The following is a 54710-nucleotide window of genomic DNA, read 5'->3' as shown; positions in this document are numbered from 1 at the left end:
CGGTGTGGGGCTCGCGTCCACTTTGTGGTTCCCGACAGACGATCGGGAATCAAACTGAATACTTCAGCTACAGCTGAGAACATGTTTGAGACCAGATCATGGTCGACAGTGTTCCGGTGGTCATAGCGAGAGGGAAACGCCCGGTCACATTCCGAACCCGGAAGCTAAGCCTCTCAGCGCCGATGGTACTGCAAGGGGGACCTTGTGGGAGAGTAGGACGCCGCCGGACTTAACGTAGTAACACCAGGGAACCCCTGACCAGCACTGGTCAGGGGTTTTCTGCGTTCACGACGGACTGGCAATAGGATCAGCCGATGACCAACCAGCTCGCCCGTGCAGCCGCCTGGCCGGTGTTGACCGACGCCACCCGGTCGGCGCTGCGCGAGATCCTCGTGCACGGCGTGCTCTCGCGTGCGGAGATCGCGCGTGCGCTGGGGTTGTCCCGGGCAAGCCTCACCCGCGCGGTCCGGACGCTCCAGGAGCACGGCTTCGTCATCGAGGTCGGCACGGACGTCCGGGGTGCGACGGGCCGTCCGTCGGAGCTGCTCCGGACGAGTGAGGGCGTGTGGGAGTTCCTCGGGGTGAAGCTCACCCAGGACCGGATGTACGCCGCGGTGACGGACCTCGCGGGACGCGTCCTGGCCCTGCACGAGGAGACGCTGCGCGACACCGCTCCCGAGGCGCTCGTGCAACAGGTGGCGGAGGTCATGGAGCGCCTGCGGGCAGCCTCGCCGGCGATCTGCTCGCTCGGTGTCTCGGTCCCCGGCGACGTGGTCACCCGTGACGGTGTGACCGTGGTCGAGGTCTCGCAGTTCCTCGGCTGGCGGGACGTCCCGCTGTCGTCCATGCTCGAGGCACGGACCGGGCTGACGACCTTCACGGTCAACGACGTCGACGCCCTGACGGCCAAGGAGCACTGGATCGGTGCCGGCGCAGGCGTGGGATCGATGGCACTCGTCACGGTGGGTGCCGGTGTGGGCTTCGGCCTCGTCACGAACGGCGAGGTCTCCGAGGGCGCCCACGGCCGCTTCGGTCGGGTCGGGCACCTGCCGGTGTACGGCGGGGGACCGGACTGCGGTGTCGGGCACGAGGGCTGCGTGTCCGGGTACCTGCCGAGCTCGATCATCGCGCGGAACGCCGGCCACGAGGACACCGACTACACCGCGGTCGTGGACCTCGCGCGCGCGGGGGACGAGGCAGCACTCCAGGCCTTCCGGGATGCCGGCACGGCCCTCGGGGTCCTCCTGTCCACCGTGGTCACGCTGGTGGACCCGGAGTCGATCGTCCTGACCGGTGACGGCCTGCCCGTGTACGACATCGCCCGGGCCGAGGTCGACGCGGCGTTCCGGAACGGTCTCCGTCCCTACGAACCGGCGGTCACCGTGGTCGTGCAGCCGTTCGAGTTCTCGGAGTGGGCTCGGGCTGCGGCCGTGCTCGCCGTGCGGAGACTCCTGCGGTTCTGACGGGAGAGCGACGAGCAACGAGCAACGAACGACGCGCGACTTAGTTACGCAAGTTGACAAACACCTTCGACGGGCGGGATGCTGTTCGGGTCCACCGTCGAAGGAGATGTCGTGACCCCTGCCCGTTCCGTGCCCTGGCCCACCGAGGACCTGTCGTTCGGCGGTGACTACAGCCCCGAGCAGTGGCCCCGCGAGGTCTGGCACGAGGACGTCCGGCTCATGCGCGAGGCCGGCGTGAACCTCGTCACGGTCGGGGTCTTCTCGTGGGCTCTGCTCGAGCGCGCCCCGGGGGAGTACACGTGGGAGTGGCTCGACGAGGTGCTCGACCTCCTGCACGCGAACGGCATCGCGGTCGACCTCGCAACGCCGACCGCAGCCCCGCCGAACTGGCTGCTGACCGCCCACCCGGAGGTCCTGCCGGTCGACGCGACCGAGCGCCGCGAACGCCCGGGCGGTCGGCTCGGGTGGTGCCCTGCGTCCCCGGTGTTCCGCGAACACGCGCTCCGGATCGTCGACGCGATCGCCGCACGGTACGGGCAGCACCCGGCCGTGCGGCTCTGGCACGTGAGCAACGAGCTCGGCGGCGGCAACGGCCGCTGCCACTGCGAGGTGTCGGCGGCGGACTTCCGGCGGTGGCTCGGCGCGAAGTACCAGACCGTCGACGCCGCGAACGCCGCGTGGGGCACGGCCTTCTGGGGGCACACCTACACGTCCTTCGACGAGGTCTCCCCGCCCCGCGGGGTCGGCGGCGCCCCGAACCCCGGCCTCGCGCTGGACTTCGAGCGGTACTCGTCCGACGCGCTGCTCGCCCACTACGAGGCCGAGCGCGCCGTCATCGAGCAGCACTCCGAGGTGCCGGTCACCACGAACTTCATGGTCGGCGCCGGCTCGCAGGTCGTCGACTACGCCGAGTGGGCGAAGCACGTCGCGATCCCGGCGAACGACCACTACACCCTCGTCGACGACCCCGACCGCGCCGAGGACCTCGCCGCCTCGGCCGACCGGATGCGCGGGATCACGCGGGACCGCACCCCGTGGCTGCTCATGGAGCACTCGACGGGCGGCCCGAGCTGGCAGCAGCGGAACCGTGCGAAGGAGCCCGGTGAGATCCTGCGGAACTCGCTCGCGCACGTCGCCCGCGGTTCCGACGGGGCGCTCTTCTTCCAGTGGCGCGCCTCGACGGCCGGCGCCGAGCAGTTCCACTCCGCGATGCTCCCGCACGCCGGCACCCGCAGCCGGGTCTGGCGGGAGGTCTGCGCCCTCGGCCGGGCACTCCGGGCGCTCGGTTCCGTCAAGGGTGCGCCGGTCGAACCCACACGCGTGGCGATCGTCGTGGACGAGCCGTCCGGGTGGGCGCTGCAGTCCGGGCTGAAGCCGCACCGGGGGCTCCGCTACGGCCACGAACTCCGCGCGTGGCACACCGCGTTCTGGCGGCGCCAGGTCCTCACCGACGTCGTCCCGATCGACGCCGACCTCTCCGGGTACGACGTGGTCGTCCTGCCGACGCTCTTCGTCGTCGACGACGCGGCCGCCGCACGCATCAGCGCCGTGGTCGACCGGGGCGCGACGCTCCTGGTCACCTACGCCTCGGGCATCGTCGACGAGACCGCCCGCGTCCGCACCGGCGGCTACCCGGGGGCCTTCCGGGACGTGCTCGGCGTCCGGGCCGAGGAGTTCACCCCGCTGCAGCGCGACGACCGGGTCCTGCTCGACGACGGCACCGTCGTCACCGACTGGGCCGAGGACCTCGTCGTCGAGGACGCCGAGGTCGTCCTCCGCCACGTCGACGGCCCGCTCGCGGGCCGGCCGGCGGTCACGCGCCGCGCCGCCGGCGGCGGCGCCTGGTACGTCTCGGCGATGCTCGACGCGGACGGCGTGCAGCGGATCGTGGACCGGATCGTCGAGGAGCGAGCGATCGCGCGGACCGTCACCGCGCCTCCCGGCCTGGAGGCAGTGCGTCGCGTCCGGCAGGACGGCACCGGGATCCTGTTCCTCCTGAACCACCGCCTCGACGACGTCACCCTGACGGCCGCCGGGACCGACCTGCTCGACGGCTCCGGGCACGGCCCGGAGACCGTCGTGCCCGCTGGCGGCGTCCGCGTCCTGCTCGAGGCGGCGACGGCGTGACCGTGCTGGACGGCGAGGAGGCGACCACCGCGGTGCCCGCATCCGCCGTGCGGGTGCACGTGCTGCGCGCCGCGGGGACGAGCCTCGTGGTCGCCGCCCGGGTCGACGGACTGCCCGAGGTGCTGCACTGGGGTCGCGACGTCGGTGACGTCGTGCCCGAGGACGCCGACGACCTCGTCCTGGCGCTCGCGCGGGCCGTCTCGCCGAGTGCGTTCGACGCCGCGTGGCCGCTGACCGTGCTGCCGACCGAGCACGACGGGTGGGAGGGCCGACCAGCCCTCGCCGGACAGGTCGACGGGCGCCCGCTGGTGCCGGTGTGGCGCGACGTCGTCGTGACCGCCGACGATCGCGTCCTGACGGTCGACGCCGTGTCGGACGACGTGTCGCTGCGCAGCGCGTTCGTGCTCGACGGCGCCGGCGTGCTGCGCGTCCGGCACGCGCTGACGAACACCGGCACGGGGACCGTCGAGGTGCAGGCGCTCGAGGCGGTGCTGCCCGTGGGGGAGCGCGTGGCGGAGGTCCTCGACCTGGCCGGACGGTGGACGCGCGAGCGCACCCCGCAGCGTCGGGCGATGACGGACGGCGTGCACGTGCGGGAGAGCCGCCGCGGCCGGACCGGCCACGACGCGCCGACGCTCACGGTGCTCGGCACCGCCGGCTTCGACGACACCACGGGTGAGCTGTGGGCGGTGCACCCGGCGTGGAGCGCGGACAGTGTGCACCGGTACGACCGGCTCGCCGAGGCCCGGCCGGTGCTCGGCGCCGGGGAACTCCTGCGCGCGGGCGAGATCGTGCTCGCGCCCGGGGAGACGTTCAGCGCGCCGGACACCGTGTTCGTGTGGAGCGACGCGGGGCTCGACGGCCTGGCCGCGCGGTCGCACGACTCCCTCCGCGCCCGGCCCGGGCACCCGCGGACCCCGCGGCCGGTCGTGCTCAACACGTGGGAGGCCGTGTACTTCCGGCAGGAGCTCGAACCGCTCCTCGCCCTGGCGCGTGTCGCCGCCGACGTCGGGGTCGAACGGTTCGTCCTCGACGACGGTTGGTTCACCGGTCGCCGCTCGGACACCACCGCGCTCGGCGACTGGACCGTCGACGCCGAGGTCTGGCCGGACGGCCTCGGCCCGCTCGTCGCCGGCGTCCGGTCCCACGGCATGGAGTTCGGGCTGTGGTTCGAGCCGGAGATGGTCAGCCCGGTGTCGGCCCTCGCGCTGGCGCACCCGGACTGGTTCCTGCAGGCACCCGACCGCAACCGGACCTGGCGGCACCAGTACGTGCTCGACTTCGCCCGCGCGGACGTCCGGGAGCACGTGCTCGACCGGATGTCGGCGGTGATCGGGGAGCACCACGTCGACTTCGTGAAGTGGGACCAGAACCGTGACGTCGTGCAGACCGTGCACGCTGGCCGAGTCGGCCTCGACGCCCACACCCGGGGCGTGTACGCCGTGATGGACGAGCTGCGCCGACGGCACCCGTGGCTCGAGATCGAGGCGTGCGCCTCCGGTGGCGCCCGGGTCGACCTCGGCGTGCTCGACCGCACCGACCGGGTGTGGGCATCGGACTCGAACGACGCGATGGAACGCCTGCCGATCCAGCGGTGGACGGAGCTCCTGCTGCCGCTCGAGCTCATCGGCTCCCACGTCGGCCCGGAGGTCTCGCACACCACCGGGCGGCACCTGGACCTGGACTTCCGGATGGCGGTGTCGCTGTTCGGCAGCGCGGGCATCGAGACCGACGTCACGCGGTGCAGTCCCGCGGAGCTCGACCGGCTGCGGGAGTGGACGGCGCTGTACAAGCGGGAGCGCGGGCTGCTGCACTCCGGACGGGTGCACCACCTGGACCTCGGGGACCCCGGGCTCGACGCCACCCTGGTCGTCGGGGCGGACCGGGACCGTGCGCTCGTGCGGGTCGCCCGGACCGTCACCGGGCCGCGGTCGCTCGCCGTGCCGCTCCGGCTCCGAGGGCTCGACCGGGCGCGACGCTACCGGATCGCACCGGTCACCGGGCTGCGCGTGCCGAAGGGCGTCGACGTGACCAGGACGCCGTGGCTCGAGCGGGGGAGCCTGGAGCTCTCCGGCGCCGTGCTCGAGGACGTCGGCGTGCGGATGCTCGCCCTCGCACCCGGCACGGCCCTCGTGCTCGAGGTCCAGGCGCTCTGACCGGCTGCCGGCCCGGTCGACCGGCCCGGTCGACCGGCCGCGAGACTCGGCCCCGGCGACCGATCTCGGGCTCGAAGCCACGAGATCGGTCGCTGGGCGCGAGACTCGGCGCCCGGCGGCGCCCCCGGCCGCGCGGCGGCCGGCCTCAGGGGTGCAGCTGGGCTGCGTGCCGGAGCACGAGCGGGCCCGTGAGCGCCGCGGTGTCGATGCCGGGAGCGCCCGTCACCGTGAACACCACCGACTCCCCGGCGAGCAACGACACGAGCCCCTCGTCCACGCGGGCCCGGGCGTCGACCCGGTCCGGGAAGAGCGACACGTCGCGGGCGTACGACGTCGCCCTGACGGTCACCCGTGCGCCGTCCGCGGTGGACTCCACCGACGCGACGAGCGGGGACGGCGCGAACACCTGGTCGACGACCTCGGCGAGGTCGAACACCGTGCGGGTGCCGGCACCCGTGACGACGAGCACCTCGGACGCGGCGTCGCCGGGGACCGCGAGCGCGTCCGGCAGCGTCGCACGATCGGAGGACGCGGGACCGGCGGCGAGCGGGAACGACGACGACTCGAGGACGGTGCCGTCGAACGCGACCCTGGCCACCGTGACCTCGTCGGACACCGGCGCACCCGAGGCGTTCACCAGGACGACGTCGAGCGACGACGCGCCGGTGGAACCCGGCTGCAGCGTCAGCAGCACCGGCTGGTACGCGTGCCGCACCGCGTACCAGACCGGCTTCCGGATGCCCGCGTGGTCGACGAGCGCCCAGGACACCACGGGCCAGTCGTCGTTGAGCTGCCACACGATCATCCCGGTGTTGTCCGGCGTCCGGGAGCGGAACCACTCCATCCCGAACCGGATCGCGTGCGCCTGGTTGAGCTGCGCGGCGAAGTGCCAGTCCTCGATGCGCCACGCCGAGTCCGGAGCGGGCGTCGGCAGGTGCCCGCGCATCCCGTCGGCGAGCTTCCGGTTGCCCTGGTCGGCCTTCTGGTGCACGAGCATCTCGTGGCCGTCCGGGTCGAGCGGCTCGTCGTGCACCACGGCGGCCAGCGTCGACCACGCCGGCGGTCCCTGGAACCCGAACTCGGCCACGAACCGCGGCTGCCAGTCGGCGTAGGCGCGGTAGTCGAGCCGGTTCCAGACGTCCCAGATGTGCACGCTGCCGTTGCGCTCGTCGTTCGGCGTGAGGTACTCGTCGAACGAGAACGGGCTCCCGGGCGTGTACGGCCGGGTCGGGTCGAGCTCCGCGACGATGGACGGCAGCAGCGACCGGTAGTACCCGTTGCCCCAGGTCCGGCCGACGAGCGACGGCCGCCATCCCCACTCGGCGTACGCCACGAGGTTCTCGTTGTTCCCGTTCCACACCACGAGCGACGGGTGCGGGCTGAGGCGCGTGACGGCCTCGCGCACCTCGGGTTCGACCTCGTCGGCGAGCCAGGGCTCCTCGGCGTAGGCGGCGCACGCGAACAGGAAGTCCTGCCACACCAGGATCCCGAGCTCGTCGCACCGGTCGTACAGGTCCTCGGACTCGTAGATCCCGCCGCCCCAGATCCGGAGCAGGTTCACGTTCGCCTCGACGGCGTCGTCGATCCGCGCCGCGTACCGCGCCGGCGTCATCTCGGTCAGGAACGCGTGGTCCGGGATCCAGTTCGCCCCGCGGACGATCACCGGGCGGTCGTTCACCCGGAGCAGGAACGGCGCGCCACCGGCGTCGGCCGCGGTGTCCAGGGTCACGGTGCGGAACCCGACGCGACCGGTCCAGACGTCGTCGCCGACTGCGACGCGGACGTCGTACAGCGGCTGGTCGCCTTCGCCGCGCGGCCACCAGACCGCGACGTCGGGGACCTCCAGGCGCACGGTCGCCGAGCCGTCGACCACCGGTCGTGACGCTGCGCGGCCTGGAGGCACGGTGTCGGAACCGGCCGACGCTGCGGACGCGCGGTGCGGGGCCACGGTGATCCGCGCCTCCAGTCCGACCGTGCCGTCACCATCCGCGGACGTGACGGGCGCGCTGCCGATGGCCTGCGCGAAGGCGCCGGTGGAACCGGCGTGCTCGACGTCGACGTGCGCCGTGAGGACGCCGGTCGTGCCGTCCACGTCGACGAGGGGGCGCACGGCCGCGATGCGGACGCCGCTCCACGACTCGATGCCGATCGACCTCCAGATGCCGCTCGTGGCGACGTCGATGCCCCAGTCCCACCCGAAGTTCGACGCGTTCTTGCGCAGCGCGTTGTACGGGTGGTGGTTGACGTGGGGGAGCTCGCCACCGTGCAGGGCGGACAGGCGCTCGGCGGCGGGGACCGGGGCGTCGAAGGTGACGACGACCTCGTTCGTGCCCGGCCGGAGCAGGTGCCCGACAGGGAAGCGGTACGAGCGGTGCTGGTTCGCGGTCGTCGCGACGACGATGCCGTTCACCTCGATGGTGGCCAGGGTGTCGAGTCCGTCGGCGACGAGGTCGTGGCGCGTCTCGTCCGGGGCGCGCCACTCGAAGGTGCGGCGGTAGCGCCAGACGGTGTCGCCGATCCACTGCGTCGCGGCCTCGTTGTCGCCGTCGAACGGGTCGGGGATCCGCCCCGCCCGGAGCAGGTCGGTGTGCACGCAGCCGGGGACCTGCGCCTCGACCGGGTCGCGGTGCCGCTCGGATCCGTCCGGCCCGGTCACCGCCTCGACCGTCCACGTGCCGTCCAGGGTGGTCCGCTCCATCGCGTCTCCTCATCGTCGGGGTCTGTCCGCGGGGTCGTGACGCGACCCCTTGACCGACTTAGTTTAGGCGTGTAACAATCACGCTCACAACGTGGAACCTGCGACGACGCAGACCGAGAGGACAACGATGTTCAACCCAACCCGTTCACGGCTCGCCATCGGCGCGGCCGTTCTCCTCGCCGCCGGCCTCGCGCTGACCGGCTGCAGCTCCAGCGGCACCGCCAGCACCGGCGCCTCGGACTCGACCCTCATCGCCTACACCGGACAGTCCGGCGACTACCAGATCAACTTCAACCCGTGGTCGCCGTCCAACATCGGCGGCGTCGGGACGATCTACGAGTCGCTGTTCTTCATCACGAACGTGAACAACAACGACCCGAAGCCGCTCCTCGGCAAGTCGTACGAGTGGAACGGTGACGGCACGCAGCTGACGATCACCCTCCGCGACGGCGCCACCTGGAGCGACGGACAGCCCTTCACCTCGAAGGACGTCGTCTTCACGCTCGACATGCTCAAGAAGCAGAAGGCCCTCAACTCGATCGGGTACGACGGCACCGCGAAGGCCGAGGGCGACGACAAGGTCGTCGTGACGTTCGCCAAGCCGTCGTTCGTGCTCGGCCCGAACCTGCTCGGCAAGACCTGGATCGTCCCCGAGCACCTGTGGAAGGACATCGACCCGACGACCGACGTCGTCCGGAAGCCGGTCGGCACCGGGCCGTACACGCTCGGGAACTTCAAGGCGCAGGCCTTCACCCTCGAGGCGAACAAGAAGTACTGGGACGGCGCCCCGGCCGTGAAGACCATCCGCTACCTGTCGCTGTCCGGCAACACCGCCGGCGCCGACGCCCTGTCGCAGGGCTCGATCGACTGGCAGACCGGACCGGTGCCGAACATGGACGACATCCCCGGCCACTACCAGGGCTACGACGGCATCACCGTCGGCCAGAACCAGATGGCGCTGCTGACCTGCTCGTCGACCGCGATGGGCTGCACCGGCCCGCAGACCGACCCGGCCGTCCGCCACGCGATCGCCGACGCCATCAACCGCAAGCAGCTCAACTCGCTCGCGTTCTCGAACACGGCCAGCGAGATCTCGCCGACCTTCGCGCTCACCACGACGCAGAAGGACACCATCTCGAAGGACATCGAGCCGGCCGTGCTGCCGGACGGTGCCGACACCAAGGCCGCAGCGGCCTCGCTCGAGGGCGCCGGGTACACCAAGGGCGCCGACGGCATCTACGCCAAGGACGGCAAGAAGCTGTCCCTGACGGTCGAGGTCGTCACCGGCTGGACCGACTACATCACCGCGATCGACACGATGACGCAGCAGCTCAAAGCCGCCGGCATCGAGCTCAAGGCGCAGCAGTCGTCCTGGAACGAGTGGACCGACAAGAAGACCAAGGGCACGTACCAGCTCGCGATCGACTCGCTCGGCCAGGGCCCGACCGCGAACCCGTACTACCTGTACAACAACTACTTCTCGACCGCGAACACCGCCAAGGTCGGCGAAGCAGCGCCGATGAACATCGCCCGGTACAGCAACCCGGAGGTCGACGCCGCGCTCACGAAGCTCGCGACGATCAACCCGGACGACACCGCAGCGACCCAGCCCGAGCTCGACGTCATCCAGCAGCACGTCGTCGAGGACATGCCGTACATCCCGATCATGACCGGTGGCACGACGAGCGAGTTCCACGCGGCGAAGTTCACCGGCTGGCCGACGAAGGACGACCTGTACGCCTTCCCGGCGGTCTGGGCCAGCCCGGACAACGCCGAGATCTTCAAGGCGCTCAAGCCCGCCAAGGGCTGACGGCGGACTGCGACCGAGGAGCGCTCGTATGCACTACTTCCTGCGAAAGATCGGCTTCTACATCGTGGCCCTCTGGGCGGCGTTGACGCTGAACTTCATCATCCCCAGGCTCCTGCCCGGGAACCCGGTGGACATCCTGCTCGCCAAGCTCCAGCAGCGCGGCGGACAGGTGACCCCGGCGACCCGGCAGGCGTACGAGCTGCTCCTCGGTGGCAACACCTCGGAACCGATCCTCGCCCAGTACGGCCAGTACCTGGGCAACGTGTTCCGCGGTGACCTCGGGGTGTCGGTGAGCTACTTCCCGGCACCCGTGACCGAGGTCATCGGGAGCTCCCTGCCGTGGACGATCGCCCTCGTCGGCATCGCCACCGTCCTCGCCGCCGTGATCGGGGTCGCCCTCGGCGCCTTCGTCGGCTGGCGGCCGGGCACCTGGCTCGACTCGTTCGTGCCCGCCACCACCCTGCTCGCCGCGGTGCCGTACTTCTGGCTCGCGCTCATCCTCGTGTACTTCTTCGCGACCGGGATCCACCTGTTCCCGGCGCAGGGCGGCTACGACGTCACCCTCACACCGGGGTTCAACGGCGAGTTCCTCGTGTCGGCGCTCAAGTACGGGGTGCTCCCCGCCGCGACGATCGTGCTCGCCTCGCTCGGCGGGTGGCTGCTCGGCATGCGGAACATGATGGTGTCCACCCTGTCGGAGGACTACATCACCACGGCGATGGCGAAGGGCCTGCCGCACGGCAAGGTCCTCCGCAACTACGCCGCCCGCAACGCCGTGCTGCCGTCGGTCGCCGGGTTCGCGATCTCCCTCGGGTTCATCGTGTCCGGGTCCGTCGTCACCGAGCAGGTGTTCTCGTACCCGGGCATCGGCTCGAAGCTCCTGTCCGCGGTCACGAACAACGACTACGCGCTCATGCAGGGCATCTTCCTGTTCATCACCCTGGCGGTCCTCGGCGCGAACCTCGTCGTCGACCTGCTCTACGGGCTCATCGACCCGCGCACCCGGGCCCGGAGCTAGGAGGACACGACCATGACCAACATCCAACAGGAGACCGAACCCACCATCGGTGCGCTCGCCGAGGAGGCGGACGCCGGCACGACCCGGGGCATCGCGACCGCCCGTGCGCCGAGGCCCAAGGGCGGCATCCGCCGGTTCCTCCCCACGCTCACCCCGTGGCTCGTCACGGGCATCGTGCTCATCGTCGGCGTCACGCTGTTCGGGCTGCTCGGTCCGTTCCTGGTCGGCGACCCGACGACCATCCGCGACTCGGGCATGCAACCGCCGAGCGCCGACAACCTGCTCGGCACGACGCAGACCGGGCAGGACGTCCTCGCACAGCTCGCCTACGCCACCCGCGGCAGCCTGCAGATCGGCCTGATCGTCGGCGTCCTCGCCACGGTGCTCTCCGCGTTCTTCGGCATCCTCGGCGCGTACCTCGGCGGGATCATGGACGAGGCGTTCTCGCTCTTCTCGAACGTCTTCCTGGTGATCCCGGGCCTGCCGCTCGTCATCGTCATCTCCGGCCTCGTCCCGCAGGAGGCACGCGGGCTCTGGACCATCGCCATCGTCCTCGCGATCACGTCGTGGGCAGGGTCCGCCCGCGTCCTCCGTGCGCAGACGATGTCGATCCGCAACCGCGACTACGTCTCCGCCGCACGGGTCGCCGGCGAGCGGCCCTGGCGGGTCATCGCGGTGGAGATCCTGCCGAACCTGCTGCCGGTGCTCGCGTCGCAGTTCGTGTTCGCCGTGATCGCCGCGATCCTCGGCGAGGCCGGCCTGTCCTTCCTCGGGCTCGGCGCCTCGAACTCGTCCACCCTCGGCACGATGCTCTTCTACGCGCAGAACGGCTTCGCGCTCGCCCAGGGCGCCTGGTGGTGGTTCGTCCCGCCGGGGCTCCTCATCGCGCTGCTCGGCATGGGGCTCTCCCTCGTCAACTTCTCCATCGACGAGGTCATCAACCCGCGGCTCGCGAACGTGCGGGCGCAGCGCCGGCGCGAGCGTCGCGCCCGTCGTGCGGCCCGCCGTCCCGGCGGTTCGTCCGGCCCTGGAGGCACGACTCGCCTTCCCGAGACCGCCACCGACCGGAAGGGGGTCACCCGATGACCCGGGACGCCGTCCTCACCATCGACCACCTCGACGTCGTCTACGAGACCGAGACCCCGGTGCACGCCGTCAAGGACGTCTCGCTGACGCTCGCCCCCGGCGAGATCCTCGGGCTCGCGGGGGAGTCCGGCTGCGGCAAGACCACCCTCGCCTACGCCATCACCCGGCTGCACAAGCCGCCGGCGAAGGTCGCGTCCGGCAGCATCACCTTCCACGACCGGGACGGCAGCGACGTCGACCTGCTCGGCCTCGGCGACGAGCAGCTCCGCGCCGTCCGCTGGTCGAAGCTGTCGATGGTGTTCCAAGGGGCGATGAACGCCCTCAACCCCGTCACCACCATCCGGGCACAGCTCGACGACGCCCTCGTCGAGCACCGCCGCGGCATGGGACGCAAGGAGCGTCGGGCGATCGCCGAGGACGCCCTCCGCCGGGTCGGGGTCGACCCGGCGCGCATCACGGCCTACCCGCACGAGTTGTCCGGCGGCATGCGGCAGCGCGTGATGATCGCGATGGCGATGCTGCTCGAACCGCAGGTCATGATCATGGACGAACCGACCACGGCGCTCGACGTCGTCGTGCAGCGGGAGATCCTGCGCGAGATCGTCCGGCTGCGCGACGAGCTCGGCTTCGCGGTCGTGTTCATCACGCACGACCTGCCCCTGCTGCTCGAGATCAGCGACCGGATCGCGATCATGCTCCGCGGCGAGGTCGTCGAGTGCGCCACCGCCGACGCGATCCAGCACGACCCGCAGCACCCCTACACCCGCCGGCTGCTGCAGTCGTTCCCGAGCCTGTCCGGGGCCCGCGGCGGGTTCATCCGTTCCGGCATCGATGAGGAGGTCGCGTCGTGACCAGTGTGACCGTCAGCCACCTCGGCAAGGACTTCCACACCCGGAAGGGCCTCCGCCGCACCACCCTGCGCGCCGTCGACGACGTGTCGTTCGAGCTCCTGCCCGGACGCACCGTCGCGCTCGTGGGGGAGTCCGGATCGGGCAAGTCCACGATCGCCCGGATGCTCGCGAAGCTCGAGAGCACCACGCGCGGCTCGATCGACGTCCGGTTGGAGGACGGCACCCCCGTCGTCGGCAGCATGTACCGGCGGCACGTGCAGATGGTGTTCCAGGACCCGTTCGCGTCGCTCAACCCGTTCCACTCCATCGAGCACCACATCGCCCGGCCGCTGCAGCTCCACCACCGTGCGCGCGGCGCAGAGGAGACCGCCCAGAAGGTCCGGGAACTGCTCGGCCGCGTCAACCTCGACGAGGACTTCGCCTCGCGCCGGCCCCACGAGCTCTCCGGCGGGCAGCGGCAGCGCGTCGCGATCGCCCGCGCACTCGCACCCGGCGCGCAGGTGCTCGTCGCCGACGAACCCGTCTCGATGCTCGACGTGTCGATCCGCCTCAGCGTCCTCAACCTGATGGGACGACTGCAGCGCGAGGACCACCTCGCCGTGCTGTACATCACGCACGACCTCGCCACCGCACGGCACTTCTCGGACGAGATCCTGGTGCTGTACCGCGGCCGGGTCGTCGAACGTGGGCCCTCGGACGACGTCATCCTCAACCCGCAGCACGACTACACGCGGCTGCTCGCCGAGGCCGCCCCGGACCCGGAGCGCACCGACCGCCGGGTGACTTCAGGGTCGGCGCTCGACCGGTCGACGATCGACAACACCACCTGCTACGACCACGGGATCGGTGCGTGGGTCTCGAGCGAGCCGGCTCCGGTCGGGGCACGGTGAGCGGGGAGTTCGTCGACTGGACCACGCCCGGGTTCTCGGTGCGCTTCCGGGTCGGCGACGACCGGCCCGCGGCGCTCGTGTCCTTCGTGCCGGCCGACGGGGCGGTCGCCGACGGCGCGCTCTCCGACGGACTCGCCGATCCGCAGCCGCTCGTCGAGCTGACGACCGTCGGGCACGGTCGGTTCCCCGGCGGGTTCCGGCACGTCGACTCCACGATCGGGGCGCGACTGCGCCCCGTGTCGCACCACGAGCACGAAGACGGGACCGACCTGTGGTTCCGGATCCTCCAGGAGGACGCGGCCACGGGCCTCCAGGCAGAGTCCGTCTTCCGGGTGGAAGCCGGTGTGCCGGCGTTCCAGACGTGGACCGAGGTGCGCGCGGAGCGCGGCGAGCACGTCGTGGACTTCGTGTCGTCGTTCGCGACCGGGGCGTTCCTGACCGACTCGGGCGTGACCGTCGACGAGCTGTCGCTGCTGCACGCCGACAACGACTGGGCGGCGGAGAGCCGGTGGCGCACCGATCCGCTGCGCTCGATCGGGCTCGCGCGCATCGACCGCGAGGCCCAGCACCACCCGCCCCGCAGCCGTGCCGTCGTGCAGAACCGGGGGTCGTGGTCGACCGGCGAGGCGCTGCCGATCGGCGTGCTGGACGCGTCGTCCGCTGCGTACTCGCTCGTCTGGCAGGTCGAGCACAACGGGCCGTGGCTGTACGAGCTGGGGGAGACCCGCCGGCACGCGTACCTGCTGCTGAGCGGACCGACCGACCAGGAGCACCAGTGGACCACGGTCGTCGCGCCCGACCGGCCGTTCGTGTCGGTGCCGGTGTCCGTCGGGATCGCGTCGTCGGTGGGTGGGGCGTTCGAGGTGCTCACGGCGCAGCGTCGGGCACGGCGGTCGCTGCGGCCCGCCGACGCCTCGACGCCGCTGGTGTTCAACGACTACATGAACACGCTCATGGGCGACCCGACGACCGAGAAGCTCCTGCCGCTCATCGACGCGGCCGGCGACGCCGGGGCCGACCTGTTCTGCATCGACGCCGGCTGGTACGCCGAGGGGCACTGGTGGGACACCGTCGGGGCGTGGGAGCCGGCGGCGTCGCGGTTCCCGACCGGGCTCGAGGCCGTCATCGGCCACATCCGGTCGCGGGGCATGCAGGCGGGGCTGTGGCTCGAGCCCGAGGTCATCGGCATCCACTCGCCGCTCGCGTCGTCGTTGCCGGCGTCCGCGTTCGTGCACCACCGCGGGGTGCGGGTCGCCGAACACGGACGGCACCTGCTCGACCTGCGCTCGCCGGAGGCCCGGGCACACCTCGACGCCGTCGTGGACCGGCTCGTGGGTTCCCTCGGGGTCAGCTTCTTCAAGATGGACTCCAACACGATGACCGGGCCGTGGGCCGGGTCGCTCGAGCACTCTCGTGCCCTGCTCGACTGGCTCGACGACGTGCAGGCCAGGTACCCGGCGCTGCTCATCGAGAACTGTGCCTCGGGGGCGATGCGGGCCGACGCCGCCATGCTCTCCCGGTTGCACCTGCAGTCGACCTCGGACCAGCAGGACCCGGTGCTGTACGCGTCGATCGCCGCCGCTGCTCCGGCTGCGATGCTGCCGGAGCAGGCGGGGAACTGGGCGTACCCGGCGCCGTCGATGTCGGACGACCTCTTCACGCTGTCGCTGGTGAACGGGGTGCTCGGGCGGATGTACCTGTCGGGGTACCTCAACGAGATGTCCGGTGCGCAGCGGGCGGTCGTCGGGTCCGCGATCGCCGCGCACCGTCAGGTGCTGGAGATCATCGACACCGCGCTGCCGGCGTGGCCGCTCGGGCTGCCCGGGTGGGAGGACACCTGGGTCGCGCTCGGGCTGCGCGCTGCGTCGGGCGACCTGTACCTGTCGGTGTGGGCCCTGCCGGGGGCTCCGTCGGCGCTGTCGTTGCCGCTGCCTGGGTTCCTCGGTCAGTCGGTCACGGTGTCGCCGCTGTTCCCGACGGAGCTCGGGGCGTGGGAGGTCTCGTGGGACGCGGCGGCGGGGGTGCTGCACGTCGACCACGGTGGGACCACGCCGACGGCGCGGGTGCTCCGCGTCCGGCGCGAGCCGGGCACCCCGCCGGAGGGGGCGGACGCGGGGCGCTGACCAGGGCGGGCGTCGGATGGCAGACGGGGCCCGTCCTGGGACTGGAGGCGCGGTGCGGGCAGGTGCCGCGCCTCCAGTCCGGTGGGTGGTGCGATGCGTGGGCGCGCGGGTGGGGCCGATGCGGAACGACTTCTCCGACGTCGTACGACGTCGGAGAAGTCGTTCCGCGTCCGCGGGCCGCGTTCCTCAGCGCCAGCTGCTGCGCAGTGCGCGGAACCAGCGCGGGGTGAGCGCCGGCGGCAGGTACCAGGTCGAGGCGGCGCCGAGCAGGGCGATGACCGCGGGGATCCAGAAGAGCCAGCCCGGGCGGTCCGGCAGAGCGAGGACGACGCTCACGAGCACGATGCCGAGGCCGAACCAGAACAGGCCGAGGACCCAGTACGACAGGCCGCCCTTCGCCCAGGAGCGCCAGAGGCCGGTGTAGCCGAGCAGGCCGACGAGCATCAGGACGGCGCCGATGATCCAGATCACGTCGTGCTCCAGCTTCGTTCGAGCAACTGCGGGAGCGCCTCGAACACCCAGTACGACGGCACCAGCTGCAGTCGTGAACCACCCTCCACACGGAGGCGCAGGTGTGATGCCGCGCCCATGAACACGAGGGGGAGCCCGTCGTCGGACCCCGGCACCGCGATCGAGACCGTCGACCAGGGCTGCTGCCAACGCGCGGCGAAGACCGGGCCGGCTCCCGCGGGGGGATCCACCTGGTGGCCGGAGACCATCGCGTCCACGACGTCGTCCGGGATCACCCGCGACTCGTCGTCGCCCGGGTCGGCGACGGGCCAGAACGGCTCGATGCCCGACCAGGCGATCAGTCGACCCACGGCCGAGGTGAACGGCAGGAGGTCGATCGTCTCGGTGTCGCCGTGCACCGTCCGGACGACGGCGTCGGTGCCGCTGGCCCAGCACGACCACGTCGTGGTCCCGGAGCGGTTGACGCGTTCGGCCGCGAGCGTGCGGCCTGCGCGCTCGACGATGCCGGCGATGGTCGTCGCGGTCTCGCTCGCACCGCCGAACCGACCGAGCAGGCCCGCCTCGCGCAGTGCGGTGGCCGCCGGGGTGTTGCGCTTCGCGGCGGAGACGAGGCCCCGGCCGCGCAGGTCGAAGAGCGCTTGCAGTGCGCCGGACGGCAGCGTGTACGCCGGCTCGGGGAGCGGTCTGCCCGGAGTCTGGTCGAGGCGTTCGAGCGGCTGGCCGGCGTACTCGGTCGCGAACGGGTCGAGGAGGTCGTTCACGAGAGGAGCTCCAGGGTGCTGGTCGCGGCGATCGAGTCGAACGTCGTCACCAGTGCCGGGTAGGCGTCGAGGCCGGCGCTGCACGTCAGGTCGAGGCGCTTGCCACCCGTGGTGCCGGTGAACTTCGTGACGGCGACCATCACCCCTTCGTACTCGTAGAGGAACTGCATCCGGCGGTCGAACGGCCCCTGCGGCCACGGGGTCACCGACACGACGTGCGACCACGGCACCATCGCTCGGGCCTCGGCGATCGCGTTCGACGAGTCGGCGACGATGTCCCCGGCCGACTCGACGACCGAGAGCACCGCGTTCTCGCGGAAGGTGCCGTTCGGGTTGACGGGTGTCTCTGGTCGGACGACCGCGACGGCTCCCGTGCGGTCGTCGTCGATCCACTGCGACGGGACGTGGAGGGCGCCGGCCGCGGTCACACGCGTGCGCCACCCAGCGGTCGTCGTGTGCTCGTCGTGGTCTGCGCCGGTCATCCCGTGATCTTGTCCCATAGTCCCTTGGCTGCTTCGCCGATCTCCTCGCCGACCCCGCTGCCGACGATACCGCCGACGATGCCGCCCACGATGCCGCCGATCGCCGTACCTGGGCCGGGGAACACACTGCCGATCGTGGCGCCGATCTCCGCGCCGACGATCGCCCCGCCCCACGCGCCCGCCGCCGAGCCGCCGCCGACGAACACGGCGTTCTCCGTCGCGCTCGCCTGCTTCTCACCCTCGGACCACTCCGGGTGGGTCTGCGAGTCCTCCTGGTACTGGTCGGCGTACGCCGAACCGATGGTCAGGACCGTCCCGGCGACACCGAGGGCACGCCCGCCGACCTCCGCGACCTTCGGCAGGGCCGACTTCGTCGCGCCGTCGTCCCAGACCATCGAGAAGCGGTTCTTCGTCGTCACGTCGGGTTCGGGCTGCGTGATGTACGACTGCGCCGTGTGCTCCGGGATCAGCAGGGGGCTGCCCGGACGGGTGGCGAAGGACGCACCCTTCCACTCGAGGACCGGCTGCACCTTGATCGTCTCGATCGACCGCGTCTCGACGGCGATCTCGAGTCGGCGGACGCGGTTCGTGGCTTCTTCGGCGAGACCGATCGCGGTGCCCGAGACGTTGCCGGCAGCGGCATCGACGACGTTCTGGATCTGCGTCACACCGGCGTACTTCGCGAGCGAGCGGAGTCCGCTGGCGCAGTCGGCGTCCGCGGCCTCGACGTCGGCGTTGAACGTGCGGACGCGTCCGGCGAGGTCGGTGGCGGCGGTCGCGAGCGCATCGGCCGTCGTGCCGTCCGGATCCGAACCGGCAGGGGCGTCCGCCGCGTCGCGCACCGCGGTCTCGTGCGAACCGATGTCCGACAGGAGGGTCGTCCGACGCGTCGCGAGGTCGGCCAGGACGGTCGCGTACGCGTCGAGCACCCGCTGGACCTGCTGCACGTCGCCCGCAACGATGTCCGCGACTGCCTTCGGGGCGTCCATCGCGACGTGCACCCGGTGCGCCTCGGGTGCCTGGTAGACACCGGGAGCGGACAGGCCCGCCCATCCGGTCGCGACGGCGTCGGTCGCTTCGGTCGTCTGGGTGGCGATCGCCGTGAACGCCGCCGAGGCCTCGCTCACCGCTGTGGCGTCGGGGAGTTCCGCGGGGGTGCCGATGGCCGTCATTCGTCGCCGCCCCACTCCACGTCGGCGACGTGCCGGTTGGCGTCCGTCGCCATCTCCTCGTCGCCGTGCTCGTAGGCCGTGATGGCCGAGCGCGTGGCCGCGATCGCCGTGCTGATCTGCTGCTTCGCCGCGAGCACGTCGACACCGATCGGGTCGATCGCCAGGTCCGCCAACGCGGCGGCGCTCTGCGTCCCGCCGCGGACCGCCGCGATCGCCTGGCCGATCGCGGACTCCAGCGTCCGCGTCGCCGTCTCGATGCCCGCTGCGTCGGTCTCGGCCTGCGTGATGATCGCGCGCGCCTGCCCCGGCTCGATCTGCCAGCTCGTCATGTCGTCCCCCGATTCGAATGCCGTACCGCTCGACCCTACGATGGGGGTTGTACCGAAGCAAAACTTGGGGGACTCGACGTGGGGGCAGCGATCTGGCTGATCGTGATCGGCGCGGTGTGCGTCGTTCCGGGGGGACTCGCGTACGCAGGGCTCTGGCGGTCGTGGATTCGACGAAGTACGCCGGCGATGCCCTTCGGGTTGTTCTGGCTCGGTTCGGCGCTCGTCTGTGAGGGCGTCGCCGCGTTCTTCTTCAACGGACCCGTGGTGCTCGCCCTCGTGCTCATGGTCGCGTTCGTGCTGTGCGGCGTGCTCGGGATGTGGTTGCTGTTCGGCGGTGCCCGGTGGGCGACCCCGGCCTGGTACCGGCGGCGAGGAACGGTGAGGCGATGACCCGGCACGTGCCGTGGGATCCGTGGCCGGACGTGCGGTGGGGGTCGCTCGTGGTCGTCAGTGGGCTCGTCCTCGAGGTCCCCGAGGGATGGACGGCTCGATCGGTCGCTGCAGGTGTCGTGCTCGATCGTGCCGACGGCGCGGTCTCGATCGCGTTCCGCGCGTCCGGAGAGCCCCTCGTCGTCGACCTGCGACGTGTGCCAGCCGACGCGCTCCTCCTCGAGGCGAGCACGGACAGGCTGCTCGTCGCGCTGCCGTCGGTCGACGACGTGGTGCTCCGGGACGAGCGACTCGTGGCCGACCGGGGTGTGGAGGTCCGCATCAGTCTCGTGTGCTCGGTGCACGACTGGCCGGCCACGTCGCAGATCGTCGACGGGTTCCTGGACTCCCGGTGGCACCCGGCGGTCGACCGACCCGTGGTCGCGATCCCCGGTGTCGCCGGCGTCGATCGGCCCGGCCCGTCGCTGCAGTGGACCGCCCACCCCGACGTGCTGGACCACCTCGCGCGGTTCCGTGACCGCGGCATGGTGCCGGGGTCGGCACGTCGCTCGGACGCCGGTGTCTCCGCCCGCGAGCTCGGCTTCGTCGGTCGGTTCGGTGGCGTGACCGAGAAGGGAAGCGAGGTGCTCGGTCCGGTGCTCGACCACGACGCGATGCTCGTGGTCGAGGCGTCCGATCCGGCTGTCGATGGCTCCACGTCGCGGTGGGTGTGCTGGGTGCAGGGACGCCGCTGTGTGGTCCGGGCGTCCCGGGGCGACGGGACGGACGCGCTCGGCATCGTCGACCTCGGATCGGTCGCGGGCCACCTGCTCGGCTGGCTCGACCTCGACCCGGCCGGCTCCGTCGGTGCGGGGGAGTCGGTCACCATCTCCTCGGCGCAGTACGAGGACCGCTCCGGGCCCTGCCCGAGCGACGTCGAGTGGTTCCGCACGGCGTGGGCGGCGCCGACGTGGCGGTCCGTCAAGGGGTGGAGTCACGAGTCGGGTGCCGGCTTGTTCGGACTCATCGTCCCGGGTGTCGGCGCTCTGCGGTGGGAGCGCGGCGAGCACGAGGTGACGCTGCAGCCGATCCGGAACGCCTCGCTCGTCCGGGATGCGGTAGCGGCCGTGAACGCGCTGACAGCGGGGACCGGATCGCCTTCTCGCGAGTGACCGTTCCGGTTCACGATCCCCGGGGATCGTGAACCGGAACGGTCAACCGTTCAGTACGCCGGGCGGATCCAGTCCGTCAACGGCTCGAACCGCGCCGGCGGCAGGACCTCGTCCGGATCGGCTCGCCGCGCGCTGAACACGTGGGTGAGTTCGCCGAGCTCGAACCGCCGCCGGGCGATGCCGTCGTGCTCGTCGACGACGAGCGTCGACCGGAACGCCGGGTCGGCACGGTGCTCGAACGTCACGAGGACGGATCGCTCGCCGATGTGCTGGACGAGGACGGGGGAGAAGCTCTCGGGACCGCGACCCCACCAGAGCAGCTGGTCGGGGAGCGCCATGCGGACCACGGCACCCGCGACCGTGCTGTGCGCGAAGGTGTCCTCCGAGTCGCCGTCCGCGTCGTGGAGGACGCCGTCTCGGAACCACATCGTCGGGCCATCGGTACGATCGAGCGTCCACCGCTCCTGGGACTCGTCCACGTCGAGGCGGAACTGCCAGTGCCGATGGTCCGCGTCCTGGTGGACACCCTCGAGGACGTACCGCCCGGGCGTCCGGAGTTCGGCGATGTCCGCGGCGACCGCAGGGCCGTCTGATCGGGCGAGGACCTCGTCGAAGCGCATGCACCCATCCTGCCGATCCGGCCTGAGCAGGTGGACGACGTCAGCGCATCCGTGTGGACGCGATCCCGCCGTCGACGTCGATGGTGCCGCCGGTGACGAAGGCTGCCTCGTCCGACACCACCCACCGCACGGCGCGCGCGATGTCCTCGGGCTGCACGGGGCGTCCCGCCGGTGTGCCCTCCGTCATCGCGGCGAGGACGTCGGCCGAGTCCGCGTTGCCCGGCGTCGCGGTCGCCCCGGGTGCCACGGTCACGACACGGATGCCGCGGTGCCCGTACTCGGCGGCCCAGGCACGGGTGAGCTGCTCGACCGCGGCCTTCGTCGCCGGGTACAGCGCCATGAAGGGCACCCCGACGCGGGCCATCCACGAGCCGATGTTCACGATGTGCCCGCCTCCGTTAGCGACCATCGACGGGGCGAGGGCGGCGACCAGGACGTGCGGCGCTCGGATGTTCGTGGCGAGCAGGGCGTCCACGGTGTCGTCGGACAGTGACTCCGTCGGACCACCGGGGTAGGCGCCGGCGTTGTTCACGAGGACGTCGACGTGACCCCCAAGCTGTTCGATCGCGGCGGTGGCGAGCGTACGGACCTCGTCGGGGCCGGCGGACAGGTCGGCGACCAGCGGCACGGCGCGGCCGCCCTGTTCCTCGATGGACGCGGCGACGGCGCTCGTGCGCTCGGCGTTGCGGCCGTGCACGGCGACGAACACGCCCGCGGCGGCGAGCTCACGGGCGATGGCCTCGCCGATGCCGCTGGAGGCTCCGGTCACGAGGGCGGTACGGGTGGTGGTGGAAGCGGGTGCATCGGTCATGACTCGATGCTCGGCCCGCCCGGCACCCGCGCCCTTGCCCGGATCCACGAGGACCTTGCCGGATCACGCACCCCACGGTTCCGCGGTCGACGCCTGGGTAGGTTGGAGCCGTGGACGACCTCACCGCGCAGCACCTCGACCGGGCCGCGGCGATCGCGTCCGCCCACGCTGCCGTCCTGGGCACCGACCACCACGCCGCCTCCGCGCGCGCCGGGTCCGCGCACCGAGCGGATGCCCTCGGACTCACCGTTTCCCGGGTCCACGAGCCGACCGGGCTGTTCGACCGTCGGTACGTGCCGTCGTTGTCCGTCGTCCTCCGCGGCCGGAAGCGCTCGATCGTGGGCGACGACGACCAGGTCTGGGGTCGCGAACGGTTCATCATCACCCCGGTCGACCTGCCCGTCGTCGCCGGCGTCGTGGACACCGCCGGGGACGACGGCTTCGTCTCCGCCGTCTGGCGCCTCGACCCGGCGATCGTCGGCGAGGTCGTGTCGACGATGTCCGCGCCCGCCGCTCCGGCCGGCGGCGAGCTCCCACGGCTCGGCGCCTGGACCGCGCCGCTCGCCGACGCCTTCGCCCGCCTGCTCGCCCTGCTCGACGCCCCCGAGGACGTCCCCGTGCTGTTCCCCCTCGTCGCCCGCGAAGTCGTCCTCCGCCTGCTCCAGACCGCGCAGGCACCGCGCATCACCGCCGCGCTCGACGGCTCCGGTACCTCCGTCGTCGCAGCCGCGACCGCACTCCTGAACGGACGGATGGCCGAACCGTGGTCCATGGAGCGCCTCGCCCGCGAACTCCGGGTCAGCGAGTCCACCCTGTTCGCCCGCTTCAAGGAGGCGACCGGCATGACGCCCGCCCAGTACCTCAAGCGGACGCGGCTCGGCGAGGCGCGACGGCTCATGGTCGTGCACGGTGACACCGCCGCCCGCGCGGCCTCGGCAGTCGGCTTCCGCAGTGCCTCGCACTTCTCGCGGGACTACCGGGAAGCGTACGGACGCCCGCCGGCGGCGGACGCGGTCGCGGCACGGGCGCAACTCGCGCTGGCGACGGCCGTCTAGCTCTGGAGACGGGACGGACCGGACTGGAGGCGCGGTGCGGGCTGGTGCCGTGCCTCCAGTCCGGAAGACGGATGGTCAGGCGGTCGCGCCCCGGCGCTCCGGAGCCCGGAGGGCGGCACCCGACAGGAGGGCGCCGGCCGCGCCCGCGGCCGTGGTGGCGAAGGGCAGCGTGACCGGGGGAGCCTCGACGAGAGTGGCGATGGGCAGTCCCGCGGCGAACCCGACGGCGGCCGTCAGCAGGCCCGCGATGACGACGGCGGGTACCAATCCGAGCGTGTCGTCGAGGGCCATCGCGAGTGCGTGGACCCCGGCGGCGACCGCTCCGCCGATCAGGAGTCCGGCCGGGATCGCGAAGAACGCCACGAGGACCAGCAGTGCCGAGTCCGGCGGCCACCAGTCGTGCTCCGTGACGATCGGCTGGTCGACGGTCGGGTCGGAGATCCAGGTGACGCCGATGATGCCGAAGGCCTCGAGCGCGCCGATGATGCCGCCGACCAGCATCACGACGGTCCACGGCCACCGCCGCGGTGGGTTGTCGAACTCTCGGTGCATGTGTTCCCCCTGCGCCGATCATCGCGTGCGGAGCTGGGCGGTAGCGGTCAGCGTCGTCGGGCCCGGTGCCCGAGGCGATGGCCCATCCACTCGCTGACGAGGAAGATCGTCGCGATCACGGCGGTCGAGCAGCCGGCTACGGCGATCGGCACCGTGAGCTCGGATACAGCCACCAAAGAGAGATCCGCACCGAAGGGCACCGCGAGGAGGAACGCCGACACGGCTGCCGATGCTCCGACGAGCGAGCCGACGGATCCGAGCAGCAGCGCAGTGACGAGGACGACCGTCGTGCGCGCTCGCGTCGAGAAACCGATGAGCGTGAGGGCTCTGAGATCGTTGCCGGTGCCGCGCGCCTGGGCGAGCGATGCCGCGATCGCCACCCCCGTGGCGATCGAGAGCGCAGGGCCGAGTGTGAGGATGAGCTCCCGCCAATCCGCCGCAGCGGACGCGGAGCTCGGTCGGGTCAGTGCACTCGTCATCGCCTGCGCCGTCACCAGCCCGGTGACGCCGACACCGACCGTCGCGATCGGGCCGAACCGCGCCGCACGACGTGCCGCGAGCCGTGCGCCCACGGCGGTGCTGAGGGGCCCCCGGTGAACGCAGATCGCGACCGCTCGCAACGATCCGCCGACCACCGTGCGTGAGGCGATCATGGCCGCGGCGATCGTCCCGAGCGCCGCTGCGGAGAACACGGTGATCGCGGGTGCGGTCTCGAGCGTCGAGAGCCGCTCGGCCGCGAGGGCGTCGCCGGTCGTCTGGGTGCCGAGGACGAGCGCGGGGGCGAACACGACTGCCAGGATCGTCGGGACGATGAAGAACGCAGCGACAGCGGAAGCGATGACCATCTGCCGCTCGACACGACTACCACGCGAACCACCGCCGACCCACCACCCGAGCGTGCTGGGGAGGAGCAACCCGAGTGAGACGAGCCAGAGCGCGCCGCCGGTGTCTTCCGCGCGACCGTGCCCTGGCGTGAGTGTTCCCAACTGACGACTCCACAGCAGACCGAGCTGTGGTGCGGTGGCTCCCGCGACGAGCACGCCGGACACGACGGCGACCGCGGTGCTCGCGACTCCGAACAACGGTGCGCGTGCGGGGGCACCGAGGACGTGCAGGCGCGAGAGTTCCGGCTGGAGGGCGGTAGCGAAGGCCCTCGAGGTCAGAAATGATGCCGCGACGGCAACCGCGACGGTGACGGTCAGGATTGTCTCGAGGCCGTCGAAGGCCACGCCAGCACCGGCGACTGCCGTGACCGTCCCTCCCAGTACTGCGGAGAGCACGACGGCCGCCGTGGTGTGGCCGATGAACAGTCCGATCGCTGGCCGGGGATCCGCCAGGGCCGTCCGGAGAAGGGCGGACGCGGCGTTCACCGCAGCCCCATGGCGCGGTCGATCAGCTCGCGGCCCGGGCCGTCGACACGACCCACGACCCGCCCGTATTCCACCGTGACCAAGCGATCCGACCGCCGAGCGAGCGCCGGGTCGTGGGTGACCACAATGACCGTGCGACCGCCGGCAGCGGCTCGACCGAGGAGATCCCGGACCGCCGTGGCAGCCACTTCGTCCAGCCCGGCGGTGGGCTCATCGCAGCACACCACCGGTGAGCCCGTCGCCAGAGCTCGGGCAACGGCGACCCGTCGTCGTTCGCCGCCCGACAGATCCGCGACCAGGGTGCGACGCAACGCCGGGACGAGCCCGAGCGCCGCCGACAGCTCGTCGACAGACCGATCATCCGGCCTGCGCGCGAGACGTTGGCCGAGTGCGATGTTCTCGTCGACGGTCATCGCGTCGATGAGGTCGTCCGTCTGACGGGCAGTCGCCAACGACCGTGCGCGCAGTCGAGCGCGGACCCGCTGCGGCGCCGGGTTGACGATCGCATCGCCGAACCAGACCGTGCCCGCAGCCGGGACCTCGACAGCGGTGAGGATGTCGAGCAACGTGGACTTGCCGGCGCCGGACGGGCCGACGATCGCGGTGAGGGAGCCTGGCAGGGCCTCGATGTCGGCGTCGGCGTCGACGACGACGGGCCGACCGTCGCGAGTCGCGGCCCGGGACGTGAGACCGCGTGCGGTGAGGGCGGTCATCGCGAGCGGCGGCGGAGGAGCGAGGGACGGTCGGATGTCGTTCGAAGCGTCGCTGCACGGCCCGAGAATGGCAGTCAGACCTCTGACATGTCAAACGTCGCATGCTCCATCAGCCGACCTTCGACGTGTTGAAACGGGGATCAGCGGGTCCGCGCCACTCCGCTGCGGACTCCGACCCACAGCCCGTCCCGCGCCCGGGTCATGCCGACGTAGAGCTCCCGCCGCCCGCGCTCCCGTCGCTCCCGATCCGACTCCGAGGACTCGGCAGGAGCGGCGTCGACCATCCTGCGGTCGACGTGCGCGAGCAGCACCTGCTTGAACTCCAGACCCTTCGCCCGCTTGACGGTGCCGACCCGCACCGCGTCGGACGTCTTGCCCGAGTACTCATCGAGCATGATCACCGGGACACCAGCGTCGCGCAGGACACCCTGGACGTCGTCCGCCTGCCGATTCGTCGCCGTGAGGATGCCCACGTCTCCGTGCCCGGTCCCGATCAGCCGAAGCACCTCGGCCAACCGTTCGAGCATCACTCGGTCGTGGTCGGCGCGGCTCGCGAACCGATGGAACGCCGGACGCGGACCGGAGCGGGACACCGCCGACACCGTGTCACCGACGCCGTCGACGCCCTCGATGTCGACGAACTGGTCGTCCGCCACCATTTCTTTCGCGAACTCGAGGATCTCGGCGGTGTTGCGGTGGTTCACCTCGAGCACGACGCCGCGCCCGGACAGGCTGATGCCGACCTCACCGAGCGTGTACCCGCCCGGGTAGATCGTCTGCTGGCCGTCCCCGATGAGCGTCAGTCCGTCCGCACGATCCCCGACGAGGTGGTGCATGAGCGAGACCATCGCGCACGACAGGTCCTGCGCCTCGTCGACGATCACCGCGTCGTACCGCTCAAGTGGCACCGCCGCGACCGCGTCGCGGGCGAGCAGGACGATGTCCTCCCAGTCGTGCGCGCGCCGCTCGCGCAGCCCGCGTGAGTACGCCTCGTAGAGGTCCCACACGGCCTGCCGCGTCTCCACCGGCAGCGCGTGCTTGCGCCCGACACGCGCCAGGTCCGCGTACTGGTCGAAGCGCGTCAGGCCGCGCCCCTTGATGACGTGCTTGATCTCGTCCTCCCAGTAGGAGCGCGAGAAACGCGACGACCGCAATGGACTGGAGGCGCGGATCGCGTTCCAGGCGTCGTCGAACGCGAGTCGCGCCTCCCGTCCGGGTGTGCGGAACGCGATCCCGCGTTCCTTGAGCAGGCGCGTGGCGAACGCGTGGACGCCCATGAAGTCGATGCGGCCGACCATGTCGAGCGCGAGGCGCTCGAGGAGCGACTCGAGGACCTTCGGGAGGGTGCTGATGTACGTGGTGAAGAGCACGCGGCCGCCGGTCGAGCGTGCGAGGTAGGCGGCGCGGTGCAGGCCGACGACGGTCTTGCCGGTGCCGGCGGCGCCGCGGACGCGGGCCGGGCCGTTGAAGCTGCGGCGGACGAGCTTTGCTTGGGCAGGGTCGAGGAAGGCCATCCAGTCCTCGATCGGTGCCTCGAGGACGCCGTCGAGGAGTTGGTCCGTGAGCTCGTCGTCCAGTGCGGCGATCGTCGGCGAACGCGTCGGTGTGGGCTCGCGGGGGAGGACCGCTGCAGGGACGATGATCTGCGGCGGTGCCGTTGCCTCGTCGCCGATCACGGGGAAGTGAGTCAACATCGCGGCGAGGACCTCGTCGACACGTGATGCCGAGAGCCGTGCGCCGCGCTTGGTGATGTGGCCGACGAGGTCGTGCGTGCCGATGACGTCGACGGAGGCGACGCGGGCGTGCATTCGCTTCTGGCCGGCGAGTGCTGCGACGGCGTGGACCTCGCCCGGTGCGAGACCGATGTCTGCGAGGGCGGCCTCGGTGCTGTACGCCAGGTCGGCGAGGCGGGCGATGTCGTCGGTGACGTCCTCCTGGCCGCGGGTGATCCGGTCGCCGTGGACCGCGACCTCGCGCCAGGCCTTCGTGTCGACGATGAAGACGCCCGCCGGACCGACGACGACCATGTCGACCTGGGCGGTGCGGCTGCCGGGCCAGCGGCGGTCGGCGAGGAGGTGGTAGCCGATGCCGGCGAGTGGGGCGAGGAGCTGGGCGGTCTCGCTCTCGGTGCGTTCGGCGACCTCGAAGCGGGCGGCGCGTTGCTCGGTGTCGTGTGCTTGACGGCGGAGTTCCTGTGCGTGGCTGCGTTGGCGGCGTGCTTCGACGCCTGCCGATTCCCCGGCGATCGTCATGGTGTTGTCCCCTCGGGGCGTCCCTGGTCCTCGGTGCCGCTCGTCGTCCCCGGGATGAGTGGTGTTGAACCATCCTCGTGGGTGGGGACGTGGGGCGGGAGTACCCGTTGTGGGGCCGTGGGCGGACTTCCGCATCGTTTGTGCGGTTCCACATGTCCCTCACGTGGGGCGTGGAATCAATCTGGCTTCTGTCTCTAGGATTCAGACGACTGAGGGGATACACATGGACGTGCGTGAAACGACGCTGCAGGAGCTGCTCGGGGGGCCGAAACAGTACCTGGTGCCGCTGTACCAGCGGCCGTACGCGTGGCAAGGACGCCAACGTGGTCGCCTCTGGGGCGACATCCTCGAACTCGCCGAGACACGCCGGACCAACCCGGGTGCAACGCACTTCATGGGATCTCTCGTGCTCTCGACCGGAGCCATCGTCCCGACCGGAATGGAGTTCCTGGTCGTGGACGGTCAGCAGCGGTTGACAACGCTGTCGATCCTGCTGTGCGCAATTCGCGACTACCTCCGAATCCACCAGAAGGATCAGCCGATGCTCGCGGAGAGCATCCACGAACAGTACGTGGCCGATCGGTTCAAGCCGGGCGACGCACGATTGAAGCTCTTGCCGACCCAGGCAGACCGCGACGACTTCCGTGCTGTCGTGGACGGTGCTGTCGGTGCTGATTCGGATTCCGGCGTCGGGCAGGCCTACTCGTTCTTCCGCCGAGCACTCGAGCTCGCAGACGACCCGGACGATCCGCTTGACATCGAGCGGATCCGAGAGGCCGTGCTCGGCGGCCTGACCTTCGTGTCGATCACCGCTCGTGACGAAGACAACGTCTACCGGATCTTCGAGTCGCTGAACAACACGGGCCTGCGGCTGACGCAGGGAGACCTCGTCCGGAACTACCTGTTCATGCGTCTCGGTTCCCGGGGCGAATCGGTGTACTCGTCTTGGTGGCTGCCGATGCAACGTCGCCTGACCGGGGACGACCTCGAACTCATCTTCTGGCTCGACGCTGTGGCTGACGAACCGCTGCTGAAGCAGGGCGACATCTACAGCTACCAGCAGGCGCGACTGGCGAAGATGGACGACGAACAGATTCTCGCGGAGATCGAGCGCTTCAGCCGGCTCTCCGAGCAGCTCGCCGTCGTTCGCGACCCTTCGCTCGAGCCCCAACCGGCCCTCCGGAAGCACCTGCAGCACCTCGCGGAATGGGGATCGACGACCACTGTGCCGCTCACGCTCCGCCTGCTCGCTCGCCGCGCAGTCGGCACGAGCAGCGCGGCAGAAGTCACGGGTGCGCTCGCCGCGATCGAGTCGTACATCGTGCGGCGGACGATCGGCGGACGACCCGGACAAGGCTTGAACCGCACGATCCTGCAGGCTTGTGGAGTCATTGACGACCGCCCGGTCGACCGTGTGCTCCTGGACTACTTCTCGACGGGCCGGAAGTACTTCGCAACCGACGACCAGATTCGTGACGCCGTCCGGACCCAGCCGTTCTACCTCCGTGGCCTCCGCACGCAGCAGAAGCTCATCCTCAAGTGGGTGCAGGAGGAACGCAACCCGAAGGAACCGGTCGACGTCGAGAAGTCGACGATCGAGCACATCCTTCCTCAGACCCTGACGCCAGAATGGCGAGCAGCACTTGAGGTAGACCTCGGGGACGATGAAACAGTTGAGGAGGTCCACGAGCATCTCGTCCACCAGCTCGGGAACCTCACGCTCACCGGCTACAACTCCGAGCTGAGCAACCGGTCGTTCGTCTCGAAGCAGGAGGACTACCGGAACAGCAGTTACAGCGCGCTCAACCAACGCGTGCTCGAGGCAGCGGTCTGGGGCCGCGAGCAGATCCTTGAGCGTGGCGAATGGTTCGCTGACCGGATCATCGAGCAGTGGTCTGGTCCGGACGAACGTGTCTCGCCCGAAGCGACCGGTCGCGATTGGTCGCTCGTTCACCAAGCCATCATGGCCATCCCTGCCGGCCACTGGTCCTCCTACGGCGACGTGGCCGCGCTCATCGGAACGCACCCGGTCCCGCTTGGAAACCATCTCAGCAGTACGCCCGTCGCCGGGGCGCACCGAGTCCTGCAGGGCACCGGAACGGTGTCACCCGGGTTCCGGTGGTTGGACCCCGCCGACGATCGCGAACCTCGGTCGGTGCTGGAATCGGAGGGTCTAACCTTCTCGGCAAACGGCTCCGCCGACGAACAAGCCCGGCTCTCGACGGCAGCACTCGCCGAGGCGATCGGTCTGGTGAGCGACACGGCGAACGGCGGAGACGGGGCGTTTTTCGGGCAGCTCTCAGGCGCAAATCCGCCGGAGACGGTGCGCGCTGTGCGTGCGCTATTCGAAGCCTGGAGCGAGCTCGGAGGTACTGTCGAGTTCGGATCGAACCGAGAGAGCAGTGCCTTCATGACGGCTCCCCGACGGACCGCGACCGGTCCTTCGCACTGGCCGTTCGCGATCTACCCGATTTCCGGCAGTGTCGAGGTGGTTTTTCAGCACCTCCGTGTTCGACCGCCCTTCGATGACCTCGCGCTGCGTGAGGAGTTTCGTGCTCGCCTTAACGCTGCTCAGGGCGTTGACCTCGCGGCGAGCCGCATCGACAAGCGTCCGTCGTTCCCCCTCGAAGCACTCGGCTCCGATGCCGGCCGCGAGCTAGTGATGGGCGCCCTCGAGTGGTTCGTCGATCAGCTCGCGCATCCCGCCGGCGACCGACAGCCCGGTCTTGCCGACACCCCCACCCCCTGAGGTGTGAACGTCTGACCCTTCGGGTACGGTCCCAGGGAACCCACCAGCTAAATCGTCGCTCGTGGCCGCGGAGGCCGAGGGAGCGACGGCGACGGCCGAGCACTCTGAGTACGACGGTCGGTTAACACCAGAGAGGCATTCAGTGTCACGCGTTGAAGACGCGCCCGAGCTTGGCGCACGTCCGGGGTACATCCGGGACTACATCTCGGGCATCGAAGTCAAGGACGGTCCTGAAGAACGGGAAGCGACCCAGGTCTTTTCAGAAATCCTGGTCAAAGACTATGGATACCCGCGCGAGCATATTCAAACTAGGCCGCAGTACCGGGTCAAGGCTCGGCCGAGCGACACGCGACGGGAATTCCCCGTAGACATAGCTGTTTTTGCCAACGAGAAAAAAGAAGACGCGGCCGCGTACATCATTGTCGAGTGTAAGAAAAAAAATCAACGCGACGGTCGAGGACAGCTTGAAGACTACCTGAGGTTTTCTCGAGCAGAACTGGGAGTCTGGTTCAATGGATCGGATTCCCCAGTTTTTCTCCGCAAACGGGAGCAGGCTGGAAAAGTAGTATTTGAAGACATTCCAAGCCTACCGCGGTATGGCCAACGGGTAGATGATGTCGGACGATTCAAACGATCCGACCTTCGCGTTCCTACTAATCTCAAGAGTGTTTTTCGATCGATTCGAAACTATTTGGCCGGAAATGCTGTCGGGATTACTCGAGATGAGGTTTTCGCGCAGCAGATCATCAACCTCATTTTCTGCAAGATTTACGACGAGCGATTCACCAAGCCCGACGACGAAGTGACCTTCCGAGCCGGCGTTGGCGAATCCGACGCGGTTGTGGTCGGACGTATTGTCGGCCTGTTTGAACAAGTCAAGAAGCGGTATGCGGATGTAATCGATGCTGGTGACGTGATCCAACTCGATCCGCGTTCCGTTACCTACATCGTTGGACAACTGCATCAGTACTCGCTAACGGCTGCGGAGCGCGATGCAGTTGGAGAGGCGTTCGAGACTTTCATTGGGCCATCCTTGAAGGGGCCACAAGGGCAATTCTTCACGCCCCGGAATGTCGTACAGATGGTCATCGACATGATCGACCCGCAGCCCGGCGAAAAAATCATTGATCCTGCGTGTGGTTCCGGTGGTTTCCTGATCTCGTCACTCCGACACCTCTGGGCTCGGGTCGAGGCCGAAGGCGCGGCGCTTGGCTGGCCAGAACATGAAATCGAGGCAGAAAAGCAGAAAGTTGCAATCGAAGGCGTACGTGGCATCGACAAAGACTACTTCCTTTCGAAGGTAGCGAAAGCATATATGGCCATCCTGGGCGATGGACGCGGTGGAGTTTTCTGCGAAAACTCCCTCGAACAGCCTCGCCAATGGTCCCCAAAGGCTCGTGAATCCGTGCAGCTCGGAACGTTCGATGTGGTAATCACGAATCCTCCGTATGGGAAGAAGCTCGCCATCGATAGCGAGGAGCTTCTGGGTCAATTCGATCTTGGCCACTCGTGGAAGCTGGTCGAGGATGAATACGAGCGTGGCAAAGCGCTGGAGAAGCAGACCCCGCAGCTACTCTTCATCGAGCGTGCGCTCGACCTTCTGAAAGACGGCGGCAGGATGGGGATTGTGCTGCTCGAGAGCACGTTCGGCATGCCAAAGTACAAGTACGTCGTCGACTGGATGACCCGCCGCGCGGAAATCCAGGCGATCGTTTCTCTGCCCGAAGATCTTTTCCAACCATTCACGCACGCGAAAACTTGCGTCGTCATTCTGCGCAAGACATCCGACCCAAAGCCCCACGATATCTTTATGGCGGACGTCAAGTGGTGCGGCCACGACAGTCGAGGGAACCCTACTTACCGCCTGAATGAAGACGGCGTCCAGGAGCTCTTGGATGACATCCCAGCGATCGCCCCTCTTTACCTCGCGGGGGCGCCAGTTGAGAAGTGAATTCCAGGCAGGGTGGGTGGCGTCCTCATTGATCAGAGAGGATGTCTATATCCCGAAGTTTTACCATGCCGTGACGCAGGGCGAGCTTGATGAGGGCTTTGCTCAATTTGAGCTGCTAAAAATTGCTACCCTCGTCGACCTGGGAGAGATTGAGGTGAGCACTGGTCACGAAATTGGCAAGGCCTCCTACGGTACTGGTGACATCCCATTCGTTCGGACGAGTGATATCGCGAATTTCGAACTGAAAACTATTCCGAAGCAGGGCGTGTCCCAGCGCATTTACGACGACTTCGCGGCAAAACAGGACGTGCGCTCGGGGGACATCCTCTTCGTTAGAGATGGAACATATCTGATCGGTCGATCGTGCTTTGTCACGGATGCCGATTCGAAGATGCTCTACCAATCTCACGTGATGAAAATTCGGGTATCTCCGTCTTCTCGGTTGAGTTCAGAGTTGCTGTTCCTGCTGCTGAATTCTCCGATGGTACAGAGGCAGATCAGGGCGTTTCAGTTCACAGCTGACATCATCGACACGATCGGTCGACGTTTTTTCGACATTCAGTTGCCTGTACCGCGAGAGGGCGCTTGGAGGACAAAGCTCACACGGTCGACCGCAGAGCTGCTCAATACTCGCAGCTCGCACCGAGTCCTCATCCAACACTTCCCCGACCTCATTGAGCGCGCTCTGTCGGCAGGTTCGGCGAAGGTTCTGCACGATTACATTGCACTCTCGCCGTCGGAGCAAGTGGAGGCTCTTTCTGGGCGAACGATCACGTCTGAGTTTGGAGACACCACTGCCACGTGGCGTTCATCGACATCCGTCGAGGACGGTGTTCTGCTGCCGAAGTTTTACGATGAGGATCTCAACCAGGAGCTGGAGTCCCTAGCGGATACATGTGATCTCCGGACCTTGGGTGATCTTATTGAGAGTGACGAGTTGACAGTGAGGAGTGGGTGTGAGCCAGGAAAGCTGGCTTATGGTTCGGGCGAGGTGCCCTTCATTCGCACCAGTGACTTTTCGAATTGGGAGCTTGCGGGTGAGGCCAAACAAGGAGTTTCGGAAGCTGTCTACGACTCCTTCGCAGACCGTCAGTACGTTGCAGGAGATGTGTTGTTGGTGCGTGATGGGACCTACCTAGTGGGGTCGTCGTGTATCGTCACGGATTTTGATAAGCCTGGTCTGTACAGTGGGGGCGTGGTGCGACTTCGGGCCACGGAAGCGTTCGGGTCGCCGTTCCTTCTCCTCGCACTCCTAAACTCGCATGTGGTGAAGCGGCAGATGCGGGCCCGCCAGTTCACTCGAGACGTGATTGACACTCTCGGGCAGCGTTATCTATCGGTGAAGCTGCCGGTTCCGAAGGATGAGGACCTTCGTGCCGAGCTGGGTGCCTTGGCCATGGAAACGGTGCTCCGACGCGTCAAGGCTCGGGACATGATCAGGCAACTCTCAAACGAGCTCTGGATCTAGACGGTTCCGCAGGTGCTGCGCTTGGTGAAGCAAGGGTGCTTAGTGGAAATGTGGCGTCTGGCGCGCTATGTCGGGCGAAGCAGGCGCTTGTACGTTCCGTAAGCAGAGAAGGTCGATTCGCCGCGGTCGACCCGACGTTTTCTGCTCATTCGATGTGCGGTGGCGGTGTTGTCGACGGCGTGGTTGCGCGAGCCTCTGAGTGCGAGGCTGTCGACACGGACCACTGGGCTTTCGGGGTGCGTCGGAGCTGCATCGGGGTCAGGACTCCGGCCGTGATGAGCACGACCGAGCAGATCAGTCGACGCTAGGGACTCCCGAATCACTCGGCGTCGAGCTATGAGATGTGCGGACTGGCGATCCCGACGTACAGCACGAGTAGATCGTCATCTCTTGGGTGTGGTCTAAAGCCCTCCGCTGCGAGCTCCGGGCGGTCGATGTGGTCGAGCGGGACGCCGGAACGGACGGCTCGGGTGACGTGGCGCTGGACCTCCCGCGGGAGTCCTCGGAGCGGCGCGGACACCCACGACGAAAGCTGCACGGTCGTGAACATGATCGAGAATGCGGCGGTCGGGCCACCGAACGCCGCAGCGAACCCGATCACCCCGAGGATGAAGACCGCCGGTTGCTGCCCCGTCCCCGTGAACCAGCCCGCGGCCCCACCCACGACCGCGCCGATCACGGCCAGCAGCGTGGTGCGGCGACGGGCACGTCGGACGGTGACGTCGTGTTCCCCCATGCGTCCACGCTACCCCGGGCCGGATCAGCACCCTGGTGTGGCACCCTGGACCTGACGACAGGGGAGGGCTCGTGGGGGACGACGATTCGTCGAGGCCGGAGGGGATCGGCCGAGGACTGCTCGTGGTGCTCGCCGTGGTTGCCCCGATCGCGACGGTGTTCGCACTCGGCCTCCAGGTCATCACGCTGATCTCGGTCAGCTGGCGCACGTTCAACCACGGCAGCGGTGAGTACCTGGGGTCGCAGATCGCTGCGCTGGTCATCGGTCTCGGTGTCCCGCTCGTTCTCCTCGCCATCGGGATCGTCGCAGTGCGTCGCCGCCGCGACGGTCGACCGGCGGTGGTCCTCACGGTCGTTGCCGCGTTGTGCGTCGGTGTCGCGGGGGTCTGCATCGTCGTCCCTTCGGTGGGTGTCATCCGACAGGCTCCCGCCGACGACCGGGCGTACCGGGCGACGGTCGCGCAGGACGAGCTCGACGAACTGGACCCCGCGGACCCGGCCGACGCACACCAGGCCGCGGAACGCATGGACCCCGAGATCGACGAGGCGCTCGGTGTGCTGCACCTCCGTCGTGAAGCCGTCGACACCCGACGTGACTTCACCGCGGGGAAGACCGAGGGCGGCAACGCCTGCACGACCTACACTGCGACGATCGCGCTGCCCGACTCCCTGGACCGCGACGCAGCCGTCGAGGCGCTGTCGGACCACTTCGACGATCGGGACGAGGCGAGCCGCGGCGCCGACCACGCCTACACCTACCAGGGCGACGGTGACCCCTCGCTCCGCCCGGCGAACACCCTGTCGAAGATCGAGTACCGGGCGAAGTCGAATGAGCTCGTCGTGGAGAGCGACTGCATCATCCCGCGAGCAGCGCGGAACTGATCAGCGCCGCCGGTACCGCGTCGCCGGCTTTCCTGGCCCCTCGGCCCGCTTCGCCTCGGTCGCTGTCAGCATCGGCAGCATCGCCCGCCGGAACGAGTCCGGCAGCAGGGCCTCACCACGGACGGCCTCGTGCACGCGCCGCAGCTCCGTCATCGTGAACGGCTCGTCCAGCAGCCCGTGCGGGTCCGGCGCCACGGAGTACGCGGCCCGCAGTCGGGCGACCGCGAACGCGACGATGTCGTCGTGCCCGTGCACCATGCCCCGGGTCTCGGCAACCGGCACGATCCGCGCGCGATCCTCTTCGAGCACCAGCGCCGCCGCAGGCACCACGTCGACGTGCGCCACCGACAGCACCCACCCCCGGTCGTCCCGCGAGGGGTCGTCGAACACGTGCAACTGCTCCGGTGCGAGCCCCGTCACGCCCGCCTTCGTCGAGAGTGACCGCAGGACGGCCGAAGCCAGCCGCTCACCCTCGTGCACGAACGTCCCGGGCAGCCGCCAGTCCCCGTCGACCACGTCGAGCACCTGCACCACGGACAGCGGTCCGCCCGCAGGAACGGTGAGGACCGCGGTGTCCACGGCCACCGACGGGCGTGGGTAGTCCGTCAGGCGCTTGCCGTCGGCGTCGCGGTACTCATTCGTCATGAGCACGAGTTTACGCACACTTGCGCAAACCGGCAGAAGCGTGCAGACTCGGGTTTACGCAATTCCGCGTAAACCCGCATCGGAGGCGCACATGACCACGCAGACCACCGTCCAGGTCGACCGGGCCGTCGGTGCCGTCCTCGGCTCCGCCGCCGGCGACGCCCTCGGGGCCGGCTACGAGTTCCGCCCTGCCGTCCCCGCACCCACCCCGATCTGGATGGCCGGCGGTGGCTCGTTCGGCTGGGCACCGGGGGAGTGGACGGACGACACGAGCATGGCCGTCCCGATCCTTCGCACGGTCGCGCGCGGCGGCGACCCGGCTTCCGAAGAGGCGCTCGACGGCCTCGTGGCCGCCTGGGCAGCGTGGTCGGTCAACGCGCCCGACGTCGGCATCCAGACGCGCAACGTCCTCACCGGCCTGGAGGCACGGACCGCCTCCCACGCGCGCGCTGCGGCCCGCCAGGAACACGAGTTCAAGGGCCGCTCCGCCGGCAACGGGTCGCTGATGCGGACCGCGCCGCTGGTCCTCGCCTACCTGCGCGGGGACCTCGGGGAAGAGGAGCGGCTCGCCTCGGCGGCGCGTGCGATCAGCGACCTGACGCACTTCGAGGCGGACGCCGGGGACGCGTGCGTGCTCTGGTGCGTGGCGATCCGGCACGCGGTACTGGCGGGGGAGCTCGACGTTCTCCGCGGCCTCGACCTGCTCGACCTCGACCGGCGCCGGCTGTGGGTGGACCGGCTCGTCACGGCGGAGCACTCCGAGCCGGTGGACTTCACGGAGTCGAACGGGTGGGTCGTCTCCGCGATGCAGGCGGCCTACGCCGCGGTCAAGCACAGCACCTCGCTCGAGGACGCCCTCGTCCGTGCCGTCCGCACCGGCAACGACACCGACACGGTCGCAGCGATCGCCGGAGGCCTGGCCGGGGCGCTCTACGGGGCATCGACGCTGCCGGCGGAATGGCGCGAGCTGCTGCACGGCTGGCCGAACCTCCGCGCGGACGACCTCGTCGCGCTGAGCGAGCAGGCGCTGACCGCGTGACCCGACGCCGGCGTCGGAGGCTGCCACTGGGGGGAGCCTCCGCCGCCGGCGACGTGAGCGGCGTTGCGGAGCCGAGCCGCGCCTCCCGGGCCCGTAGCCCTGACAGCGCACAACCAAACTCGCCTTGAACCACGCGATCCCGCGGTTCGGGGCGACTTTGGTTGTGCGCGGGGCGGGACCGCCGGGGTCAGGCCGTGGTGCGCTGCCGGAAGACGCCCGCCCGGACGAGCCACACGTAGAGCAGGCAGCCGATGCAGACGTCGAAGACGGCGTTGAGGAAGGCGGCGACCAGCGCGATCGCGGCACCGACGGGTGCGGCGTACGGGACGCCGACCAGGGCGAGGACGAGTGCCAGCGCCGTGATGACCAGCCCGACCTGCTGGGCGAAGGTCGGGGGTTCGGGGGCCTCGAGTTCGGCGGGTGGGGCGAGCCGCGGGCGGACGAACCGGCGGAAGAGCGCGCCGTAGGGGTGGCGACGGATGCCGGCGATGCCGCCGACGGCGAAGAGGACCACGATGACGGCGAGCAGGACGATGCCGACCGCCCAGGTCACAGGGATCAGGGTGAGGACGATCGTCGCAGCGAGCAGGACTGTCGTTATGGCCGCATCGAAGCGCGGGGAGCGCGGATCGATGCCGTTCGCTGGGGTGGTGGGCGTGGTCATCGGGACTCCTCTGTGCCTGGGGTCAGGACGGTGTCGAGGGCTGCGGAGAGTTCGGCGGGACGGGGAGGTCCTCCGAAGCGGGAGCGGACGGCGCGGTCACCGTCGAGGAGCAGGACCGTGGGGGTCTGCATCACGTCGAAGCGTCGGGCGAGCTCGGGGCGATCGGCGAGATCGATCTCGATGCGCGTCACACCGGGGGTGGCGTCGGCCACGGCGTCGAGCTGACGGCGGGTGGCCGGGCAGCGCGCGCACGTCGGCGTGGAGAACTGCACGAGAGTGGCGGCCGTGCCGAAGGCGTCGGCGGGGGCGAGGTCCGTGGTGGGGTGTGCCTGCGCGGTGCCCGCGCGTCCGTTCGTCGGGCGTGCGCGTCCCGTTCTCGCGCGGAGGACCACGCCGAGGACCGTGGCGAGTGCGAGGACTCCCACGAGGACGGCGACGGCCGCGATGACGGTCATGCCGTGACGGTACGTCGTCCGGGCGTCCAGGTCACCGAGATGACCGACTGTGACGGCTCAGCGGCGACGTCGGACGATCGCCGCGATCGGGGTCTGCAGCAGCAGGAGCAGCACCCAGAACAGCCCGATCGACGGGAAGATCATCGCGAGCACGAGGGCCAGGGCGAGCAGGCCGGCAGCGGTCGGGCCCTTCCAGGTGTCGCCGAGTGGTGAGGACAGCAGCTCCGGGGCGCGGCGGAGTTCCCACTCGATGGCGGTCAGCGTCAGGCTCGTGACGACCATGCTCCCGAGGTACAGCCCGTGCGACACCCGGTCCCCGCTCGCGCTCGTGTTGAGCAGGTTCGCGGCGAACGGCAGGAACACGATGCTGAGCAGCCACAGGAAGTTCAGACGCACGATCCGCTGCGTGTAGGAGCGGACGTGCTCGAACACCTGGTGGTGCAACATCCAGAAGCGGGAGATCACCCAGAATGTGATGACGAACTCCAGGATGGCGGGCCAGTGGTCGCTCACCAGCTCGCCCGCGCTCTCACCGTCGGAGAGCTCCCCGGCGATGTCGACCAGCGGGAGGATGAGGAGCGTGATCGCGATCGCCACGGTCGCGTCGGAGAAGTTCACGAGGCGGTCGAGGCCACGCTCGGTTCGTGCCTGCTCGGTCTGCTCGCTCATGTTGGCGAGTGTATTGAGGGCCCGAGCGGCGGCCATAGCATCGGGAGCGTGAACGACGTGACGCCCGGCCGGTACCGCCACTTCAAGGGGAACGACTACGAAGTGCTCCTCGTCGCACGGGACGTCGGGACCGAGGAGCCGGTCGTCGTCTACCAGGCGCTGTACGGCGAACGCGGACACTGGGTGCGCACGGTCGCCGACTTCACGGCGCACGTCTCCCGCGACGGCTACGACGGGCCGCGCTTCGTGCCTGTCGGCGGCCGCCCCTAGGCTCGCAGGGCACCGGACGAGACGGGGGAGCGCATGCAGATCGGCACCGACGGGCACGTCCTGCTCAGCCCGAGCGACCTGTCCACGTGGGCCTCGTGCGAATGGGCGTTCCTCCGGCGCATGGACGCCAAGCTCGGCCGCGGCGAACCCCTCCCCGAGACGCACGACGACATGCTCGAGCGCACCGCCCGGCTGGGGGACCAGCACGAGCTCGACTACCTCGCGATCCTCAAGGAGACGCGGGACGTGGTCGAGTTCGAGCGCCCGCAACCATCTGACTACGGATCAGAAGCGAAGAAGGCGCTGAACGCCATGCGCAACGGCGCCGACGTCCTGTACCAGCCGACCTTCCACGCACCTCCGACCGCGGACGACGCGGGCTTCATCGGCTTCGCGGACTTCATCATCCGCAACGACCGCGGCGAGTACGAGGTCTACGACACCAAGCTCGCCCGGCACGCCAAGATCAGCGCCCTCCTGCAGCTCGCCGCCTACGCCGAGCAGATGCAGACGCACGGCATCCCCACCGGCGAACAGGTCCACCTCGTGCTCGGCGACCGGACCACCACGACGCACGAGCTGGCCGACATCGCCCCGGTGTACCGGACGCAGCGCGCAGAGCTCAAGCGCGTGATCACCGAGCGGCTCGCGGCGGACGAACCGCTCCAGTGGGGCGATCCCCGGTACTCGAGCTGCGGTCGGTGCGACGTGTGCAGCACGCAGGTCGAGCAGCACCGCGACCTGGTCCTCGTCGCGGGCATGCGCCTCGACCAGCGGACGAAGCTGATCCGGCAGGGAGTGCGGACGATCGACGACCTGGCGGACCGGACCACGGCAGTGCAAGGCATGTCGAACACGACGCGAGAGCGGCTGGTACGGCAGGCGCGCCTCCAGGTCGACGGCCAGCACGCCGGCGGACGCAAGCCGCTGTTCGAGGTCCTGGACCCGCGGGCGCTCGACGCGATCCCCGCGCCGGACCCTGGAGACGTGTTCTTCGACTTCGAGGGCGACCCGCTGTACACCGAGGACGGCGTGCACTGGGGCATCGACTACCTGTTCGGGCTGGTGGACGACCAGGCCGAGTTCACGGCCTTCTGGGCGCACACGCTGCGCGACGAGCGACAGGCGCTCGTCGACTTCCTCGCCTGGGTGCAGCAGCGACGCGAGCAGTACCCCGGCATGCACATCTACCACTACGCCGCGTACGAGCGGACGCACCTGCTGTCCCTCGCCGCCCGGCACGGCGTCGGCGAAGAGGCGGTCGACGACCTCTTGCGCGCGGGCGTCCTCGTCGACCTGTACCCGGTGGTGCGGAAGGCGCTCGTGGTCGGCAGCCGCAGCTACTCGATCAAGAAGCTCGAGCCGCTGTACATGGGCGAGGACCTCCGGCTCAGCGACGTCACGAACGCCGCGGACAGCATCACCGCCTACGTCGACGCGATCACCGAGATTCGCACGGGTGACGCGACCCGCGGGCAGCACATGCTCGACGAGGTCGCCGACTACAACGCCTACGACTGCCGCTCGACGCTCCGGCTGCGAGACTGGCTCCTGTCCCTGCGCGCCGATTCGCCGGCCGACCCACGGGAGGAAGACGAACTCCTCCCGCCGATCCCGGTCGACCGCGAGCCGAACCCGGTGTACCTCGCGCTCGCCGCCGAACTCGAGGACGTCGACGCCCTCGACCGCACCCCTGACCAGACCGCACTGGCACTCGCCGCGGCCGCGATCGACTACCACCGTCGCGAGGCGAAGACGTTCTGGCAGGACCACTTCGACCGTCTCCGGAACCCCGTGGACGAGTGGGCGGACACCCGCGACGTCCTCGTCGTCGAGCGCGCGTCCGTCGAGCGCGACTGGGACACGCTGCCGCGTGCCCGGTCGCAGTCGCGTGAGATCCGGCTGTCGGGGACGCTCGCGCCCGGTTCGCGGCTCCGGCCTGGAGGCACGCCCCACCTCGTGTACGACGACCCGCTCCCGCCATCGGTCGTCTCTCCGGGCCCTGGGTCGAAGGGCGCGTCGTCCCGCGCGGTCGTCGTGGACGTCAGCGACGACGGCGATGCCGTCGAGGTCCTGGTGAAGGAGAACCTGCCGGTCGGCGGATCGCCGCACGGAGACCTCCCGGTCGCCATCGCACCGGCAGCGCCGCCCCGCGCGAAGCCCCAGCCCGATGCGATCGCCGAGTGGGGCCAAACGGTGCTCGACACGCTGCCGTCGATGTTGCCCGACCCGGCGTTCGACCTGCTCCGCCGCATTCCGCCACGCGGGCCGATCACACCCGTGCAGGGCGACGACACCGTTTCCGCCGTGGTCGCGACGCTGCTCGGGCTCGACCGGTCCTACCTGGCGATCCAGGGCCCTCCCGGCACCGGCAAGACCTACGTCGGGTCGAACGTCGTCGCGCGGCTCGTCCGCGAGTTCGGCTGGCGCGTCGGCGTCGTCGGGCAGTCGCACGCCACCTCAGAGAACTTCCTCGCCTCGGTGGTACGGGCGGGCGTGCCGGAGGACCGCGTCGTGAAGGTGCCGCGCACCGGTGCCGACCCGGAGGACGTCGAGGCCGCCGCGTGGACACCCGTGAAGAACGGCGCCGCGATCGCCGCGTTCCTGTCGTCGTGCGAGGCCTCGGGCACCGGCGGTGTCGTGGGCGGCACCGCGTGGACCTTCGCGAACGAGGCCACGATCGCCCGTGGTTCCCTCGACCTGCTCGTCGTCGACGAGGCCGGTCAGTTCTCGCTCGCGCCGACGATCGCCTCCTCGGTCGCCGCGACCCGCCTGCTCCTGCTCGGCGATCCGCAGCAGCTGCCCCAGGTGTCGCAGGGGTCGCACCCCGAACCCGTCGACCAGTCGGCGCTCGGCTGGCTGACCGACGGGGCGCACGTGTTGCCGTCCGAGTTCGGCTACTTCCTCGCCCGCACCCGGCGCATGGAGCCGGCACTGACAGCCTCGGTCTCGGCCCTGTCCTACGACGGGCAGCTCGCCTCGATGGTCTCCGGCCGGCACCTCGACGACATCGACGCGGGCGTGCACCCCGTGCCGGTCGTGCACGCCGGGAACACGACGTCGTCGGTGGAGGAAGCCGCTCGCGTCGTGGCACTCGCACAGGACGTGGTCGGACGGCGATGGGTGGACGGTGACGTCGCCCGGACCCTGACCGACGAGGACGTCATCGTCGTCGCGCCCTACAACGCCCAGGGCGCCGTGATCCGTGACGCCCTGGACCGTGCAGGGCTCCGGGGCACCCAGGTCGGCACCGTCGACATGTTCCAGGGGCGCGAGGCCGTCGTGTCGATCGTGTCGCTGGCGGCGTCGAGCGCTGCCGACATCCCCCGCGGGCTCGACTTCCTGCTCATGCCGAACCGCCTGAACGTTGCGCTGTCCCGGGCGAAGTGGGCGGCGTACCTGGTCTACTCACCCGCGCTCACCACGGGGCTGCCCCCGTCGATCGCCGGGCTGTCCCTGCTCTCCCGCTTCATCGAGCTCGTCGAGCCGCGGCCCTGAGCCGGTCGTCCCCGGGGCGAGCCCGTTCTCGTTCCGGCGATTGACCGTTCCGGTTCACGAACCCCGGCGATCGTGAACCAGAACGGTCGAACCCGGAACAGAACTGCCCCGTCCGCCGCGCTGCGCCGAACCGTGACGCCTGAACGAGGGCTCGTCCGACACCTGTCGCCGTGGGACGGTGGACGCATGGGGGAAGCACGAGGAAGCGCGCCGCTCACGCTGCGCGCTCGGAAGCCCGGCTACGCGGTCATGCAGGAGTGCCTGTCCATCCAGTCCGGCGCTCCGGCTCGAACGAGGTGGCAACGGTTCTGGGGTCACGACCCGCTCCACCCGGACGCACGGTCGTGGTTCAAGGGCGCGATCGGAGAGCGGGAGGTCGCGACGGCCCTCGAGTCGCTCGGTCCGGACTTCACCGTGCTCCACGCCGTCCCTGTCGGCAAGCACGAGACCGACATCGACCACCTGGTCATCGGGCCAACCGGGGTGTTCTCGATCAACACGAAGAACCACTCGGGGCAGGACGTCTGGGTCGGCGGGCGGACGCTCATGGTGAGCGGGCAGCGGACCCGGCACATGCACAGCGCCCTCACGGAGGGCGAGCGAGCAACCCGGCTGCTCTCGACGGCGGCCGGAGGCCCGATCCTGGTGCAGCCGATCCTCGTCGTGGCCGCGGCGAAGCTCAGGTTCGGTGACAAGGTGCCGGCGGTCGTCACGCTGCGGCCACAGGAGATCGGGCAGTGGATCACGGGGCTGCCGCGCGCGCACTCCGACGAGGCCGTTCGCTTCCTCACGATGCTCGCCGAGGAACGCGGCACCTGGCACGTCGATGCTGTCGTCATCAACGACACCCTCCGCCACGTCCAGCGGTTCGAGCGGCTCGAGCGGGACCGGCAGCGGGCCGAAGCGCGGCGGGCCCTGCTCCGGAAGGCGCGGGTGGTGGCGGTGCTCGCCGTCCCCGCAGGCGCTCTGCTCGGCTACTGGTGGGCAGCCGCGATCACCGCACTCGGTGCCTGACTCAGCGGATCAGCTCGACGAGATCGTCGCCGTCGTGGCTGCGGTGGTCGCCGCGACGCTGGCCATGATCGCGGCCGTCTGGATGTCCTCGAGAACGGCCTTCACCGCAGGGGTCGCCCAGCTGCCCGAAGTGATCTCCTTCACGAGCCCACGGTCGACCTTGCCGAACTGCTTGCGCAGGGTGCTCGTCGCGTCGAGCAGCCCGATGACCGCTGCCGAGAACGGCGTGGGGGCCGACCGCTGCGCGAGGACGTCGGCGATCGCGGACCGCAGCAGGGTCTCCGGCCCGCCGTCGCGCTCCGGGTACTTCGTCGTGGGGAAGATGCCGAGCGCCTTCCCCTGTTCGAGCGTGATCACGCCGCGCGCGATCAGGCCCGCGAAGACGTCGTCGCGCAGTGGCCGCTTGGCGAGGCGGGTGATCCACCACTTCGCCTTGCGGGGTTTGTCGGCCGCCGCGATGGTGCCGGCGACACCGTCGAGCACCGGGTCGCCGGTCGCGGCGCCGTTCACGACGGTGACGAGCCCGTCCTGCAGCGAGACGACCCCGCGGAGGGCGAGGTCGGCGAGGACGGCGCCGGCGAGCCCGGCGTCGAGGGTCTGGACGTCCGTGGACTTCCGCCCGTCGGACTCGACCTGGAGCAGCGCGAACGCCTGCGGGACCGTGAGTTGCTCAGCCATGTCCGCAGCCTGCCATTCGAGGCGGAGGTGCGCCGTGCCTCCAGGCCGATGCCCAGCGCACACCGAGGTCGGCGCGCGCCGGGCTGCGTGGGTCAGTACGCGGCGGACTGCCCGCCGTCGATCGGGACGACCGTCGCGTTGACGTAGGACGCGTCGTCGGAGAGCAGGAAGGCGACGACGGCTGCGATCTCGGGAGCCTCGCCGTAGCGCTTGGCGGGGTTGACCTGGATGAACTCCTCGGCGGCCTTGCGCGGGTTCTCCGGGTCGAGCTGCTTCATCGAGTTCTCGACCATGGGCGTCCAGATGGCTCCCGGTGCGATGGCGTTGATGCGGATGCCGTACCGGCCGTACTCGACGGCGGAGTTGCGGGTCAGACCGACGACGCCGTGCTTGGCGGCGGCGTACCCGGACTGGTTGCCGATGCCGCGGATGCCGCCGACGCTGGCGGTGTTGACGACCATGCCGCTGCCCTGCGCGTGCATGACGGCGAGGACCTTCTCGAGGCCGAGGAACACGCCCCGGAGGTTGATCGACACCACCTTGTCGAACTCCGCTGCCGTGAAGGACTCGGTCGGGTTCTGCTTGCCCTCGATGCCGGCGTTGTTGAAGAAACCGTCGATCCGTCCGAAGCGCTCGGTGGTCGCCGTGACGTAGGCGTCGACCTGGGCCTCGTCGGAGACGTCGGCGACGGTGGTCAGCACCTGGGCGTCCGGGGCTGCGTCGAGCACGGCGGCCTTCGATGCCTCGAGGCCCTCGGCGGACACGTCGACGAGGGAGAGCGCGGCACCCTCCGTCGCCAGGCGCACGGCGGTGGCGCGGCCGAGGCCGGAACCGCCGCCGGTGATGAGGACGACGCGGTCGGTGAAACGGGAAGTGGTCATGGGAGGCCTCCTGGGGTCTTCGACGGTGAAGGTCGGTGCGTCCGCATCGGCCCGAACTAGGCTACACCTGTCGTCTAAAACCGGCTCGGGTGCGCGCTAGGCTGCCGTGCCGTGGGGAACAGGACGCTGCTGAGCAGGATCGTGTGGGACGGGACGCGGCGGCAGGCGGTGCTGCTCGTGATCGGCGCGGCCTTCGCGCTCGCCGCGGTCGGCGAGGTCGCGCTCCTCGTGCTGACGCCCGACCCGGACTGGGGGACCGGGATCACGAGCGTGCTCTGCGCGATGGCGATCGCCGGACTCGTCGTCGGGCTGCGGTGGAACCCGTTCGACTCCCTCGAGAGCCGCAACCGGGTCCGGGCCGCCGAACAGACCTCGCGGGAGGGCCGCCGCACCGCGCTCGACCTGCTCCTGCTCGACCTCGTGCTGGTCGTGCTGGCGTTCCCGCTCGGCGTCGTCGTGGTCGTGCGTGACGACGACCCCACCGGGTGGTTCCTCTCGTTGATGTTCGCCTTTCTGTCCGCGATCGGGCTGCTGCTCGCGTGGCTGGTCGACATGCTCGTCGTGCTGCCCGTCGTCACGCTGGTCGCGACGCTGATCGGCCGCAAGGGGCGCAACCGTGTCGCGGCGTCGCTCGCGGCGATGCTCCTGGCGATCGTGGGGTTCGCGATCGCCGTGACGTTCGCGGTGCCGAGCGAGTCCCACGGGTACGTCGGTCGCGGAGGTCGTCTGCTCGAAGCCGTCGGCGTCCTGCTGGGCGTGCCGTTCCGCGAGCCGGCGAGCCCGGCGCTCCTCTGGATCGCGCGGCTCGCCCTGGTGCTCGTCGTCGCGTCGATGGTGTGGTTCGCCCGGGAGGGTCGCGCGGCCCGACGGCGGTGATCAGCAGGCCTGCAGGATCCTCGCCATCGCATCGTGCTCTGCGGGCGCGACCCACAGCCGGTACTTCGTCTTCACCGCGACCTGGTGCTCGATGTACGTGCAGCGGAAGGACGTGGAGGCGGGCAGCCAGGTCGCGGCGTCACCGGAGCGCTTCTGGGCGTTCGAGTGCCCGTCGACGGCGAACAGGTTGTCGGGGTCGTTCGCGAGTGCCTCACGCTGTGACTGGGGGAGCAGCTGCGCGCCGGTGCGCCAGGCGTTCTCGAGCGCGACGACGTGGTCGATCTGCACGAGCGTGGACGTCCTGTTCCCGCGGACGAAGTCGATCGTCGCGCCGGTGTACGGCGAGACGAGCGTGCCCGTCAGCACCGTGCAGGGGCCTTGCCTGGTGATCGCGGTCAGGTCTCGGGCGAGCACGTCGTTGCGGGTGTCGCACCCGTTCCGGTCGACGTCGAGCCACGCCGTCCCGAAGTCCCCGACCCGGTCGTAGCCGGTCGCCGGCGCCTTGCCCTTGACGGGCAGGTCGGCGAGCTGCGCCCGCGCGGTCTCCGCGTCCTGCTGGTCGGTCGCGGTGCCGGTCACCGAGGCGGTCGGTTCCGACCCCGGCCTGGAGGCGCGGGCCGTCTCCGGCGCGGCGGGTTCCGTCGTGATGACGGGGGCGTCCGACCCCGCGGGTGCGCTGGTGAGGGCGGGTGCGGCTTCGGCATCCGGGGCGAGGAACCCCTCCGTGTGGAGCGCGTACGCCCCGACGGCGAGCCCGAGGACGACGAGGACGGACGTGAGACTGGTGCGGGTGCGGCGTCGGCGGGACGTCATGCTGCGGTGGTGCTCCTGGTGGTGCGCGTGGTGCGGGTGGTGCGAGCCGGGGTGGCCTCGACGATCATGCCCGAGCCCGCTGACATCACGGGTCAACCGCGCGGCGTAGGAAGGAACGCATGACCGATTACGCGAATCCGTCCGTGTCCGTCACCGGTGGGTCGATGCCGCTCCTGGGCTTCGGCACCTGGCAGATCCCCGAGGCCGATGCTCCCGCTGCCGTGGGCGAGGCGCTCCAGGCCGGGTACCGGCACATCGACACCGCCACCGGCTACCGCAACCAGCGCGGGGTCGGGAAGGCGATCGCCGACTCGGGGCTGGCCCGTGACGACGTCTTCGTCACGACGAAGCTGCCGCCGGACAACGCCGACCGGGTGCGCGAGACGATCGAGGAGAGCCTCGACCAGCTCGGCCTCGACCACCTCGACCTCTGGCTCGTGCACTGGCCGCCGAACGGCGAGGCGCGCCCCGACGTGTGGGAGCAGGTCGTGCAGGCACAGGCCGACGGGCTCACCCGGGCCGTCGGCGTGAGCAACTACTCCCTCGCGCAGATCGACGAGCTCGTGTCGGCCACCGGTGCGACCCCGGCCGTGAACCAGATCAAGTGGAGCCCGGTGGAGTTCGACGCTGCGGTGGCCGACGGGCTCGCCGAGCGCGGTGTCGTCCTCGAGGGCTACAGCCCCTTCAAGGCGAGCAACCTGCAGGACCCGACGCTGCTCGAGATCGCGGAGGCGCACGACGCCGACAGCGCGCAGGTCATCGTCGCGTGGCACGTCGCGCACGGGTTCGTCGTGATCCCGAAGTCGTCGAACCCGGAGCGCATCCGGTCGAACGCCGCCGGGGCCCGCATCGAGCTGACCCCGGACGAGGTCGCACGGATCGACGGCCTCGGGCACTGACCATCCGGCCGACGGCGTCACTCCAGCAGGGAGCGGATGTCGTCGGCCGTCAGGTCGTCGGCGAACAGGGCGTCGTCGTCGATCATCGTGGCGAACAGCTCGGCCTTCTTCGACGCGAGTGCGAGGACCTTCTCCTCGATGGTGTCCTCCGCGATGAACCGCTGCACGTTCACCGACCGGGTCTGCCCGATGCGGTGGGTGCGGTCGACCGCCTGGTTCTCGGCCGCGGGGTTCCACCACGGGTCGAGCACGAAGACGGTGTCGGCCTCGGTCAGGGTGAGTCCGAAACCGCCGGCCTTGAGCGAGATGAGGAACGCCGGGGCGGTGCCGTTCCGGAAGCGGTCGATGACCTCGGGCCGACGTCGCGTGGAGCCGTCGAGGTACTCGTAGCCGACGCCCCGGTCGTCGAGGGCCGTGGCCACCATGCGGAGGAACGACGTGAACTGGCTGAACACCAGGGCACGGCGGCCCTCGGCGGCGAGCTGTTCGAGTTCGTCGAGCAGCAGGTCGAGCTTGGCGGACGACAGGTCCTCCCGCGAACCGTCGACCAGTGCCGGTGACAGCGCCAGCATCCGCAGCAGGGTCAGCGAGCGGAACACGATCATCCGGTTCCGCGCGAGGTCGTCGATGAGGTCGAGGACCTTCAGGCGCTCCCGGTTCAGCGTCGTCTCGTACAGGGCCCGGTGCGCCGGGTCGAGCGTCACCCGGACGACCTGCTCCTGCTTCGGTGGGAGATCAGCGGCGACGCTCTCCTTCGTCCGCCGCAGCATGAGCGGCCGGATGCGCCGTCGGAGTCGTTCGGTCAGTTCCTGGCGGGCGGTGCCGCGGAGGTCGGGGGAGGCGAGGGGCTTCACGTAGTCGTCCCCGAAGCGCGACCACGACGACAGCAGCCCGGGCGCGACGACGTGGAACAGCGCCCAGAGGTCGGTCAGTCCGTTCTCGAGCGGTGTCCCCGTGATCGCGAACTTCACCGGCGCGCGGAGCTCCACGGCGGCCCGGTGCGTCTGGGACTGCGGGTTCTTCACGAACTGTGCCTCGTCGAGCACGAGGGCCGACCACGGCAGGTCGGTGTACGCCGTGGCGTCGAGTCGCAGCAGCGCGTACGAGGTCACGACGACGTCCGACGCGGCAGCCGCACGGGCCACTCGGGCCGGGTCCTTCAACGAGGTCGCGGTCACCGTGGTCACGCGAAGGCCCGGGGTGAACTTCGCGGCCTCGGACGCCCAGTTGCCGACGACCGAGGTCGGTGCGACGACGAGGAACGGCGGCGCCTCCGGCGACGACTGCCGTGCGGCGGCGATCGTCGTGAGCACCTGCAGGGTCTTGCCGAGGCCCATGTCGTCGGCGAGCACCCCGCCGATCCCGTGCGCCAGCAGGAACGAGAGCCACGCGTACCCGGCGTGCTGGTAGGGCCGGAGCTCGGCGTGCACCGTGTCGGGCACGGGGACGTCCGCCGGGGGAGTCGCGCCGAGCAGCCCCGACGCGATCGCCTGCCACCGCTCGTCGTGCGAGGTCTCGTCGGCGAGCTGGTCGAACTCCGACCAGATGCCGGCCTGCAGCGGCGTGACCGTCATCGGCTGGTCGGGTTCCCACTCGTCGAGGTCCCTCGCTTCCTCGATGAGCTCCTTCAGCCGGTCGAACGCGGGGTCGGCGAGCGACAGGTACGAGTTGTCGATCAGCTTCATGCGCCGGTCGCGCTTGGCGAGTGCCCGGAGCAGCGGCGTGAACGGCACCTGCTTGCCGTTGACCGTCACGAAGATGCCGAGGTCGAACCAGTCGTGCTTGTCGGACGGCATCGTCGTGACGCGGATGTGCGGGCGCCCGGTCAGGCGCTCGTAGTCGACGCGTTCGCCCTGCACGACCGTGCGGACGCCGAGCGACGGCAGTTCCGGCAGGAGTTCGTTGGCGAAGACCGCCACGTCGGCGCCGTCGATGGTGCCGTCCGCGAACCAGTCCAGTCCACCCCCGGGGCCGGAGCCGGGAGGCACGGCTCGGCTCGCGTCGTCGTCCGCCGCCCGCAGGGTGGTCAGGTCTGGCAGGGGACCGTGCAGCGCGACCGGGTCCTTGCGGCCGTCGACGTGCCAGCGCCACTGCAGGTGCACGCGGTCGTCCGTCCGCGGGGCACGGGCCGGCTCGAACGTGGCCGTCAGCACGAGCTCGGGCGGCGTGCGTTCGGGGAGCTCGATCGAGCCGTCGGAGCTGACGAGGCCGAGCGCGCCGCGGAGCTTCGGGGACCAGTCGGCCAGGAACTCGTCGACCTCGTCCCGGGGCACGGTGATGCGGCTGCCGTCGACGAGCATGCGCCGCTGGTCCTCGGGCACCGGGCCGGGTGTCGGGGCGAACACGACGTGGAACTCGGGGCTCTCGCGGAAGGCGTAGACGCCGTGGTCGCCGATCATCCGCGCGGTGCCCTCGGCGATCGGCCTGCCGTCGACGACCGCGCTCGCGCCGATCACCAGGTCGTCGTCGTGGCGAGCGGCGTCGAGCACGACCCGTGCCTCGGCCCCGAGCACCGCACCGCCCTCGCGCTTGCCCGTGACGAACGCGATCCCGAGCCCCGGCGCCTGTGCGAGCAACGGCCAGAGCAGCGGGCTGCCGAAGTCGTCGAGGTGGACCCAGTCGGCCTCGCCCGGGAGCCCCGCGAGCTGCCCGGCACGGTGGAGTGCCGCGAACTGCAGGAACCAGCCGTGCTGCTCGGGGGAGAGCCCGAGCCGGTTCATCGAGTACGGCAACGTGCCCCACGTCAGCTGCCCGCGCACCCAGTTGCCGGCGTCGCTCCGGGTCACCGGGCGGACCCCGAGCCGCACCGACCGTGAGGCCGTGGGCAGTGCCCGACCCGCCGCCCGCGCGCGCGACGCGAGCCGGGCGGAGACCGCGTCACGCAACTCGAACTGCAGGCCCATGGGGGTGCCCTGCGGGGTGACCGCCTGCTCGTCGTCACCGGCGAGGCGGGCGAGGTCGTGCCTCCAGTCCGAAGGCGGCGGAGCCGGTGCTTCCGGGCGTGGGCCGGCGGCCGCGGACAGGGCGCGCGCGTTGATCGTGAGGAGGGCGGCGGCGACGTGCTTGCACTCGCCGCCGAGGGGGCAGCTGCAGGTGCTGCGGACCGGGCGGACGAACTCGCCGCGCGCCGGGGTGGTCTCGACGCGGAGTTCGTAGGGGTCGTCGGCGGACCCCGTGACCGTCGCGGTGACCGTGCCGTCGTCGTCGTGCCAGACGGCGTCGTCGACGAGCCCCGCGCGGACGAGGTCGCGGGCGCGGCCGAAGGTCTGCGGCCCGACGAAACGGATGACGTCGACGGCGTCGATCATCGGGGCGGCTGGCACGGGTCAACTCTGCCAGGTACCCCCGACGCCCGCTGCTACGGTGGATCCGCGCAGAACCGGCGCAGGGACACAGGGGGAACACCATGGGGATGGATCGACGATCCGGCGCGCTCGTCGCGGGCGCGTTGCTGCTCACCACCGCGCTCGCAGGGTGCGCGGCCGGCGGCTCCGGAGACGCCGCACCGACACCGACCCGGACGGCCGCGGCGACGCCGGGCAAGGCGTCCTGCCACCTGTCGTCGGGCGGCGGCAGTGTCTCCCTGGAGGAGACCGCCGACGCGTACCGGGTCGAGTGGAAGGGCGTCCCGACCGACGACGGCGGTCGGCGGAACACGTACCAGGTCCAGCTCGGCAACGAGGGCCAGACGAAGCACATCGGCCTGTACATCCAGTTCGACAGCATCACGGGCACGACGTACGGACTCTTCAACACGGAGACGAACGACGTCGATCCCGTCCCGGGCGAGCCGGACACGTCGAACGGCACCATCGTCGGGGCCTTCCCGAAGCAGGAGGACATCGACGCCGTGTACTGGGCGCCGAGCTACGGGAAGACGACCACGGACAGCTCCGAGACGACCTGGTGCACGAAGGACGGCCAGGTCCTGGACTGGACGCCGCTCGACTGACGCCGACCGAGCCATACTGGTTCGGTGACGACCATGCGAGGCGAACTGCGATCGACCGAGACCCGCGAGTCCGAGGGCAGCGGGGACAACATCGAGGCGGCTCGGCAGGCTGCGATCGCTGCGCTCGACCTGGACGGGTTCGAACTGCAGCAGATCAACGCGGTGACGAGCAAGGCGACGGGGGAGACCACCGTACGTGCCGTTGCCCGTGCGCGGGACACGAGGCCGCACGAGGCGACCGGCAGCAGCTACGAGGACGCACTCCGGGCGTTCCGCGAGTCGGTGCCCGAGGGCTGGCAGGCGCAGAACGTGCGCGAGGTACGCGAGGGGTAGCGCCGGCGCGCTCGTCAGTCGCGCTCACGCGCCGGGTGCTGGTGCCAACGGTGCCGGAGCGACGCGTGGGCCACGGCGAAGCCCACGACGCCGGCGACCACGAACACGAGGACCGGCTGGCGGACCGAGCACCACGCGAGCAGCGTCGACACCAGACCGGCCACCACGACCGTGACGACGGCGTACGCGATCAGCGTGCGGAGGACCATCCGACCATTCTGGCGGGCAGCCCGTTCTGGGGGCGTCGGCGACGCGTCCGACCGTGCAGGATCGAGGGCATGCTGCAGTCACTCGTCTACATGAGTTCGGCCGCCGAGCCGTTCGACGACGACGCCCTCGAAGGGGTGCTCGAACACGCCCGCTCGCGGAACACCGCCGACGGGCTCACCGGGCTCCTCGTCCACCGCAACGGGCGGTTCATGCAGCTGCTCGAGGGCCCGTACGACGCAGTGCTGTCCACGTACCAGCGCATCCTCGCGGACGACCGGCACGACGACGTCCGACTGCTCGCCGAGGAGAGCATCCACACGCGACGCTTCCCCGAGTGGTCGATGGCGTACGACCGGGACACCGACGGGGCCGCAGTGCCCGAGGGGTTCAGCGACTTCCTCGAGACCGGGGACCGCAGTGCGGACTCGAGCCGGTCGCGGGAACTCCTCCGGTGGTTCCGGAACCACCCGATGGCGGACCCGATGGCGGCGAAGGGGAAGCACCGCCGCGACGCGTAGTCGGCGCCGCGGCGATGAGCTGCCAACGGGTTCGCCGGTCGCCAGCTTGCTGCGCTTCCGCCAGGAGTCGTCGAAGAGCGTTCTCGATTGCTGTTGTCGGCCGCTCACGAGAACGGCGGGCCGCAATCGAGCGGCCCGCCGTCCTGATTCCACGCTGACGATCGCGTGGCAGTCGTGCACGTCGTCAGAGGTCCTCCTCAGGAGGAGGCTGTGACCTGCCCCTGGAGAGCAATCGCCTTCCACACGTCGAATGTGCGGTCGTTGCCCTTCGTCGCCGGCCCGTACAGCGCGAGTGCGGCTTGGAACTGTTCGCTGTTCAGCGAACGGAAGTAGCCCGGACCGATGATGGCGCTGCCACGTGTTTCACCCTGGATGATCTTCATGATGTGCCTTTCGTCGAAGTGATGCTGTCAGAACCGAACACTTTGTCCCTGCAGGGCGACGGCTTTCCAGACGTCGTACTGTCGGGTGGTGCCCTTGTGCGCGGGGCCGAGGAGCACTGTTGCTGCGGACACGAACTCGTCAGTACCGAGCGTCCGGTAGTAACCCGGACCGATCACCGCCGTGGTGCGGTCCGGCGCTGCGATCACGACCATGCCGTCGTCGTCGGCCTCGACCTCCGGGGCGGTCGGTTCGACCGGCGAGTAGGCCCGCGTGTAGTTGAAGTGCCAGTTCTCGTTCCCGTAGACCGCGAAGCCGTACGTCGCGCATGTCGACCGCAGCCAAGCGAGGTTCGCCGAGGTCATGTCGGCCTGCACGAAGTCGACCGCCGCTCCCCATCCGTGGTTCGAGGTGCCCGGTTTGGCAGCGTAGTCCGGGTTGTGGTTCCAGTACTCCCACCAGTAGTTCTGGCCCTCAAGGGTGCGGTACCCCTCGTTGACGCGGAGGTAGGCACCGAAGTGCGACCGGAACGCCTTGAGCCAGGACAGCAGATCCCTGGCAGCGTCGGGGCGCATGTAGACCTTCGCGAGCGAGCCCGGGAAGCTGTTCGCGACCACCCCCGGGTAGTCGACGATCGTCAGTGCCTCGAGGGGGATCTCACCGTTGGAGTAGCCACCCCAGCCAGTCGCCAGGACCGACATCTGCCCAGCTGCTGACGCCTCGGGATACGCGGCCGTGGAAGACGACGCGACGGCGGCTGTCCCACGCAGCAGCTCCGA

At 70.0% G+C, this 54710-nt stretch carries 49 protein-coding genes and 1 rRNA gene; 26 read left to right on the top strand and 24 right to left on the bottom strand.

From position 1 onward, the window contains the following. Positions 1 to 112: 112 nt before the first annotated feature. The 4 genes from rrf to CRP27_RS04940 all read left to right on the top strand — a co-directional run bounded on the left by rrf (position 113) and on the right by CRP27_RS04940 (position 5746). Positions 113 to 229 (top strand): 5S ribosomal RNA (gene rrf, locus CRP27_RS04955). A gap of 85 nt (positions 230 to 314) precedes the next feature. After that, on the top strand, positions 315 to 1463 hold the full coding sequence (locus CRP27_RS04950; protein ID WP_097179552.1) for an ROK family transcriptional regulator: 1149 nt from the start codon (positions 315 to 317) through the stop codon (positions 1461 to 1463). A 111-nt stretch (positions 1464 to 1574) separates the two neighbouring features. Beyond that, positions 1575 to 3590, top strand: a complete 2016-nt coding sequence (locus tag CRP27_RS04945) for a beta-galactosidase (protein ID WP_255257435.1) — start codon at positions 1575 to 1577, stop codon at positions 3588 to 3590. Further along, the gene (locus CRP27_RS04940; protein ID WP_255257434.1) at positions 3587 to 5746 is read left to right on the top strand and encodes an alpha-galactosidase; all 2160 of its coding nucleotides are present in this window, start codon (positions 3587 to 3589) and stop codon (positions 5744 to 5746) included. The genes CRP27_RS04945 and CRP27_RS04940 overlap by 4 nt, the downstream gene beginning before the upstream one ends. 145 nt (positions 5747 to 5891) lie before the next feature. On the opposite strand, the gene CRP27_RS04935 is transcribed toward CRP27_RS04940, so the two are convergent. After that, positions 5892 to 8444 (bottom strand): glycoside hydrolase family 2 protein, encoded by a 2553-nt coding sequence (locus tag CRP27_RS04935; protein WP_097179550.1) that lies wholly within the window; start codon positions 8442 to 8444, stop codon positions 5892 to 5894. A 127-nt stretch (positions 8445 to 8571) separates the two neighbouring features. Between CRP27_RS04935 and CRP27_RS04930 the strand changes: the two genes are divergently transcribed. From CRP27_RS04930 to CRP27_RS04910, 6 genes are read left to right on the top strand one after another with little or no spacing between them, the layout of a single operon-like run. Then, the gene (locus CRP27_RS04930; RefSeq protein WP_097179549.1) at positions 8572 to 10254 is read left to right on the top strand and encodes an ABC transporter substrate-binding protein; all 1683 of its coding nucleotides are present in this window, start codon (positions 8572 to 8574) and stop codon (positions 10252 to 10254) included. 28 nt (positions 10255 to 10282) lie between these two features. Then, on the top strand, positions 10283 to 11272 hold the full coding sequence (locus tag CRP27_RS04925; protein ID WP_097179548.1) for an ABC transporter permease: 990 nt from the start codon (positions 10283 to 10285) through the stop codon (positions 11270 to 11272). Positions 11273 to 11284: 12 nt separating this feature from the next. Then, positions 11285 to 12358 (top strand): ABC transporter permease, encoded by a 1074-nt coding sequence (locus tag CRP27_RS18140; RefSeq protein ID WP_176505465.1) that lies wholly within the window; start codon positions 11285 to 11287, stop codon positions 12356 to 12358. Then, positions 12355 to 13209 carry an ABC transporter ATP-binding protein gene (locus CRP27_RS18135; RefSeq protein ID WP_176505464.1) on the top strand — a complete coding sequence of 285 codons (855 nt, stop codon included), beginning with the start codon at positions 12355 to 12357 and terminating at the stop codon, positions 13207 to 13209. The genes CRP27_RS18140 and CRP27_RS18135 overlap by 4 nt, the downstream gene beginning before the upstream one ends. Next, the gene (locus CRP27_RS04915) at positions 13206 to 14099 is read left to right on the top strand and encodes an ABC transporter ATP-binding protein (RefSeq protein ID WP_097179547.1); all 894 of its coding nucleotides are present in this window, start codon (positions 13206 to 13208) and stop codon (positions 14097 to 14099) included. The genes CRP27_RS18135 and CRP27_RS04915 overlap by 4 nt, the downstream gene beginning before the upstream one ends. Beyond that, complete coding sequence (locus CRP27_RS04910) at positions 14060 to 16222, top strand: glycoside hydrolase family 36 protein (RefSeq protein WP_097179546.1); 2163 nt, start codon at positions 14060 to 14062, stop codon at positions 16220 to 16222. The genes CRP27_RS04915 and CRP27_RS04910 overlap by 40 nt, the downstream gene beginning before the upstream one ends. Before the next feature lie 186 nt (positions 16223 to 16408). Here CRP27_RS04910 and CRP27_RS04905 read toward each other — a convergent pair whose 3' ends face one another. Genes CRP27_RS04905 through CRP27_RS04885 form a run of 5 tightly spaced genes read right to left on the bottom strand, consistent with a single transcriptional unit; the run spans position 16409 to position 19437 of the window. Beyond that, on the bottom strand, positions 16409 to 16693 hold the full coding sequence (locus tag CRP27_RS04905; protein WP_097179545.1) for a hypothetical protein: 285 nt from the start codon (positions 16691 to 16693) through the stop codon (positions 16409 to 16411). Continuing rightward, the gene (locus tag CRP27_RS04900) at positions 16690 to 17454 is read right to left on the bottom strand and encodes a hypothetical protein (protein WP_097179544.1); all 765 of its coding nucleotides are present in this window, start codon (positions 17452 to 17454) and stop codon (positions 16690 to 16692) included. The genes CRP27_RS04905 and CRP27_RS04900 overlap by 4 nt, the downstream gene beginning before the upstream one ends. Next, complete coding sequence (locus CRP27_RS04895; protein ID WP_097179543.1) at positions 17451 to 17936, bottom strand: hypothetical protein; 486 nt, start codon at positions 17934 to 17936, stop codon at positions 17451 to 17453. Before CRP27_RS04895 ends, CRP27_RS04900 begins: the two co-directional genes overlap by 4 nt. Beyond that, positions 17933 to 19108 carry a hypothetical protein gene (locus tag CRP27_RS04890; protein WP_097179542.1) on the bottom strand — a complete coding sequence of 392 codons (1176 nt, stop codon included), beginning with the start codon at positions 19106 to 19108 and terminating at the stop codon, positions 17933 to 17935. Before CRP27_RS04890 ends, CRP27_RS04895 begins: the two co-directional genes overlap by 4 nt. Further along, the gene (locus tag CRP27_RS04885) at positions 19105 to 19437 is read right to left on the bottom strand and encodes a DUF6507 family protein (protein WP_097179541.1); all 333 of its coding nucleotides are present in this window, start codon (positions 19435 to 19437) and stop codon (positions 19105 to 19107) included. Before CRP27_RS04885 ends, CRP27_RS04890 begins: the two co-directional genes overlap by 4 nt. A 186-nt stretch (positions 19438 to 19623) precedes the next feature. Between CRP27_RS04885 and CRP27_RS04880 the strand changes: the two genes are divergently transcribed. Continuing rightward, positions 19624 to 19827, top strand: a complete 204-nt coding sequence (locus CRP27_RS04880) for a hypothetical protein (RefSeq protein WP_079238727.1) — start codon at positions 19624 to 19626, stop codon at positions 19825 to 19827. Then, complete coding sequence (locus CRP27_RS04875; RefSeq protein WP_097179540.1) at positions 19824 to 20978, top strand: hypothetical protein; 1155 nt, start codon at positions 19824 to 19826, stop codon at positions 20976 to 20978. Before CRP27_RS04880 ends, CRP27_RS04875 begins: the two co-directional genes overlap by 4 nt. Before the next feature lie 50 nt (positions 20979 to 21028). On the opposite strand, the gene CRP27_RS04870 is transcribed toward CRP27_RS04875, so the two are convergent. Then, positions 21029 to 21598, bottom strand: a complete 570-nt coding sequence (locus tag CRP27_RS04870; RefSeq protein ID WP_097179539.1) for a hypothetical protein — start codon at positions 21596 to 21598, stop codon at positions 21029 to 21031. A gap of 40 nt (positions 21599 to 21638) precedes the next feature. Beyond that, a complete protein-coding gene (locus CRP27_RS04865; protein WP_097179538.1) occupies positions 21639 to 22409 on the bottom strand; it encodes an SDR family NAD(P)-dependent oxidoreductase in 771 nt (256 codons plus the stop codon). 110 nt (positions 22410 to 22519) lie between these two features. On the opposite strand from CRP27_RS04865, the gene CRP27_RS04860 reads away from it, so the two are divergent. Further along, complete coding sequence (locus CRP27_RS04860; protein WP_097179537.1) at positions 22520 to 23464, top strand: AraC family transcriptional regulator; 945 nt, start codon at positions 22520 to 22522, stop codon at positions 23462 to 23464. Between the two features lie 75 nt (positions 23465 to 23539). Here the strand turns inward: CRP27_RS04860 and CRP27_RS04855 are convergent, their stop codons facing one another. From CRP27_RS04855 to CRP27_RS04840, 4 genes are all read right to left on the bottom strand, one after another. After that, entirely contained in the window at positions 23540 to 24016 is a 477-nt protein-coding gene (locus CRP27_RS04855) for a hypothetical protein (protein WP_097179536.1), read from the bottom strand. Positions 24017 to 24063: 47 nt separating this feature from the next. Next, positions 24064 to 25386 carry a hypothetical protein gene (locus CRP27_RS04850; protein WP_097179535.1) on the bottom strand — a complete coding sequence of 441 codons (1323 nt, stop codon included), beginning with the start codon at positions 25384 to 25386 and terminating at the stop codon, positions 24064 to 24066. Beyond that, positions 25383 to 26099 carry an ABC transporter ATP-binding protein gene (locus tag CRP27_RS04845; protein ID WP_097179534.1) on the bottom strand — a complete coding sequence of 239 codons (717 nt, stop codon included), beginning with the start codon at positions 26097 to 26099 and terminating at the stop codon, positions 25383 to 25385. Before CRP27_RS04845 ends, CRP27_RS04850 begins: the two co-directional genes overlap by 4 nt. Before the next feature lie 140 nt (positions 26100 to 26239). After that, complete coding sequence (locus tag CRP27_RS04840; RefSeq protein WP_097179533.1) at positions 26240 to 28351, bottom strand: nuclease-related domain-containing DEAD/DEAH box helicase; 2112 nt, start codon at positions 28349 to 28351, stop codon at positions 26240 to 26242. 223 nt (positions 28352 to 28574) lie between these two features. Here CRP27_RS04840 and CRP27_RS04835 point away from each other — a divergent pair, with 223 nt between their 5' ends. The 3 genes from CRP27_RS04835 (at position 28575) to CRP27_RS04825 (ending at position 34519) form a co-directional block, all read left to right on the top strand. Continuing rightward, positions 28575 to 31100: a DUF262 domain-containing protein gene (locus CRP27_RS04835; protein ID WP_097179532.1), complete on the top strand. Its 2526-nt coding sequence runs from the start codon at positions 28575 to 28577 to the stop codon at positions 31098 to 31100. Between the two features lie 142 nt (positions 31101 to 31242). Continuing rightward, positions 31243 to 33051: an N-6 DNA methylase gene (locus CRP27_RS04830; RefSeq protein WP_176505463.1), complete on the top strand. Its 1809-nt coding sequence runs from the start codon at positions 31243 to 31245 to the stop codon at positions 33049 to 33051. Continuing rightward, on the top strand, positions 32996 to 34519 hold the full coding sequence (locus tag CRP27_RS04825; protein ID WP_141399692.1) for a hypothetical protein: 1524 nt from the start codon (positions 32996 to 32998) through the stop codon (positions 34517 to 34519). Before CRP27_RS04830 ends, CRP27_RS04825 begins: the two co-directional genes overlap by 56 nt. A gap of 334 nt (positions 34520 to 34853) precedes the next feature. Here the strand turns inward: CRP27_RS04825 and CRP27_RS04820 are convergent, their stop codons facing one another. Then, entirely contained in the window at positions 34854 to 35255 is a 402-nt protein-coding gene (locus CRP27_RS04820) for a hypothetical protein (protein WP_097179529.1), read from the bottom strand. Between the two features lie 71 nt (positions 35256 to 35326). On the opposite strand from CRP27_RS04820, the gene CRP27_RS04815 reads away from it, so the two are divergent. Next, entirely contained in the window at positions 35327 to 36136 is an 810-nt protein-coding gene (locus tag CRP27_RS04815; protein ID WP_097179528.1) for a hypothetical protein, read from the top strand. Here the strand turns inward: CRP27_RS04815 and CRP27_RS04810 are convergent, their stop codons facing one another. Then, complete coding sequence (locus CRP27_RS04810; protein ID WP_097179527.1) at positions 36137 to 36781, bottom strand: NUDIX hydrolase; 645 nt, start codon at positions 36779 to 36781, stop codon at positions 36137 to 36139. A 91-nt stretch (positions 36782 to 36872) separates the two neighbouring features. Here CRP27_RS04810 and CRP27_RS04805 point away from each other — a divergent pair, with 91 nt between their 5' ends. Further along, positions 36873 to 37820, top strand: a complete 948-nt coding sequence (locus CRP27_RS04805) for an ADP-ribosylglycohydrolase family protein (protein WP_097179526.1) — start codon at positions 36873 to 36875, stop codon at positions 37818 to 37820. A 187-nt stretch (positions 37821 to 38007) separates the two neighbouring features. Here CRP27_RS04805 and CRP27_RS04800 read toward each other — a convergent pair whose 3' ends face one another. The 3 genes from CRP27_RS04800 to CRP27_RS04790 are packed head-to-tail and all read right to left on the bottom strand — an operon-like array spanning position 38008 to position 39608. Further along, the gene (locus CRP27_RS04800) at positions 38008 to 38484 is read right to left on the bottom strand and encodes a DUF4395 domain-containing protein (protein ID WP_097179525.1); all 477 of its coding nucleotides are present in this window, start codon (positions 38482 to 38484) and stop codon (positions 38008 to 38010) included. Further along, a complete protein-coding gene (locus CRP27_RS04795; protein WP_097179524.1) occupies positions 38481 to 38939 on the bottom strand; it encodes a thioredoxin family protein in 459 nt (152 codons plus the stop codon). The genes CRP27_RS04800 and CRP27_RS04795 overlap by 4 nt, the downstream gene beginning before the upstream one ends. Positions 38940 to 38996: 57 nt before the next feature. Then, complete coding sequence (locus tag CRP27_RS04790; RefSeq protein WP_097179661.1) at positions 38997 to 39608, bottom strand: TMEM175 family protein; 612 nt, start codon at positions 39606 to 39608, stop codon at positions 38997 to 38999. Between the two features lie 48 nt (positions 39609 to 39656). Between CRP27_RS04790 and CRP27_RS04785 the strand changes: the two genes are divergently transcribed. The 3 genes from CRP27_RS04785 (at position 39657) to CRP27_RS04775 (ending at position 44390) form a co-directional block, all read left to right on the top strand. Further along, positions 39657 to 39878 (top strand): DUF1653 domain-containing protein, encoded by a 222-nt coding sequence (locus CRP27_RS04785; protein ID WP_255257433.1) that lies wholly within the window; start codon positions 39657 to 39659, stop codon positions 39876 to 39878. 33 nt (positions 39879 to 39911) lie between these two features. Then, positions 39912 to 43376 (top strand): TM0106 family RecB-like putative nuclease, encoded by a 3465-nt coding sequence (locus CRP27_RS04780; protein WP_097179523.1) that lies wholly within the window; start codon positions 39912 to 39914, stop codon positions 43374 to 43376. A 186-nt stretch (positions 43377 to 43562) separates the two neighbouring features. Further along, positions 43563 to 44390: a nuclease-related domain-containing protein gene (locus CRP27_RS04775; RefSeq protein WP_097179522.1), complete on the top strand. Its 828-nt coding sequence runs from the start codon at positions 43563 to 43565 to the stop codon at positions 44388 to 44390. Positions 44391 to 44399: 9 nt separating this feature from the next. Here CRP27_RS04775 and CRP27_RS04770 read toward each other — a convergent pair whose 3' ends face one another. Together CRP27_RS04770 and CRP27_RS04765 are read right to left on the bottom strand one after the other, a co-directional pair. After that, positions 44400 to 45068: a GPP34 family phosphoprotein gene (locus CRP27_RS04770; protein WP_097179521.1), complete on the bottom strand. Its 669-nt coding sequence runs from the start codon at positions 45066 to 45068 to the stop codon at positions 44400 to 44402. A 92-nt stretch (positions 45069 to 45160) separates the two neighbouring features. After that, positions 45161 to 45949 carry an SDR family oxidoreductase gene (locus CRP27_RS04765; protein ID WP_079238754.1) on the bottom strand — a complete coding sequence of 263 codons (789 nt, stop codon included), beginning with the start codon at positions 45947 to 45949 and terminating at the stop codon, positions 45161 to 45163. Between the two features lie 111 nt (positions 45950 to 46060). Here CRP27_RS04765 and CRP27_RS04760 point away from each other — a divergent pair, with 111 nt between their 5' ends. Continuing rightward, positions 46061 to 46825 carry a hypothetical protein gene (locus CRP27_RS04760; RefSeq protein ID WP_141399691.1) on the top strand — a complete coding sequence of 255 codons (765 nt, stop codon included), beginning with the start codon at positions 46061 to 46063 and terminating at the stop codon, positions 46823 to 46825. Here CRP27_RS04760 and CRP27_RS04755 read toward each other — a convergent pair whose 3' ends face one another. Next, complete coding sequence (locus CRP27_RS04755; protein ID WP_097179519.1) at positions 46826 to 47638, bottom strand: HNH endonuclease family protein; 813 nt, start codon at positions 47636 to 47638, stop codon at positions 46826 to 46828. Between the two features lie 119 nt (positions 47639 to 47757). Here CRP27_RS04755 and CRP27_RS04750 point away from each other — a divergent pair, with 119 nt between their 5' ends. After that, a complete protein-coding gene (locus CRP27_RS04750) occupies positions 47758 to 48537 on the top strand; it encodes an aldo/keto reductase (RefSeq protein WP_097179518.1) in 780 nt (259 codons plus the stop codon). A 17-nt stretch (positions 48538 to 48554) separates the two neighbouring features. Here the strand turns inward: CRP27_RS04750 and CRP27_RS04745 are convergent, their stop codons facing one another. Beyond that, positions 48555 to 51860 (bottom strand): DEAD/DEAH box helicase, encoded by a 3306-nt coding sequence (locus CRP27_RS04745; protein ID WP_141399690.1) that lies wholly within the window; start codon positions 51858 to 51860, stop codon positions 48555 to 48557. Positions 51861 to 51949: 89 nt separating this feature from the next. On the opposite strand from CRP27_RS04745, the gene CRP27_RS04740 reads away from it, so the two are divergent. Continuing rightward, positions 51950 to 52489 carry a hypothetical protein gene (locus tag CRP27_RS04740; RefSeq protein ID WP_097179516.1) on the top strand — a complete coding sequence of 180 codons (540 nt, stop codon included), beginning with the start codon at positions 51950 to 51952 and terminating at the stop codon, positions 52487 to 52489. A 24-nt stretch (positions 52490 to 52513) separates the two neighbouring features. After that, entirely contained in the window at positions 52514 to 52822 is a 309-nt protein-coding gene (locus tag CRP27_RS04735; protein ID WP_097179515.1) for a hypothetical protein, read from the top strand. 14 nt (positions 52823 to 52836) lie between these two features. On the opposite strand, the gene CRP27_RS04730 is transcribed toward CRP27_RS04735, so the two are convergent. Continuing rightward, positions 52837 to 53031 carry a hypothetical protein gene (locus CRP27_RS04730; protein ID WP_097179514.1) on the bottom strand — a complete coding sequence of 65 codons (195 nt, stop codon included), beginning with the start codon at positions 53029 to 53031 and terminating at the stop codon, positions 52837 to 52839. A gap of 69 nt (positions 53032 to 53100) precedes the next feature. Between CRP27_RS04730 and CRP27_RS04725 the strand changes: the two genes are divergently transcribed. Further along, the gene (locus CRP27_RS04725; RefSeq protein WP_255257432.1) at positions 53101 to 53550 is read left to right on the top strand and encodes a BLUF domain-containing protein; all 450 of its coding nucleotides are present in this window, start codon (positions 53101 to 53103) and stop codon (positions 53548 to 53550) included. A 197-nt stretch (positions 53551 to 53747) separates the two neighbouring features. Here CRP27_RS04725 and CRP27_RS04720 read toward each other — a convergent pair whose 3' ends face one another. Then, positions 53748 to 53933: a hypothetical protein gene (locus CRP27_RS04720; RefSeq protein ID WP_097179513.1), complete on the bottom strand. Its 186-nt coding sequence runs from the start codon at positions 53931 to 53933 to the stop codon at positions 53748 to 53750. 27 nt (positions 53934 to 53960) lie between these two features. Next, positions 53961 to 54632 (bottom strand): M15 family metallopeptidase, encoded by a 672-nt coding sequence (locus CRP27_RS04715; RefSeq protein ID WP_176505462.1) that lies wholly within the window; start codon positions 54630 to 54632, stop codon positions 53961 to 53963. Positions 54633 to 54710 lie beyond the last annotated feature (78 nt).

This window comes from Curtobacterium sp. 314Chir4.1 (genome assembly GCF_900215175.1).
Lineage (GTDB): Bacteria > Actinomycetota > Actinomycetes > Actinomycetales > Microbacteriaceae > Curtobacterium > Curtobacterium pusillum_A.
Note: the sequence above shows the minus strand (reverse complement) of the source record. Positions and strands in the feature narration are given on the sequence as shown.

Excerpts from the sequence above, each read along its gene's own strand:
- CRP27_RS04890 (WP_097179542.1), bottom strand. The coding sequence starts at position 19,108 with ATGACGGCCATCGGCACCCCCGCGGAACTCCCCGACGCCACAGCGGTG.
- CRP27_RS04810 (WP_097179527.1), bottom strand. The coding sequence starts at position 36,781 with ATGACGAATGAGTACCGCGACGCCGACGGCAAGCGCCTGACGGACTAC.
- CRP27_RS04775 (WP_097179522.1), top strand. The coding sequence starts at position 43,563 with ATGGGGGAAGCACGAGGAAGCGCGCCGCTCACGCTGCGCGCTCGGAAG.
- CRP27_RS04840 (WP_097179533.1), bottom strand. The coding sequence starts at position 28,351 with ATGACGATCGCCGGGGAATCGGCAGGCGTCGAAGCACGCCGCCAACGC.
- CRP27_RS04880 (WP_079238727.1), top strand. The coding sequence starts at position 19,624 with ATGCCCTTCGGGTTGTTCTGGCTCGGTTCGGCGCTCGTCTGTGAGGGC.
- CRP27_RS04770 (WP_097179521.1), bottom strand. The coding sequence starts at position 45,068 with ATGGCTGAGCAACTCACGGTCCCGCAGGCGTTCGCGCTGCTCCAGGTC.
- CRP27_RS04725 (WP_255257432.1), top strand. The coding sequence starts at position 53,101 with ATGCTGCAGTCACTCGTCTACATGAGTTCGGCCGCCGAGCCGTTCGAC.
- CRP27_RS04935 (WP_097179550.1), bottom strand. The coding sequence starts at position 8,444 with ATGGAGCGGACCACCCTGGACGGCACGTGGACGGTCGAGGCGGTGACC.
- CRP27_RS04730 (WP_097179514.1), bottom strand. The coding sequence starts at position 53,031 with ATGGTCCTCCGCACGCTGATCGCGTACGCCGTCGTCACGGTCGTGGTG.
- CRP27_RS04950 (WP_097179552.1), top strand. The coding sequence starts at position 315 with ATGACCAACCAGCTCGCCCGTGCAGCCGCCTGGCCGGTGTTGACCGAC.
- CRP27_RS04885 (WP_097179541.1), bottom strand. The coding sequence starts at position 19,437 with ATGACGAGCTGGCAGATCGAGCCGGGGCAGGCGCGCGCGATCATCACG.
- CRP27_RS04780 (WP_097179523.1), top strand. The coding sequence starts at position 39,912 with ATGCAGATCGGCACCGACGGGCACGTCCTGCTCAGCCCGAGCGACCTG.
- CRP27_RS04875 (WP_097179540.1), top strand. The coding sequence starts at position 19,824 with ATGACCCGGCACGTGCCGTGGGATCCGTGGCCGGACGTGCGGTGGGGG.
- CRP27_RS04855 (WP_097179536.1), bottom strand. The coding sequence starts at position 24,016 with ATGCACCGAGAGTTCGACAACCCACCGCGGCGGTGGCCGTGGACCGTC.
- CRP27_RS04805 (WP_097179526.1), top strand. The coding sequence starts at position 36,873 with ATGACCACGCAGACCACCGTCCAGGTCGACCGGGCCGTCGGTGCCGTC.
- CRP27_RS04835 (WP_097179532.1), top strand. The coding sequence starts at position 28,575 with ATGGACGTGCGTGAAACGACGCTGCAGGAGCTGCTCGGGGGGCCGAAA.
- CRP27_RS18135 (WP_176505464.1), top strand. The coding sequence starts at position 12,355 with ATGACCCGGGACGCCGTCCTCACCATCGACCACCTCGACGTCGTCTAC.
- CRP27_RS04930 (WP_097179549.1), top strand. The coding sequence starts at position 8,572 with ATGTTCAACCCAACCCGTTCACGGCTCGCCATCGGCGCGGCCGTTCTC.
- CRP27_RS04790 (WP_097179661.1), bottom strand. The coding sequence starts at position 39,608 with ATGAGCGAGCAGACCGAGCAGGCACGAACCGAGCGTGGCCTCGACCGC.
- CRP27_RS04765 (WP_079238754.1), bottom strand. The coding sequence starts at position 45,949 with ATGACCACTTCCCGTTTCACCGACCGCGTCGTCCTCATCACCGGCGGC.
- CRP27_RS04825 (WP_141399692.1), top strand. The coding sequence starts at position 32,996 with ATGACATCCCAGCGATCGCCCCTCTTTACCTCGCGGGGGCGCCAGTTG.
- CRP27_RS04870 (WP_097179539.1), bottom strand. The coding sequence starts at position 21,598 with ATGCGCTTCGACGAGGTCCTCGCCCGATCAGACGGCCCTGCGGTCGCC.
- CRP27_RS04865 (WP_097179538.1), bottom strand. The coding sequence starts at position 22,409 with ATGACCGATGCACCCGCTTCCACCACCACCCGTACCGCCCTCGTGACC.
- CRP27_RS18140 (WP_176505465.1), top strand. The coding sequence starts at position 11,285 with ATGACCAACATCCAACAGGAGACCGAACCCACCATCGGTGCGCTCGCC.
- CRP27_RS04795 (WP_097179524.1), bottom strand. The coding sequence starts at position 38,939 with ATGACCGTCATCGCGGCCGTCGCCGTCCTCGTGGGAGTCCTCGCACTC.
- CRP27_RS04740 (WP_097179516.1), top strand. The coding sequence starts at position 51,950 with ATGGATCGACGATCCGGCGCGCTCGTCGCGGGCGCGTTGCTGCTCACC.
- CRP27_RS04925 (WP_097179548.1), top strand. The coding sequence starts at position 10,283 with ATGCACTACTTCCTGCGAAAGATCGGCTTCTACATCGTGGCCCTCTGG.
- CRP27_RS04845 (WP_097179534.1), bottom strand. The coding sequence starts at position 26,099 with ATGACCGCCCTCACCGCACGCGGTCTCACGTCCCGGGCCGCGACTCGC.
- CRP27_RS04820 (WP_097179529.1), bottom strand. The coding sequence starts at position 35,255 with ATGGGGGAACACGACGTCACCGTCCGACGTGCCCGTCGCCGCACCACG.
- CRP27_RS04755 (WP_097179519.1), bottom strand. The coding sequence starts at position 47,638 with ATGACGTCCCGCCGACGCCGCACCCGCACCAGTCTCACGTCCGTCCTC.
- CRP27_RS04720 (WP_097179513.1), bottom strand. The coding sequence starts at position 53,933 with ATGAAGATCATCCAGGGTGAAACACGTGGCAGCGCCATCATCGGTCCG.
- CRP27_RS04715 (WP_176505462.1), bottom strand. The coding sequence starts at position 54,632 with ATGTCGGTCCTGGCGACTGGCTGGGGTGGCTACTCCAACGGTGAGATC.
- CRP27_RS04800 (WP_097179525.1), bottom strand. The coding sequence starts at position 38,484 with ATGACCACGCCCACCACCCCAGCGAACGGCATCGATCCGCGCTCCCCG.
- CRP27_RS04750 (WP_097179518.1), top strand. The coding sequence starts at position 47,758 with ATGACCGATTACGCGAATCCGTCCGTGTCCGTCACCGGTGGGTCGATG.
- CRP27_RS04895 (WP_097179543.1), bottom strand. The coding sequence starts at position 17,936 with ATGACCGGCGCAGACCACGACGAGCACACGACGACCGCTGGGTGGCGC.